General features: G+C 36.9%; 50 protein-coding genes, 1 other RNA gene, 2 pseudogenes and 2 other annotated features (1 of these 55 only partly in view). Of the genes and pseudogenes, 5 read left to right on the top strand and 48 right to left on the bottom strand.

All coding sequences use genetic code 11. The features are described 5' to 3' along the window. Nucleotides 1-207: 207 nt before the first annotated feature. Complete coding sequence (locus ACQKMD_RS07410; RefSeq protein WP_427750778.1) at nucleotides 208-834, top strand: kinase; 627 nt, start codon at nucleotides 208-210, stop codon at nucleotides 832-834. An 86-nt stretch (nucleotides 835-920) separates the two neighbouring features. Here the strand turns inward: ACQKMD_RS07410 and ACQKMD_RS07405 are convergent, their stop codons facing one another. The 20 genes from ACQKMD_RS07405 to hisS all read right to left on the bottom strand — a co-directional run bounded on the left by ACQKMD_RS07405 (nucleotide 921) and on the right by hisS (nucleotide 21,926). Further along, the gene (locus ACQKMD_RS07405) at nucleotides 921-2,159 is read right to left on the bottom strand and encodes an ABC transporter permease (protein ID WP_427750776.1); all 1,239 of its coding nucleotides are present in this window, start codon (nucleotides 2,157-2,159) and stop codon (nucleotides 921-923) included. Beyond that, nucleotides 2,152-3,051 (bottom strand): ABC transporter ATP-binding protein, encoded by a 900-nt coding sequence (locus ACQKMD_RS07400; protein WP_427750774.1) that lies wholly within the window; start codon nucleotides 3,049-3,051, stop codon nucleotides 2,152-2,154. The genes ACQKMD_RS07405 and ACQKMD_RS07400 overlap by 8 nt, the downstream gene beginning before the upstream one ends. Nucleotides 3,052-3,121: 70 nt before the next feature. Next, a complete protein-coding gene (locus tag ACQKMD_RS07395) occupies nucleotides 3,122-3,625 on the bottom strand; it encodes a DUF2812 domain-containing protein (RefSeq protein ID WP_427750772.1) in 504 nt (167 codons plus the stop codon). Continuing rightward, nucleotides 3,622-3,939: a PadR family transcriptional regulator gene (locus tag ACQKMD_RS07390; protein WP_427750771.1), complete on the bottom strand. Its 318-nt coding sequence runs from the start codon at nucleotides 3,937-3,939 to the stop codon at nucleotides 3,622-3,624. Before ACQKMD_RS07390 ends, ACQKMD_RS07395 begins: the two co-directional genes overlap by 4 nt. 198 nt (nucleotides 3,940-4,137) lie before the next feature. After that, nucleotides 4,138-4,899 carry a tRNA threonylcarbamoyladenosine dehydratase gene (locus ACQKMD_RS07385; RefSeq protein ID WP_038187302.1) on the bottom strand — a complete coding sequence of 254 codons (762 nt, stop codon included), beginning with the start codon at nucleotides 4,897-4,899 and terminating at the stop codon, nucleotides 4,138-4,140. Between the two features lie 1,808 nt (nucleotides 4,900-6,707). Next, nucleotides 6,708-7,694 carry an N-acetylglucosamine kinase gene (locus ACQKMD_RS07380; protein WP_427750769.1) on the bottom strand — a complete coding sequence of 329 codons (987 nt, stop codon included), beginning with the start codon at nucleotides 7,692-7,694 and terminating at the stop codon, nucleotides 6,708-6,710. Between the two features lie 86 nt (nucleotides 7,695-7,780). Continuing rightward, on the bottom strand, nucleotides 7,781-8,878 hold the full coding sequence (locus tag ACQKMD_RS07375; RefSeq protein WP_427750768.1) for a DUF871 domain-containing protein: 1,098 nt from the start codon (nucleotides 8,876-8,878) through the stop codon (nucleotides 7,781-7,783). Nucleotides 8,879-8,902: 24 nt separating this feature from the next. Further along, nucleotides 8,903-10,231 (bottom strand): PTS sugar transporter subunit IIC, encoded by a 1,329-nt coding sequence (locus ACQKMD_RS07370; RefSeq protein ID WP_427750766.1) that lies wholly within the window; start codon nucleotides 10,229-10,231, stop codon nucleotides 8,903-8,905. Nucleotides 10,232-10,289: 58 nt separating this feature from the next. Then, a complete protein-coding gene (locus ACQKMD_RS07365; protein WP_427750764.1) occupies nucleotides 10,290-10,610 on the bottom strand; it encodes a PTS lactose/cellobiose transporter subunit IIA in 321 nt (106 codons plus the stop codon). Nucleotides 10,611-10,628: 18 nt separating this feature from the next. Next, a complete protein-coding gene (locus ACQKMD_RS07360; RefSeq protein WP_427750763.1) occupies nucleotides 10,629-10,940 on the bottom strand; it encodes a PTS sugar transporter subunit IIB in 312 nt (103 codons plus the stop codon). Between the two features lie 220 nt (nucleotides 10,941-11,160). After that, a complete protein-coding gene (locus ACQKMD_RS07355) occupies nucleotides 11,161-12,333 on the bottom strand; it encodes a GNAT family N-acetyltransferase (protein ID WP_427750761.1) in 1,173 nt (390 codons plus the stop codon). Nucleotides 12,334-12,498: 165 nt separating this feature from the next. Beyond that, entirely contained in the window at nucleotides 12,499-14,217 is a 1,719-nt protein-coding gene (gene ptsP / locus ACQKMD_RS07350) for a phosphoenolpyruvate--protein phosphotransferase (RefSeq protein ID WP_427750759.1), read from the bottom strand. Further along, the gene (locus ACQKMD_RS07345) at nucleotides 14,211-14,480 is read right to left on the bottom strand and encodes a phosphocarrier protein HPr (protein WP_427750758.1); all 270 of its coding nucleotides are present in this window, start codon (nucleotides 14,478-14,480) and stop codon (nucleotides 14,211-14,213) included. The genes ptsP and ACQKMD_RS07345 overlap by 7 nt, the downstream gene beginning before the upstream one ends. 23 nt (nucleotides 14,481-14,503) lie before the next feature. After that, the gene (locus ACQKMD_RS07340) at nucleotides 14,504-15,223 is read right to left on the bottom strand and encodes a sugar isomerase domain-containing protein (protein WP_427750756.1); all 720 of its coding nucleotides are present in this window, start codon (nucleotides 15,221-15,223) and stop codon (nucleotides 14,504-14,506) included. A gap of 4 nt (nucleotides 15,224-15,227) precedes the next feature. Further along, nucleotides 15,228-15,950, bottom strand: coding sequence for a GntR family transcriptional regulator (locus ACQKMD_RS07335; protein WP_427750754.1), 723 nt, complete (start codon nucleotides 15,948-15,950; stop codon nucleotides 15,228-15,230). Between the two features lie 45 nt (nucleotides 15,951-15,995). After that, entirely contained in the window at nucleotides 15,996-17,156 is a 1,161-nt protein-coding gene (gene nagA, locus ACQKMD_RS07330) for an N-acetylglucosamine-6-phosphate deacetylase (RefSeq protein WP_427750752.1), read from the bottom strand. A gap of 587 nt (nucleotides 17,157-17,743) precedes the next feature. Beyond that, nucleotides 17,744-18,457, bottom strand: coding sequence for a glucosamine-6-phosphate deaminase (locus ACQKMD_RS07325; RefSeq protein ID WP_427750750.1), 714 nt, complete (start codon nucleotides 18,455-18,457; stop codon nucleotides 17,744-17,746). A gap of 174 nt (nucleotides 18,458-18,631) precedes the next feature. After that, a non-coding RNA gene (gene ssrS / locus ACQKMD_RS07320) (6S RNA) lies at nucleotides 18,632-18,813 on the bottom strand. A 44-nt stretch (nucleotides 18,814-18,857) separates the two neighbouring features. Next, nucleotides 18,858-20,636, bottom strand: coding sequence for an aspartate--tRNA ligase (gene aspS, locus ACQKMD_RS07315; protein WP_427750748.1), 1,779 nt, complete (start codon nucleotides 20,634-20,636; stop codon nucleotides 18,858-18,860). 15 nt (nucleotides 20,637-20,651) lie between these two features. Continuing rightward, entirely contained in the window at nucleotides 20,652-21,926 is a 1,275-nt protein-coding gene (gene hisS / locus ACQKMD_RS07310) for a histidine--tRNA ligase (protein WP_427750746.1), read from the bottom strand. Between the two features lie 107 nt (nucleotides 21,927-22,033). After that, nucleotides 22,034-22,276, bottom strand: a binding site (T-box leader). Between the two features lie 118 nt (nucleotides 22,277-22,394). Between hisS and ACQKMD_RS07305 the strand changes: the two genes are divergently transcribed. Next, a complete protein-coding gene (locus tag ACQKMD_RS07305) occupies nucleotides 22,395-24,095 on the top strand; it encodes an SH3 domain-containing protein (RefSeq protein WP_427750745.1) in 1,701 nt (566 codons plus the stop codon). Nucleotides 24,096-24,451: 356 nt separating this feature from the next. Here the strand turns inward: ACQKMD_RS07305 and dtd are convergent, their stop codons facing one another. Together dtd and ACQKMD_RS07295 are read right to left on the bottom strand one after the other, a co-directional pair. Beyond that, nucleotides 24,452-24,892 carry a D-aminoacyl-tRNA deacylase gene (gene dtd / locus ACQKMD_RS07300; protein ID WP_427750743.1) on the bottom strand — a complete coding sequence of 147 codons (441 nt, stop codon included), beginning with the start codon at nucleotides 24,890-24,892 and terminating at the stop codon, nucleotides 24,452-24,454. 16 nt (nucleotides 24,893-24,908) lie between these two features. Then, nucleotides 24,909-27,104: a RelA/SpoT family protein gene (locus ACQKMD_RS07295; RefSeq protein WP_427750741.1), complete on the bottom strand. Its 2,196-nt coding sequence runs from the start codon at nucleotides 27,102-27,104 to the stop codon at nucleotides 24,909-24,911. 481 nt (nucleotides 27,105-27,585) lie between these two features. On the opposite strand from ACQKMD_RS07295, the pseudogene ACQKMD_RS07290 reads away from it, so the two are divergent. After that, nucleotides 27,586-27,872 (top strand): annotated as a pseudogene (locus ACQKMD_RS07290) (transposase); the annotation flags it as partial. A gap of 112 nt (nucleotides 27,873-27,984) precedes the next feature. Here ACQKMD_RS07290 and ACQKMD_RS07285 read toward each other — a convergent pair. From ACQKMD_RS07285 to ACQKMD_RS07270, 4 genes are all read right to left on the bottom strand, one after another. Beyond that, the gene (locus tag ACQKMD_RS07285) at nucleotides 27,985-28,497 is read right to left on the bottom strand and encodes an adenine phosphoribosyltransferase (protein ID WP_427750739.1); all 513 of its coding nucleotides are present in this window, start codon (nucleotides 28,495-28,497) and stop codon (nucleotides 27,985-27,987) included. Beyond that, nucleotides 28,497-30,842, bottom strand: a complete 2,346-nt coding sequence (recJ, locus tag ACQKMD_RS07280) for a single-stranded-DNA-specific exonuclease RecJ (protein WP_427750737.1) — start codon at nucleotides 30,840-30,842, stop codon at nucleotides 28,497-28,499. Before recJ ends, ACQKMD_RS07285 begins: the two co-directional genes overlap by 1 nt. Nucleotides 30,843-31,095: 253 nt before the next feature. Continuing rightward, the gene (secDF, locus tag ACQKMD_RS07275) at nucleotides 31,096-33,369 is read right to left on the bottom strand and encodes a protein translocase subunit SecDF (protein ID WP_427750736.1); all 2,274 of its coding nucleotides are present in this window, start codon (nucleotides 33,367-33,369) and stop codon (nucleotides 31,096-31,098) included. A 289-nt stretch (nucleotides 33,370-33,658) separates the two neighbouring features. After that, the gene (locus tag ACQKMD_RS07270; RefSeq protein WP_427750734.1) at nucleotides 33,659-33,976 is read right to left on the bottom strand and encodes a post-transcriptional regulator; all 318 of its coding nucleotides are present in this window, start codon (nucleotides 33,974-33,976) and stop codon (nucleotides 33,659-33,661) included. Between the two features lie 94 nt (nucleotides 33,977-34,070). Here ACQKMD_RS07270 and ACQKMD_RS07265 point away from each other — a divergent pair, with 94 nt between their 5' ends. Next, on the top strand, nucleotides 34,071-35,588 hold the full coding sequence (locus ACQKMD_RS07265) for a putative polysaccharide biosynthesis protein (protein WP_427750732.1): 1,518 nt from the start codon (nucleotides 34,071-34,073) through the stop codon (nucleotides 35,586-35,588). On the opposite strand, the gene ACQKMD_RS07260 is transcribed toward ACQKMD_RS07265, so the two are convergent. From ACQKMD_RS07260 to ACQKMD_RS07225, 8 genes are all read right to left on the bottom strand, one after another. Beyond that, a complete protein-coding gene (locus tag ACQKMD_RS07260; protein WP_427750730.1) occupies nucleotides 35,583-36,224 on the bottom strand; it encodes a DUF421 domain-containing protein in 642 nt (213 codons plus the stop codon). The two genes, ACQKMD_RS07265 and ACQKMD_RS07260, sit on opposite strands and share 6 nt — an antisense overlap. Nucleotides 36,225-36,410: 186 nt before the next feature. After that, the gene (gene yajC, locus ACQKMD_RS07255; RefSeq protein ID WP_427750728.1) at nucleotides 36,411-36,680 is read right to left on the bottom strand and encodes a preprotein translocase subunit YajC; all 270 of its coding nucleotides are present in this window, start codon (nucleotides 36,678-36,680) and stop codon (nucleotides 36,411-36,413) included. A gap of 44 nt (nucleotides 36,681-36,724) precedes the next feature. Next, entirely contained in the window at nucleotides 36,725-37,867 is a 1,143-nt protein-coding gene (tgt, locus tag ACQKMD_RS07250) for a tRNA guanosine(34) transglycosylase Tgt (protein WP_427750727.1), read from the bottom strand. A 3-nt stretch (nucleotides 37,868-37,870) separates the two neighbouring features. Further along, entirely contained in the window at nucleotides 37,871-38,923 is a 1,053-nt protein-coding gene (gene queA / locus ACQKMD_RS07245; protein ID WP_427750725.1) for a tRNA preQ1(34) S-adenosylmethionine ribosyltransferase-isomerase QueA, read from the bottom strand. An 18-nt stretch (nucleotides 38,924-38,941) separates the two neighbouring features. Further along, nucleotides 38,942-39,946 (bottom strand): Holliday junction branch migration DNA helicase RuvB, encoded by a 1,005-nt coding sequence (gene ruvB, locus ACQKMD_RS07240; protein WP_427750723.1) that lies wholly within the window; start codon nucleotides 39,944-39,946, stop codon nucleotides 38,942-38,944. Nucleotides 39,947-39,965: 19 nt separating this feature from the next. Further along, a complete protein-coding gene (gene ruvA / locus ACQKMD_RS07235; protein WP_427750721.1) occupies nucleotides 39,966-40,586 on the bottom strand; it encodes a Holliday junction branch migration protein RuvA in 621 nt (206 codons plus the stop codon). Nucleotides 40,587-40,747: 161 nt separating this feature from the next. Beyond that, complete coding sequence (locus ACQKMD_RS07230; RefSeq protein ID WP_427750720.1) at nucleotides 40,748-41,611, bottom strand: phosphotransferase; 864 nt, start codon at nucleotides 41,609-41,611, stop codon at nucleotides 40,748-40,750. Nucleotide 41,612: 1 nt separating this feature from the next. Continuing rightward, on the bottom strand, nucleotides 41,613-43,133 hold the full coding sequence (locus ACQKMD_RS07225) for a LysM peptidoglycan-binding domain-containing protein (protein WP_427750718.1): 1,521 nt from the start codon (nucleotides 43,131-43,133) through the stop codon (nucleotides 41,613-41,615). A gap of 137 nt (nucleotides 43,134-43,270) precedes the next feature. Between ACQKMD_RS07225 and ACQKMD_RS07220 the strand changes: the two genes are divergently transcribed. Then, nucleotides 43,271-43,804 (top strand): transcription repressor NadR, encoded by a 534-nt coding sequence (locus tag ACQKMD_RS07220; protein ID WP_427750716.1) that lies wholly within the window; start codon nucleotides 43,271-43,273, stop codon nucleotides 43,802-43,804. Nucleotides 43,805-43,885: 81 nt separating this feature from the next. Here ACQKMD_RS07220 and ACQKMD_RS07215 read toward each other — a convergent pair. The 14 genes and pseudogenes from ACQKMD_RS07215 to mreC all read right to left on the bottom strand — a co-directional run. Further along, nucleotides 43,886-45,223, bottom strand: a pseudogene (locus tag ACQKMD_RS07215) (IS3 family transposase). A gap of 81 nt (nucleotides 45,224-45,304) precedes the next feature. Continuing rightward, entirely contained in the window at nucleotides 45,305-46,180 is an 876-nt protein-coding gene (gene pheA / locus ACQKMD_RS07210; RefSeq protein WP_427750714.1) for a prephenate dehydratase, read from the bottom strand. 15 nt (nucleotides 46,181-46,195) lie between these two features. Next, entirely contained in the window at nucleotides 46,196-46,651 is a 456-nt protein-coding gene (locus tag ACQKMD_RS07205; protein ID WP_427750713.1) for an ACT domain-containing protein, read from the bottom strand. A 19-nt stretch (nucleotides 46,652-46,670) separates the two neighbouring features. Next, a complete protein-coding gene (gene obgE / locus ACQKMD_RS07200; RefSeq protein ID WP_427750711.1) occupies nucleotides 46,671-47,960 on the bottom strand; it encodes a GTPase ObgE in 1,290 nt (429 codons plus the stop codon). Beyond that, nucleotides 47,961-48,497, bottom strand: a complete 537-nt coding sequence (locus tag ACQKMD_RS07195) for a Spo0B domain-containing protein (protein ID WP_427750709.1) — start codon at nucleotides 48,495-48,497, stop codon at nucleotides 47,961-47,963. Between the two features lie 193 nt (nucleotides 48,498-48,690). Beyond that, nucleotides 48,691-48,984 carry a 50S ribosomal protein L27 gene (rpmA, locus tag ACQKMD_RS07190; protein ID WP_038188306.1) on the bottom strand — a complete coding sequence of 98 codons (294 nt, stop codon included), beginning with the start codon at nucleotides 48,982-48,984 and terminating at the stop codon, nucleotides 48,691-48,693. A gap of 15 nt (nucleotides 48,985-48,999) precedes the next feature. After that, nucleotides 49,000-49,347: a ribosomal-processing cysteine protease Prp gene (locus tag ACQKMD_RS07185; protein ID WP_427750707.1), complete on the bottom strand. Its 348-nt coding sequence runs from the start codon at nucleotides 49,345-49,347 to the stop codon at nucleotides 49,000-49,002. A 15-nt stretch (nucleotides 49,348-49,362) separates the two neighbouring features. Next, nucleotides 49,363-49,671: a 50S ribosomal protein L21 gene (gene rplU, locus ACQKMD_RS07180; protein WP_427733436.1), complete on the bottom strand. Its 309-nt coding sequence runs from the start codon at nucleotides 49,669-49,671 to the stop codon at nucleotides 49,363-49,365. Nucleotides 49,672-49,684: 13 nt separating this feature from the next. Then, nucleotides 49,685-49,761 (bottom strand) — a sequence feature (ribosomal protein L21 leader region). A 45-nt stretch (nucleotides 49,762-49,806) separates the two neighbouring features. Next, nucleotides 49,807-50,433: a site-2 protease family protein gene (locus tag ACQKMD_RS07175; RefSeq protein WP_427750705.1), complete on the bottom strand. Its 627-nt coding sequence runs from the start codon at nucleotides 50,431-50,433 to the stop codon at nucleotides 49,807-49,809. A gap of 2 nt (nucleotides 50,434-50,435) precedes the next feature. After that, a complete protein-coding gene (locus tag ACQKMD_RS07170) occupies nucleotides 50,436-50,978 on the bottom strand; it encodes a peptidoglycan DD-metalloendopeptidase family protein (protein ID WP_427750704.1) in 543 nt (180 codons plus the stop codon). Between the two features lie 423 nt (nucleotides 50,979-51,401). Then, nucleotides 51,402-52,199 carry a septum site-determining protein MinD gene (gene minD, locus ACQKMD_RS07165; protein WP_038187406.1) on the bottom strand — a complete coding sequence of 266 codons (798 nt, stop codon included), beginning with the start codon at nucleotides 52,197-52,199 and terminating at the stop codon, nucleotides 51,402-51,404. A gap of 1 nt (nucleotide 52,200) precedes the next feature. Further along, nucleotides 52,201-52,872 carry a septum site-determining protein MinC gene (gene minC / locus ACQKMD_RS07160; protein ID WP_427750702.1) on the bottom strand — a complete coding sequence of 224 codons (672 nt, stop codon included), beginning with the start codon at nucleotides 52,870-52,872 and terminating at the stop codon, nucleotides 52,201-52,203. Between the two features lie 20 nt (nucleotides 52,873-52,892). Then, entirely contained in the window at nucleotides 52,893-53,420 is a 528-nt protein-coding gene (mreD, locus tag ACQKMD_RS07155) for a rod shape-determining protein MreD (protein ID WP_427750700.1), read from the bottom strand. Beyond that, nucleotides 53,420-53,894 carry the 3' portion of a rod shape-determining protein MreC gene (gene mreC, locus ACQKMD_RS07150; protein ID WP_427750698.1) on the bottom strand. Its footprint extends 440 nt past the window's final position, so 475 of the gene's 915 nt are visible here — the last part of the coding sequence; its start codon lies beyond the right edge, outside the window; its stop codon occupies nucleotides 53,420-53,422. The genes mreD and mreC overlap by 1 nt, the downstream gene beginning before the upstream one ends.

Genomic DNA, 53,894 nt, shown 5'->3' with positions numbered 1-53,894 from the left:
ATTGATTACACTGATTTACAACGCGAGCAAACTAGCAGTCGATCGTATCAACCAAGTTTTACGTGAACAACCAAACGTAGCTTAATTTTTAAAAACGGATTTTGTACTATGGGAGTTCTCTGTGCTCTAAAAAAATACGATTTATGAAATTGATTCAGGTGTAAAAAATCCAGAATTTATCATGTATTTAAAAAAGGGGGTAATAAGATGACCATTAAAGCACTAACAGAAAAATTATTACTTCAATTTTCTACACGCACATATAAAGACCGCCCTCTAATTGTTGCAATAGATGGTTTAAGTGGTGCAGGTAAAACCACATTAGTAAAAAAAATCGAGCAAGAATTAAATATCAATAATAAGTTGGTCATTTTACATATTGATGATCATATTGTAAAAAAAAATAAAAGATACCAAACCGGATACGAGGAATGGTATGAATATTACTATTTACAATGGGACATTAAGTTGTTAGCAACTAAATTATTCGAAGTGTTAAAAAATAGTATAAAAGATATCAATTTACCTTTCTATAATAAATCTACTGATACAATCACAACTAAACAAATTTCTGTAACATCTGATAGTATCATTCTTATAGAAGGTGTATTTCTACAAAGAAAAGAATGGAGAGAGTTTTACGACTTTATTATATTTTTAGACTGTCCTCGCGAAGTAAGATATGAGAGAATTTTAAATCGTGATTCGTATATTGGAGATAAACAAGCAATACTTTTAAAGTATAAAAGAAGATACTGGTTAGGAGAAGAACATTACCTGGATATAGAAAACCCCACTAGAAATGCAGATATAATATATAACGCATGTATTTAAACAAAGCCCCCTTGCTTTAGTAATTAAAGTAAGGGGGCCTCTTTTATATTATTGCTTATATACTATCTAAACACATAAACACTTTATCATGTCGTTACTTTTAAAACCGTTTTGATCTTTTGGATAATACCACCCGTGCTATAAGTTAATACGCTACGTTTATAGAACGATAGACTAAGCATGAATAATAAGACTACAGTCACAATAAGTATACCCAGTGAGATCATCGGTTCTGTTGCTGCAATATCAGTAGCCCCAATACGCAGTGGCATAATCATTCCTGATGTAAATGGAATATAAGAGAATACTTTTATAAGAATTGTATCTGGGCTATACAGACCAGACATTAAAACGTAAAATCCAATCATTCCAAGCATCATTGCTGGCATCATCGCTTGACTTGATTCCTCTACTTTAGACACAAGCGAACCAAGTAAAGCACCCATAATTAGGAACAACATAATTGATAATAATAAAAACGCAAGCGCATAACCAACATAGCCTGCAGACAATCCCCCTACCACTTTAATGACAGTATCCCATTTCGAACCGCCATCCACTACGATAAATAGCAGCGATAATGCCCCAAGTAAAATAACAATTTGCGTTAATGCTAAGAAAAATGTACCCGTTAGTTTCGCTAAAAAATGTGTAACCGGTTTGATACTTGCAAGTAGTACTTCTAAAACACGTGACCCCTTCTCAGATGCAACATCCGTCGTGATCATCGATAAGAATGAGATTACAAATGAGTAAATCATAATACCTACTAAAAATGAAGCTCCAATACCAGCTGATTTCTCTTCCTCACTTTTCCCACCAGCTGTATCTTCGTTTAAATTTTTCATTGAAATCTTTGTTTCAGATTGCAAAATTTTATCCGCTTGCTCTGCTGATAAATTAAGTTGCTGTACTTCATAAATCTTCCCTGCATATTGAATACTAGAAGATACCGTTTGTTGGTCATTAAACGTTAGCGGAGTAAATGTCGCAATTTCCGCTACTAACGATCCACCCTCGTCTTTAATAAAAATTGCAGCATCTAATTCTTCCTCTGTAACCTTTTTCTCAGCTGAAGCTCTATCTTCTTTTGGGAATGAAAATTCCATATCTGGACTTGAAGTAAATAGCGCTTTTAAATCTGCATCTGTATCATTTAACAAAGCAACCTTCAAAGGCTCCTCTGCAAACAGTGCATCTTTAATATTTGACCAGAACATAACACAACTAATGATTACAATATATAAAAGAATAGAGAAAATAAATGACTTCGCTTTAATCTTTTGTGTGTATAATTGCTTCACTAACAGCCAAAACTTAGACATTGACGCCACCTACCTTATCTTTGAAAATTTCATCTAAGGATAAATAATCAAGGCTGAATTTTTCAATATAACCACCATTCGAGACGATATCGAAAATCCCCTTTGCATACGATTCATCCTCTAAAGTAAGTGTGTATTGCTCTTTTCCTATGGCTACATCTTTAACACCTGGTAAAACACTAAGCTCCGCTACGGTCTTTTCAGTTCTCACAGTTAACTTTGTTTTACCATATTGTTTTTTCAAATCTAATAAACTACCAGAGAACAATGATACCCCTCTTTTTAACAAGCATAAATGATCACACAACTCTTCTACATTTTCCATCTGGTGACTTGAAAATAGAATTGTCGTACCATTATTCTTTAAGAATAATATCGCTTCTTTTAATAAATCTTTGTTCACTGGGTCTAACCCACTAAATGGTTCATCTAAAATCAAAAACTCCGGCTTATGTATGAAACTGGCAATAAGCTGAACTTTCTGTTGGTTCCCTTTAGAAAGCGTCTCTGCCTTGGCTTTACGCTTATCTTCTAGCTCAAAACGCTCAATCCAATAATTCACATCCACTTTTAAATCTTTTTTCTTACGACCTCTTAGTTCTCCAAAGAAATATAACTGATCTTCCACTGTCATAGTAGGAAAAATTCCTCGTTCCTCAGGCAAATAACCAAGCAAATCACGATCTATCGAGTGTATTGACTGCCCGTTCCACGAGATCGTCCCCGCAGTTGTTTCTTGCAAATCTAAAATCATACGGAAAGTCGTCGTTTTTCCAGCACCATTTTGACCAATCAGACCGAAAATCTCCCCTTGCTCAATCGTAAAAGAAAGATTATCTACCGCCACAAAATCTTGATATCTCTTTGTCACTTCTTGAATTACTAAAGCCATTGAAAGTCTCCTTTTATTCTAATTTCTTCAATATATTACTATACGTATGTACCTCAGATATGTATTCAATTTATTTATGGAAAATTTCTTTCTCTTTTTGTAAGGACCGTATTCTTGTATACACTTGTACCACTGCGATCAACATTATTAGCGATGCACTAACATTTAGTAACCCACCCCATACACTAGTCGATACAATAATATTTAAAATTGAACTAGCTATATTTAAAATCAATACAAAACTATAGAGAAATAAGATTTTACACAAATAAGCGATTTTAGATGTACTGTCCGAATACAATTCAAATGAACGCTCTTCTTCTTTTTTTCGGACATATGCCCAAAGAATGAAAATCGCTACTATCTCCACTCCAGTAGAGGCTAAAAATTCTAAATACTCCTTACGATCCTTTGGTAATAATACCAAGCGATAAGTGTATTTCTCTGGCACGCCTTCTTCAAATTGGTAGTAGAAGGGAATTGCTTTTTTTAAATGTAATCCTTTTTGACTTTGAGCATCGAGCCATTTTTCCTCCTTTTCATAATCGATAAAAAAGCGATGCGCTTTTATCATAAAGGACCCTCCTGATTTAGTATATTTTGCCCATTCATATATAATTCTTTTAAACGTCTCACCTCCTCTTCGACTACTTCTTTGCCAAGAGCTGTGATGACATATTCCTTTTTCCTCCCATCTTCTTCATAGGGCACAATCCACCTTTTAGTCACTAAAGACTTTATAGCCCCATATAATGTGCCTGGCCCAAGCTGCACCCGTCCATTACTTAATGACTCCACCAATTGCATAATGCCATATCCATGTCTTGGCTCATACAAGGCTAGCAAAATATAATAAACACCCTCTGTTAAAGGCGCATTTTGCTGCATAAACCCCACCTCTTTACATCGCTGGAAGATATATCAGCAGACGATATACAAAATATATCAGCAGACGGATATATTTGTCAATACATTTATGTCCATTTAATAGCTTTAATGGTATCTCTCACATAAAAAATAGTACAAAAGCATATTTGCTTCTGCACTATTTTTCACTGCACGAAAGAGACATTTCTAAACTTACGCTTAGTCTCTCACCGTTTTAATTTCAATATCACTCAAAATATCTCGCACTACCCAGCTAGCAGCGATTAAACCAACAGATGATGGTACAAACGCATTTGAAGATGGTGGCAATTGCGCTTTACGAATTTCCGCTTCTGGTTTACCGACTGTTTGTACAACATCTGGACGAACAACAATTGGGCTCTCATCAGAGAAAATTACAGGGATTCCTTTTTTAATACCTTCTTTACGCAATTTCACACGAATCACTTTTGCAAGAGGATCGGTATGTGTTTTTGAAATATCTGCAATTTGGAAACGTGTTGGATCCATTTTGTTTGCTGCACCCATACTTGCAATGATTTTCACGCCACGTTTTAAACATTCTTTCATAATATGAATTTTATAAATAACTGTATCTGATGCATCAATTACATAGTCAGGTTCATAGCTGAAGAATTTTTCGTACGTTTCTTCAGTATAGAACATATGCAAATCGATGACTTCGCAATCAGGATTAATATCAGCAATGCGTTCTTTCATAACAGCTGATTTTGAGCGACCAATTGTCGACATATAAGCAACTAATTGACGATTAATATTCGTAATATCTACATCGTCTTTGTCCACTAAAATAATACGCCCAACACCACTTCTTGCACAAGCTTCGGCAGCGAATGATCCAACACCGCCTATACCTAAAATTGCTACTGTTGTATTTTTTAGTTTATCTATTCCATCTGTTCCAATGGCTAATTCATTACGTGAAAATTGATGTAACATATACCTTTCACTCCGTTTTATTCAAATTTTGTAAGTAATCCTATCCTATTACTAAGAAAATAGGTATCGTGAAAAATATATACAAAAAGCAAGAGGATTGCAAGGATTGACTTGAGAAATATGTATGTCAAGATGAATTATATTAAATTAAGATTTCTTGAGGTACTACTTGATTCAAAGCAATCATTTCGATTTGATCTCTTTCAAGATTTTTACTACCATTTTTTCCATCGCCTCAGAAAATTGTTTTTATTACATGTCTAATTGATTGGAGCGAAGGTGGCGACTCCTGCGGGAATAGCGGGAAGTCCAAGACCCTGCAGGAGCATAGCGACGAAGCGACTTGGCGCCCGCCCGCGGAATGCGTCCACCGTAGCGGAAATAAACGGTCTTATTTATTTGTTTATATTACATGTCTAGTTGATTGAAGCGAAGGTGGCGACTCCTGCGGGAATAGCGGGAAGTCCAAGACCCTGCAGGAGCATAGCGACGAAGCGACTTGGGCGCTCGCCCGCGGAATGCGTCTACCGTAGCGGAAATCAACGGTCTTATCTATTTATATATATTTTAAAATAAAATGACTGTAGACAAACTCGAATTTCTTTAAGCTTGTCTACAGTCTGCAATATACAATCTATTAATAACTAATGGATTTCTCTAAAAAATAAGCAACTCGCCAAATAGAAATTGCTAATTTATACCAATTAAAATACAATGAAAGTAAGTTTTATTAAGTCGGTAAAAACGAAATGCTGAAATAAAGGAGAGAGGGTTTTTATGAGAACTATGAAATTTGTAAAAGCAATGTATATAATAATGGCTTTAATGATTATTGTTAACTCGATTAGTGAAGTAGTATTGAAGAGCAATTATTCTGCTATTGCTTTATGGATTTGTTTAATGCTTTTTTTATTTGGAACTATATTTTTTGTAAATGCTCGATATTATCATACAAGAAAAGACTGAAGTGCATATTACTTGCCCGAGACTCAATTTAGAATCCTATAATACCCAATACAAATACACAACAATCGTTTTTTACATCTAAATTCCCCAACTTCTTATCTCCATTTTCTAACACTAAAAAAAGATAATGCTTGTTTTTAGCATCATCTTCAGTATAAAGACAAAAGGTATTCAGTATGCTTACATCCTGAATATCTTTACTTTTATATTTTGGTCATTTAAAATACTTTTTATAGATAAAATATCCTTTGAGTGTTAACTTATATCCCATTTTTGAACTTAACTTTGCCAAGGACAATTGGCTAAATTCATAGCAGCAAAAGTAAGCATCTCCTGCATGGACATTTTTTTCAAAACTTTTTAAGGTTGTCCACCGTATCCTCAATTTTCCCCATAAGATTATTCTTGATGTACTGGGGGATCCAAATTTCAATTTGATCTCTTCCAGATTCTTTTACTATCATTATTTTCTATCACCTCAAAAAAAGCATTTATATTACATGTTCTAGTTGATTGAAGCGAAGGTGGCGACTCCTGCGGGACTAGCGGGAAGTCCAAGACCCTGCAAGAGCATAGCGACGAAGCGACTTGGCGCCCGCCCCGTGGAAAGCGTCCACCGTAGCGGAAATCAACGGTCTTTTTTATTTATTTGTTTATATTACATGTGTAGTTGATTGAAGGCGACTCCTGAGGGAATAGCGGGACAGTCCAAGACCCTGCAGGAGCATAGCGACGAAGCGACTTGGCGCCCGCCCGCGGAATGCGTCCACCGTAGCGGAAATCAACGGTCTTATCTAGATATTTTTTTATAATAATAGCAACATTGCAGTCTTCTGTAAATTTTACACTTCACTACCTGATGTCAACATTTGTTCATTAAAAGTCTCGACAAACCTTTGATCAACATATTGCCCACATTTTCTTAGCGCTCCTACGACTGCTCCACCAATTGGTGACATAAGGGCAGGCTGAAACTGCATTTCTACAACTTCTTTACTTGCTAATTTTTGAAGAATCGGAATGAAAAGTTCTACATTTGAGAACACACCCCCTGCTAATACAACAGGAATCGTCTCTTTTGACCAAGTCATTTGATCTATACATGCTTTGATTGATTGGAAGTATTTTTCGCAAGCTTTTTGAATAATAATTCTCGCGACGATATCGCCTTCTAGAGCTTCTTCGCTCACATACAAACTTAGTGGAGAAATAATAGCTCTTGGATGCCCCTCTCCATAGACATGATCTATTATTTGCGGAACCGCGTCTACTTGAAAGTGTTGGTATAACCTTGCTGTTAAATTGGTTTGATAACCTCGACCATCAAAAGCTTTAAATACTGCTTTTAAAGCTTGTACCCCTAAATCATAGCCACTTCCTTCATCATCAAATAGATATCCCCAACCGGAAGTACGTACTATGCGGTGTTGTTCATCTAACCCCAATGTAATTGCTCCAGTTCCTGCTATTTGTACAATCCCTTCAGAACCCAAAGTACCAGCATACAACGCATTAGTCGCATCATTTGCTATCTCAATCGTTGCCTCTTTTGGTAAGTGATTATGTAAAACATTCATTAGAATTGAATCATATTGTTTTTCTTTCACTCCAGCCATACCCGCAAAGCATCTTACAATTTGCGTAAAAGCGGTTGTGTTTTGTGAATTTAGTAGCATTAATGCTTGCTCAATTACAAGTTCAAATTCTATTTTACTCATAGTTGTCGGATTACTTTTACCGACTGTTACCATTGCATGGATATGCCCGCCTTCATCACAAATAACAGCACATGTTTTGGTGCCGCCGCCATCAATCGCTAATACAAACATCCTCATCCCCCTAGCTACTTACTTCATCCAATATAAGCAAAAAGGTTGAGAACTATAGATCATAGCACTCAACCCTTTTACTCATCCTAACTTTTTTTCTCTACCATTTTAAAACCAAATGATTCCCATGGTCGAATTTTCTCAAGCAAATAAATTTCTTCAGGTACTACTTTTGCTACAATATTCGCACTTCCTGAATTCGGTATATTCTTTAGCACTAATTGCAACTCACCTTTGTAGCGGATATCCTCGTCATTATCAATCGTAATATCACCTGTTTGAATATCAAATACATCATGCGATTTGAATTGCTCTGCTTTGTATTTAACGCGTGATTGCGTACTGCGAATCACATATTCAGAGACATCACCACGATTAAAGTGAGGTTCTTCAAAAATGATTTTATTTTCCACTTCTGAATTTTCCGCTGATGGTACAATATCAAGTTCTAATTTTTGGCGATTCAGTTTTCCTAATGCTTGTAGCTCTTCTTCCGATGCATACATATTCCCAATAATCAAATCATCTATTAAGCCCGTATGCCATAAATCCTTTGCTTGAACTGTAATTGGTAAACCGCGATGCTCCTCTAATGTAGGTAAGCCATGTAGTGTTTCCTCCCATGGTCCAAACTTTGCATGATTCGAAGAAATCATCGCCGCAGTACGGATATGATTATCTTTGAATAACTTTGAAGATTTAATAAAATGTGCTCTCGAAAGACCTGTAAACTTTCTTGGATAGAAATTATGGCAGCCGATAATATTTTCACGATTTGGTTGATAAGACAAAATATTTTCTACATACTTTGTTCCATTACTAATATTAAGTTCGACTTTTAAGTTAGAAGTGTCCAATGACATGAACGCCTCCTCCTGTCCAGAGAATCCCATATCTAAGCGTAATGCAGATAAATGATACTGTTCTTTCAAGGCTCCAATATCACGATAAGTTAAGTCTAATTCCTCAAAAACTTGCGGAGCGATGTCAGCGGAAATATGAAAGCCAAGCTGTTGCGCAAACTGATTGATTTGTTGTAACTTTTCTTTTTCCTCAGTATTTTTCACAGACATTAGACAAGTAAAAATGCGACTAAAACCATGATCATGCGCTAGTTGGATATAGTTTTGCATTTCTTCTAGCGTACTGTGTTGAGGATAAATTGAAATTCCTAATCTTCTCATTTGAATACCTCCGCTTACCATCTATTAAACGTTCACTTTTTCTGCTTCTGGTTTTTTCATTAGTTCTGCTTGATTTGTTGTAGATTGTTTTTTTCCTTCTGTTTTATCTACTTTAATTCTTGATGCTGCCACTATGAACGGTAAGTAGATACAAACTGAAATAGCGATTAATACGACACTTAAAACTCCACCTGTCCATGATTGCGTTGTTAACCACCCATTGATGACTGGTGGAACCATCCAAGGCGTCGCAACTGTTGCTGCAGGAACCCATCCCCATTTCGTTACGAAATAAGCAATTGATACATTGATCATTGGTGTTAGAACAAAAGGAATAACTAAGCTTGGATTTAAAATGATTGGTAAACCGAACATCAACGGCTCATTAATATTGAATAACGAAGGTGCGGCACCAACTTTACCTACCGTAGTGTACTGCTTATTCTTTCTAGCGAAAAGGAATATAGCAATAACTAAAGCAATTGTTGTACCAGACCCACCCATATTTACGAAAGCATCAAAGAATGGTTTGTTAATAATATATGGTGCAACTTCACCAGCATTAACTGCTTGAACGTTTTTAGCAATTGCATCAAGATTAATAGTTTGCATAAATGGATCGATAATATTCGCACCGTGAATACCAAATGACCAGAAGAATACAGGAACAAATGCTAAGATCAAGGCTGCAACCCACGTGTTTGTTAAACCCATAAATGGTTCTTGAACTGCTGCATAGAATGATGAAATAATATCAGGCATATCAAAACTTGTTGAAATGATTGTTCTTACTAAAGCAAATAATGAAATTGTTATAATAGCGGGTAATAATGCCGCAAATGATTTTGTAACTGCCGGCGGAACACCATCAGGCATTTTAATCAATAAACGCTTGTTGCCAGATAATCGTGAAAATAGTTCCGAAGATACGAGTGCAGCTATTAATGCAACGAATATACCTCCGGTTCCTGTGGTTAGACCACTTAAGCCGCCTTCACCGAATGTTCCGAATGTCAAATAACAAGATAAACCAATTGCCCCGGCAGATAAGCCATCTTTACCATAGCTTTTAGCTAAATGGTACGAAACTGTAAAGGCAAGAAGTAGAGACATGATGGCAAATGTCGCACTCCACACGTTCCCCCCCCATTGCGTCCATGTTCCATGTTCCCAAATTGAATCCATTAATTTTTGATAACCTTTAATCGGTAAGTTATTGATTATTACTGCTAACGAACCTGCAATAGTTAACGGCATAATTGTGATAAAGCCGTCACGAATCGCAACTAAGTGTCTTTGATTCCCAATCCTCGCTGCTACTGGAACGAACTTCTCCTCAAAAAAACGAAACATCCCTCTCCACTCTCCTTTGTGTTATAGATTATTTCTATGGTAAACATCAAGATTGATGTTAAGCCCCTTGTGGACGGTCATATAAATCTATAATTTCTATTGCTAAATCCTTAAAAGTTATGGCATTCATCAAGTGATCCTGTGCATGGATCAACATTATTGAAACCTCTACTTTTTCTCCTCTAGCTTCTTGTGTTAATAATGCGGTTTGAGAATGATGTGCTTCTACTAAAGATTTATTAGCTAATGTTATTTTCTCTTTAGCAGCGCTTACATTTCCTTGTTTAGCAAGTTGAATCGCTTCCATACAATCACTTTTTACGTTTCCACTATGCAAAATCAGCCCCATAATTGACTGTAACAAATCCGTTTCTTGCATGACCGTAACCCTCCTTGACTATCCGATTAAATTAAGTGCGTGCTGCAATACTTTTTCGCCGTTCATCATGCCATAATCACTCATATTGATCACTTCGATTGGGAAGTTTTTAGCTTTATATTTTGCTTCAAAAGGTCCTTTCAAATAACGTACTTGAGGCCCCAATAATAAGACATCGATATTTTTTGTTTTTAATGTTGAATCAACTTCACTTTCTGAAATTGCGAAAATATCTGCAGCTAAATTTTGTCCCTCAGCAGCCTTTTGCATTTTAGTTACTAGTAAACTAGTACTCATACCTGCAGCACAAACGAGCATAATATTTTTCATGAAGAGCACCCCTTTTTTGTAATATAACTCCTAAATTGAGAATAGCAGAAATTGGTCTATACCACAATACCCTTAAAACGCATTATTTTCCTTTTTTTTCGCATTTTTTTATTGGCACATCACTAAATAGCTTGAATTTACTGTTTTTTCTAGCAACTGGTATAGTCCAAAATTTTTCTCGAAAAATTTTTTGCATAAAATATCTTTGTCTAAGTACATATTAAAAATACTCATAAAATGACGGTTTTTCTGATTTTAAAGCTTTAATCCAAAGATTTAAGGCTTTTCCATCTAGTAGATGATTAGCATAGAGCACGGCTTCTGTAACAGTTAAATACCCTACTATTAAAGCTGAAAAAATATTAATCGACAACGATAAAACTTGATCTTTCTCAATGTTATCTGTTTTGACTACTTCAATATGCCCCCCATTAGTAATACAGTAAAGCTTCTCATTCCACTGGGCAAACGGGTCCTGAATACGTAAATACAAGTTTTCCGTTAATTCCGCCCAATTGTATTCTTTTAAAAACGCTGCAACATCTACAATTCTCACCATACAGTCTTGAACAACTTCTTTTTTAAACTGTGGCTGGTTAAAATGGAATCCAAAATGACTCGTTGCTGTAGTATTACCAGTAATATGATAAACACTTGCACTATGAGAAGAAACATAACGCCAAATTGCCTGTTCAGCAAAATAATCCTTTACGACAAATTCTTTAATAATAAAAGTGAGATTTTGAATTTGATAGCGTATAAAACCATGGATTTTATCGTCTTTATAATAAACCGCAAAATGACTATCAGACTCTCTGCGTTTAATTCTTTTCCACCAAGTAGCATCACGCTTCATAAAGCCATTAACACCATCTGCATTGTCATTATAAAAAGTATAGACGTCTTCAAAAAGTTGTTCATCAAGCCATTCAAAACTAAATCTTTTTATATCATCTAACTGGTTACCGAAATTAGGGAACGCTTCACTAGGTATTGAGTAATTGAGCTTATCAAAAAATAATTCCCACCCAAAATAACGATAAAAAGAGACAGAAAATGGAGCTAATACAGAAATACATTGGCCATTTTCTCGCATTTCTTCCAAAGCACGAATCATGAGTTTTTTCATAATTCCTCTATTTCGATACTCTGGATAAGTACATACAAATCCAATCCCCCCCATTTTGTACGAGATTTGATGAATAGTCATATTCAAAGGGAGTATGAGCAATTGACCAACTAATTTTCTTCCATCATATGCTCCAATCGTTGTACTATATTCTATCCAGTGTTGGAAATCTTCTCTTTTTTCTCCAATATATTTATTCGAAAAACTATAATCTCGCAATCGATGAACTTGTTCACTATCCTCTAGTGGTACTAATTGAATCATCGGTATCTCCCCCTTAATAGTACAACTGCGTTATATCTTCTAATTATGGGAATTATAATGGTTTTATTGATATTTTTTTGTATAAAAAATGTCGGCAATTCCAATCTTCAGGGGTTGCCGACATTCCATTGACACATGAAAAATTCCTTTGTAGTAATAATCAAATTAATTGTTCATATCTAATAGTTTTTTCATATATTGTTCTACTTCCATTGATGTAGCTAGTAGCATTATTTTTTCTAAATGTTGTGTTAATTCTTCTTTTGAGAGGTCCGAAATTTGCGCACGCGCACGTAATATAGAAGATGCACTCATTGAAAATTCATCCAATCCTAAAGCAAGAAGAATAGGTATAGCTATCTCATCTCCAGCCATTTCTCCACACATTCCTACCCATTTACCATTAGCATGAGCGGCATCAATCACCATTTTCACTAGGCGCAAAATGGCAGGATGAAATGGTTGATACAAGTAAGCAACTTTTTCATTCATACGATCAGCAGCTAAAGTATATTGGATTAAATCATTTGTACCAATAGATAAGAAATCAGCTTCTTTAGCAAATAAATCTGCAATGAGAGCCGCTGAAGGAATTTCTACCATCATTCCAATTTCAATATCTGTTGAAACTTCAATTCCTTCTATTAATAACTTCTCTTGTTCCTCATCTAATAATGCCTTCGCTTTGCGGAATTCATCGAGTGTTGCAATCATAGGGAACATGATTTTCAAATTACCGTATATACTTGCACGGAGAAGTGCACGTAGCTGCGTACGGAATATATCCTGTTGTTCCAAACAAAGTCTTACAGCTCTATGTCCTAAGAAAGGATTCATCTCATGCTCTAATTTCAAATATGGTAATTCTTTGTCACCACCTATATCCAATGTTCTAACAACAGTTGGTTTACTTCCCATCTTTTCAAGTACTGTTTTGTAAGCCGTAAATTGCTCTTCTTCTGATGGTAATTCTTGACGGTCCATATATAAAAACTCTGTGCGGAATAAGCCAATTCCATCACCTCCGTTAGCCAAAACATTATCTACATCCTCTGGCTTACCAATATTGCCTGCTAACTCTATATAGTATCCATCTGCACTTACGCTTTCAGATGTCACAAAGTGCTGGAACATTGCACTCTCTGCTACAAACGCTTCTTGAGCTAATAAATAGTCCGCAACGATTTCTTCTGTGGCATCTAATATTACAGTTCCTTTTGCGCCATCTAATATAAGCTTTGCTCCATGAGGTATAATAGTTGTTGCCAATTTCGTACCTACAACAGCAGGTATCTCCATTGTTCTTGCAAGAATAGCTGAGTGAGATGTACGCCCTCCAATATTTGTTACAAAGCCCTTTACATGCGTTTTATCAAGCTGTGCAGTCATCGATGGTGTCAAATCATCAGCAACGATAATTACATCATTTGATAAACGACTATAATCAGGTAATTCAATGCCCAATAAATTTGCCAATAAACGCTTTGCTACATCGCGAATATCAGCTGCGCGTTCTTGCATGTATTCATTATCCATAGATTCAAATAACTTAATAAACATAGTTGATGTTTCTTGTAAAGCAAATTCGGCATTTATACCTTCACTAATCTGGACTTCAATCGCGTTTAACATCTCTGGGTCTTGTAATACTAGTAAGTGTGCGGAAAAGATTTCTGCTTTATCGTGACCAAATTTCTTCTCCGCAGCTTCACGAATCGCTTCTAGTTCCATTTTCGTCTTAGAAACAACTGCATTAAAGCGTAATTTCTCCGCTTCTATATTAGTAATAGTCAATTTGTCAAAGGAAAGATCTGGTTCTACTAAGCAGTACGCATTCGCTATAGCTATACCATTTGAGACTGCAATGCCTTTAATCTCTAACATTCTTGTCCTAGGCCTTCTGAAATCATCAATTCTGAAACTTTTGCGAGTGCTGCTTCTGCATCTGGACCATCTGCTTTAATAGTTACAACTTCACCGGTTGGAACGCCTAATGACATAACGCCCAAAATAGATTTTAAATTGACTGTTTTACCTTTGTACTCGAGCTGTATATCTGATGCAAAAGGTGTTACACCTGCAACTAATACTGTTGATGGACGTGCATGTAATCCTACTGGACTAGTAATTTTAAATGTTTTCTCCATATTAATCTCCCCCGTACTTATATTTATTCGAAGTTTATTCGTCTACTATACTTTGCTATCATATAATCATTTTTCTCTTGACTACCATCTAGATTTGCACTTTCAAATACAGGTGGCTCTTCACCTTCTCTAGCAAGAATTTCAATCACTTGAGATAGCGTCGTATTCAATATGGCTGAACCGATTGTTGTAGAAGCAGGGCCATACTGTACGCTATCTTGCCATAACAATCCATCACCTATTGGAATATGTGTATCTAAAACGAAATCTACTGTTTCCTCTAGACGTTTTCGTGTGCTATGTTTTGATACTTGCTCTTTATAATGAAGAGACTGTAATGAAATTACACGCACCCCAGATTCTTTTGCTAGTAGTGCTACATCAATGGGTACAACATTTCTACCTGACGTGGAAACAATAATTAATACATCATTTGAGTTAAACTCAAATTGATGACGATGTTGTGCTATGAAATTAGGATCCTTTTCATTAGAAGAAGAAGTTAGTGCACCTTTATGTAGCATCAAAGGCTCTATGAATATGGGGCGAACAGGTACTAAACCACCTGCCCGGTAAAAAGCTTCTTGAGCTAATATATGCGAGTGACCACAACCGAATAGTTGTAAAATGCCTCCTTTTTGAATACGCTCTGCAATCAATTCGGCAGCTTTTGTCATATTAGATTGTTCTTCTTCTACAATAACGTTTAATAATTGTTGAACCTCTTGAAAATATTGATGCATGTTATCACCTCTGAATTTCACTGATAAATTTATAGCGATCTGCACGATATGTACTACGCACTAATTCAAATGGTACTCCAGTGTTTAAATAACTTTTTCGTTCGATAATTAATACAGCTGATGGTTGCTCAATATTCAGTAGTTTGCTATCTTCTTTTGTTACGAGTGCTGCTTCCATTAATTGAGAAGCATGACCAATCTTTTGATGATTTCGTTCTTCAATTAGTGAGTATAACGAACCCAAAACCATACTCTTATCTAAATCGGGAATAATTTCTACAGGTATATACGTTCTTTCAATGGCCATTGGTAGCTGATCTGCGTTACGAATTCGAACAACCGAAAATACTTCATCACCTGTTTTCATTTGCAATGCTTTGGCAATGTCGATTGGAGGTATAATCTTTTCGAAACGAATGAGCTTATTGCTAGGTTCATAGCCTCTTGAACGCATATCTTCCGTAAAACTAGTCAGTCCACTTAACGGCTGCTCTAATTTTGGATTCGCTACGTAAGTACCTCGACCTTTTTCTCGATAAAGCAAACCGCTATTAACTAAATTTGTGATAGCATGCCTTACAGTCATACGACTTACGCCTAACTGTTCGGAAAACTCTCTTTCAGAAGGAATATTTTCACCTACTTTATATTCCTCTTCAAAAATTTTGCCTTTTAAAAACTCTTCAATTTGTATATACATTGGAACTGGTGAATTTTTATCTAACAAGCATTTCTCCACCTTTCATGTAGTTAATTACTAAACTACAGCTTGTTATTCTTTCTCAAATACAACTTTACCGTGGCATATAGTCTTTTGTACATTTAAATTTGCATCTAAAATAACTAAATCTGCATCCATCCCTGGATTAATATACCCTTTCAAAGGTAATTTCAGTTGTCTAGCAGCGTTATTTGAAGACATAGACACTAATTCCTGTAATGAACATTTCGTGACAGCATACACGTTTTTTACGGCTTGCTCCATCGTTAACACGCTTCCAGCTAACGTACCATCAGATAAATGTGCACCAGTTTCTGTTACCTTTACTGCTTGACCGCCTAAATCATACACTCCGTATTCGAGTCCTTTAGCTCTCATTGCATCAGTAATCAATATAATTCGTGAGGCTTGCTTTAACCGATAAGCAAATTTCACTGATTTTGGATGACTATGAATGAAATCTGCTATTATTTCTACTTTTAAGTCATCTTCTAGTAGGACATCACCGACAACTCCTGGTTCTCGATGGTGAAAAGGACGCATTTGGTTATATAGATGAGTTGCTTGCTTTGCACCGAGCAGAACGGCACGCTCAACTTCATCTGACTTAGCATCTGAATGCCCTATTGATACTACGATTCCTACTTTACTAACAGCTTCGATAAATTCAAAACCGTTATTCACTTCAGGAGCTACTGTAATTTGTTTAATACGACCTTCACTAATCTCCTGCCATTGAAGAAACTGTTGAATTGAAGGTTCAATAATATATTGTAGTGGCTGTGCTCCAGCTCTTTCCTTAGAAATATACGGGCCTTCGACATGTATCCCTAACATTTCCGCTTCATCCAAACCACCTTTATATGCAGCAGCAGTTTGAAGAGTTTTCTCAATAACATCTATAGACTGCGTCATAGTAGTGGCAAGAAAACTTGTTGTACCCTCTTTAGGTAATGAACGAGCAATGCCTTGCAACGCTTCTTCCGTTGCATCCATTACGTCAAAACCGTCTGAACCGTGTATATGCATATCAATATATCCAGGGAAAACAATCCAACCTTTAGAAGTTCCGTCAATAGTATGTTGTGCTTTAACTCTTAATCTCTTACCAACTTTAGCAATTTTACCACCTTCAAGGTAAAGATCACCTATAAATACATCTTGGTCATAGTTAACAATCGTTACGTTTGAAATTAAAATTGTTCCACTCATATACTGTCTCTCCTAAGTAAAATCAGAATTAAATATGTATATTCTGATTTTTAGTATCCTAACTTACCTCAGCTAAATTGCTTACAAGTATAAAAAGTGACGAGTTCTCGTTCTCTATTGTATACACATTAATATTTGAAAACTCTATCCTACTCTCTTAACCTATCTTCACTGATCATTGTCATGATTGTGAATTTCAAAGATTCAATCATCTTTAATGACACTTAGTTAAAATATCTTATCTTATATATACATAAAAATCTTTTGGTATAGTTGTCTATACCAATTATAAAACGTTTCCATATAAATGAAAAGAAAAAATTCAATATTTCTTTATTTTTTTACAAAATAAATAGAATAGTAAGTCTGTTTCAACTTATAACAGTTAGTTTATAAGCTTCTTTTCTCAGTTTCGAGTTCATACTTTATTCCGCAAAAATACTCCTCCTATATCTAAACTATATTCTCTCTCATAAGTATTTACTACTCTCACCGACATTTTTTTATCTGCGAAATTCAAAAAATCTTTCAAGTTGCTTGGGATAGACAATACCCATTCACCTGAAAGATTTGTGTAAACACTCTATTTAGATAACCAAATCTGTTAACACAATTACATTCGGATGTTTTTTTAAGATCGTTACTGGTATTTCCTCTGTAACTTCACCTTTTAACAATGCTTCTAAAGCAGGACGTTTCTTTTCACCAACTGCAATTAATAAAATTTGTTTAGCACGCATGATTGAAGAAATCCCCATTGTAATTGCTTCTGTAGGTACTTCATTTAAAGAATTGAAAAATCGTGCATTTGCTATTCTTGTTGATTCTTCAAGTTCTACAACATGTGTTTCGCTATCAAATGGTGTACCTGGTTCATTAAAGCCAATATGTCCGTTTTCCCCAATACCAAGTAATTGGAAATCCAAAGTCATTTGTTGTAAAAGCATTTCATAACGAGCAGCTTCTGCGTGTGGATCTACTGCTTCGCCATTAGGTAAATTAGATTTTTTAAATGGTTTATCATGGAACAGTTGTTGTTTCATAAATGCTATGTAACTCTCAGGATGAGCTTTTGGTAGTCCAACATATTCATCTAAGTTAACACTTTTACACTGAGTAAAATCAAGATCACTATTACGAATTCGGTCATAAAGAGGTAACATTGTACCACCTGTAGCCAAGCCAAAGTTTTTAGAACCCTTATCTAAGGCGTTTTTTACAACATTAAATGCTCGGTCATATAATGCACCTAAATCATTTATTGTTTCAATCTTCAATTCTGTTTTTATGTGATTGCTCAACTTAATACACCTTCTCATTTCAATTTATTTACTTACACTTTAAACCATTGTTTCAATGGACGCCAACAAAAAAATAAAAAAGTGTTTATTTCCCCAATGATATACCCATACTAAAGAAAAAATTATATAAAAAAACCTCCCAATTTTCATTGAGAGGGTGTGATTTAATAGTTAACGAATCCCGATTGTGCCGTCTTAAAATCTAATCGTTTTGAACCCGCAATAAGCAGGTGGGTGTTCTCTTCAAAACTTTAAACGTCCCATTACAGGCATGTTCGCCATCTCAAAATGTGAACTCCCAACGATAAAATGTTCGGTCAAAACTGATAAGCTTATAACGAACACATCAGGATTCGCTTTAAATACATATTACCACATTAATTCTGACAATTCAAAAGATTCACTTCTCGTCTGCCAATGTTTTTGTGCGGATATTTAACTCATCTAATTGCGCTAATGATACTGTACTTGGCGCATTTGTTAAGACACAACTTGCACTTGCAGTTTTAGGGAATGCAATAGTATCACGTAAGTTGTCACGACCAGCTAGTAACATAATGAAACGGTCAAGACCGAATGCTAAACCACCGTGTGGAGGAGTACCATACTCAAACGCATTCATTAGGAAACCAAATTGTTCTTTTGCTTCTTCATCAGTGAAGCCAAGTGTTTTGAACATTTTTTCTTGTAAATCTTTCTCGTGAATACGTAATGATCCGCCACCAAGTTCGTAGCCATTTAATACGATGTCATACGCTTGTGCTTTAACTGCATCTGGTTCAGTATCCATTTTTTCAAGATCTTCATCGAATGGACGAGTGAATGGGTGGTGTGCCGCATAGTAACGGTCATCATCTTCGCTGTATTCAAGTAATGGCCACTCTGTAATCCATAGGAATGCAAAACGAGATTCATCAATTAATCCAAGGTCTTTTCCAAGTTTTTTACGTAAAGCACCTAGCGAATCAGCAACAACTGATTTTTTATCAGCTACGAATACTAATGTATCACCTGGTTCAGCTTGCATACGTTCAACAAGTTTTTCACCAAATTCATCATCAAAGAACTTACCGATTGGACCAGTTAATCCTTCTTCAGTTACCTTAATCCACGCAAGGCCTTTCGCACCGTAACGACCAACAAATTTCGTTAATTCGTCAAGATCTTTACGAGAATATTTATCATTTGCACCTTTAATGTTAAGACCTTTTACTTGTCCACCGTTTTCAACAGTACTGGCGAATACTTTGAAGTTACAACCTGCAACAACATCGCTTAATTCAATAAGTTCTAAATCAAAACGAACATCAGGCTTATCAGAACCATAACGAGACATTGCATCGTTATAAGTCATACGTTGGAATGGAGCTGGAATATTAATTCCTTTAACTTCTTTCATAACTTTTTGAATTAATTTTTCGTTTAATTCGATGATTTCATCTTGTGACATGAAACTCATTTCCATATCAATCTGAGTGAATTCAGGCTGACGATCAGCACGTAAATCTTCATCACGGAAGCAGCGTGCGATTTGGAAGTAGCGCTCAAATCCACCAATCATTAATAATTGTTTAAATAATTGTGGTGATTGTGGTAAAGCGTAAAATTCACCTTCATGTACACGTGAAGGAACTAAATAGTCACGTGCGCCTTCTGGAGTTGATTTTGTTAAAATTGGCGTTTCAACTTCTAAGAAACCTTCATCTTGTAAAAAGTTACGAATTACTTTTGTCACGTCAGAGCGAAGTTTGAATGTATCAAACATTACTGGACGACGTAAGTCTAAGTAACGGTATTTTAAACGCAAGTCTTCGTTTACTTCAGTGCGATCCTCAATTGCAAACGGTGGTGTTTTAGCTTTGTTAATGATTGTTATTTGATCAATTAAAACTTCAACCATACCAGTTTCCATGTTTGGATTGATCATTTCCGGATCACGTAATGCTACAGTACCTTCTACTTCTACAACGAATTCGCTACGAAGAGAATCCGCAATATCTAATGCTTCTTGAGAATTTTCAGGATTGAAAACGATTTGTACAAGTCCTGTACGGTCACGTAGGTCAACGAAAATTAGTCCGCCGAAATCGCGACGACGTTGTACCCATCCTTTTAATACAACGCGTTCGCCTTCATGAGCGCCACGTAAAATACCACATTCATGTGTTCTTTTTGCCATGATTATTTCCTCCAATTATTGTACTTTATGTTTTGTTAAATATTTCACTAAGTCATGGAATGGCACTTTTTCTTGGCTACCCAATTCCATGTTTTTCACATTAGCAGCTTGTTCATTTAATTCTGATTCACCAAGTACGATGACCCATTTAGCACCTAAACGATCTGCTGATTTCATCTGTGCTTTTACTTTGCGACTTGCATAATCAAGCTCAGTTGAAATACCTTTTGCTCTAAATGAGCTCGCTAATTCTACTGCTTTTAACTTCGCTTGGTCATCCATTGCAACGATGTACATGTCAAGTGCACTATCAGTATCAAGTGAACGTCCCTCAGCTTCTAGAGCAAGCAATAGGCGTTCAATACTCATTGCAAAACCGATACCAGGTGATTCTGGGCCACCAATTTGTTCAACTAGCCCATTATAACGACCACCACCACATAAAGTAGTGATTGCGCCCAGGTCCTCTGCCGTGCTCATAATTTCGAAAGTCGTATGGTTATAATAATCCAAGCCACGTACTAAGTTCGGATCTACTACATACGTAATACCTAACACATCTAAGTATTTTTTAACAGCTTCGAAGTAAGCAGCTGATTCCTCATTTAAGTAATCTGTTAACGCTGGTGCAGTAGCCATTAACGGATTTTCGCGATCTACTTTACAATCTAAAATACGTAACGGATTTTTTTCTAGACGATTTTGACAATCTGAACAGAAATCTCCGATATGTGGTTCAAAATGTTTGATTAAAGCATCACGGTGCGCTGCACGAACATCTGCATCACCTAAAGAATTAATCACTAATTTTAAGTTTTTCAATCCAGCAGTTTCATACACATCCATCGCAAGCGCAATGACTTCGGCATCAATTGCAGGATCTTTACTACCAATTGCTTCTACTCCGAATTGTACGAACTGGCGGTAACGCCCAGCTTGCTGACGCTCATAACGGAACATTGGACCGATATACGATAATTTTACTGGTTGATCAGGTTGACCAAACATTTTGTGCTCAACGTAAGATCGTACAACAGCTGCTGTACCTTCTGGACGAAGTGTCAATGAACGGTCTCCTCTATCTTTAAATGTGTACATTTCTTTTTGCACGATATCTGTCGTATCTCCAACACTACGTTGGAATAATTCCGTTTGCTCGAAGATTGGAGTACGAATTTCTTGATATCTATATACTTGGCAAAGCTGACGAATGATTTCCTCAACCTTTTGCCATTTCTCAGACTGTCCAGGTAAAATATCTTGAGTGCCTCTAGGTACTTTATAATTCATCACATTAACTCCTTTCAAAAATTCAGATTAATTGTGGACCTACGATGTCCTTTATCACACTATTCTCTATGATGAAACTAAAAAAGCCCCCGTCCCTTGCATTAAATGCAAGGGACGAGAGCTATATAAGCTTCCGCGGTTCCACCCTAGTTGATCTAGTATAACTAAATCCTCTCATGTCGGATAACGGCCGATTCCGTTTTCCCCTAATAAGCAAAACATATGCCTTTCGAAGAAAAACCTCTCGAGTGTTATTCACCATACTGTACTGTAGAAAAGATTTCAGCCACGTCTTTTCCTCTCTTTATCAGCCTCAAAAATATAGTTACTTGCTCGGTCATAGGTGATCTTAAATAAATTCAGATTACTAAATATCTTACCCACTATAAAGAAATATGTCAACTTTTTTGAAAAACTATAGATTTTTCATGTCACTTCCTTTTACAATAGATAAAAAGGAGGATTAACATGAAAACAAAAATAGTAAAAACGTTTAGTACTTTTTTGATATTAGCCACACTTATATACTCATATTTTTACCAACCAATACATATGAAGGCATCTTCTTCAATATCTTATAAGGTAACAGCAAGTCAGCTTACTTTACGTGAAGGTCCTAGTACAAGCACTAAAAAACTTACGTTAATTCCAAAAAGCACAAAATTAACAAAAATTTCATCTAAAGGATCTTGGATTAAAGTAAAATATAGTGGGAAAACAGGTTGGGTTTCTTCCCAGTACTTATCTAAAGTAAATACAAACGTTGTAACTGCTGCTGCATCGAAAACAGCTGTTGCAAAAATAGGTAATCTAAATATTCGCACCGGTGCTGCAGTCAGCTATAAAAGTCTTGGTAAATTAGCAAAAGGAACAAAAGGGACTGTATTAGACGAAAAAAATGGTTGGGTGAATATTAAAACATCAAAATATACAGGCTGGGTCTCTAAAAGTTATGTAACGATTAATTCAACTACTTCTTCCAATACAACTACTTTGGCTAGTAATGTTGGTAAATATTACTACATTACGATTGCTAATTTAAATGTACGAGAAAAAGCTTCTTCATCAGCTGACTCTGCTATTATTGGTAGTGTAGTAAAAGGCAATGAATTTAAAATTTTAAAGGAATCTGGTACATGGGTACAAATTCAATATACGACTACTAAAAAAGGTTGGGTTTCTTCCAAGTCAGTATACGGGAAGATAAGTTCTAAAAAACATACGAGCCAAACATCTAATCCAAACGGACCGGATGAGGAGACCGATTTAGAAACGGACCCATCAGAACCTGAAAATCCAACACCAGAGGAACCGACTGACACGCCTGAAGATAATGTCGTTTATACGAAGCCTTCAAAACCAGAATATATCGTTATACAATCTGGTTACTTAAATATCCGTTCAAAACCGAATACAACTGGAGATATACTTTCTGAAGCTAATGCTGGAAGTTACTATAAAGTACTACAATATGCAACGTATCCATCAAATGAATGGGCTGAAGTAATGTATGCTTCTGGACAAAAAGGCTGGATTTCAAATAACACATCAAATAGTTATATAACATTATCGAATCCAGCTACAAACCCACCTGCTTCAAAGAAAAAAACGATTATTTTAGATGCAGGGCATGGTGGTTTTGACCCAGGTTCAGGTGGTGGTGGTTATAACGAAGCCGCTCTTACTTATGCATTTACATTAAAAACTAAAAGCCAGCTAGAGAAAATGGGCTATACCGTATATACAACTCGTGGACAATTTACAGCTTGCTCTGCATCTACTAATAAAACGGTAGATTTACAATGTCGAGTAAACGTTGCAAAAACGAAAAAAGCAGATATTTTCGTTAGTATTCATATGAACTCTGCAAGTGCTACTGCAAAGGGAACTGAAACTTATTATGCTTCAGGTAATCCATATCCAACTAGAAGCAGACAATTAGCAAATGCAGTACACAATGCGTATCAACCTACAATGGGGAGTAGTAATAGAGGTGTCAAACCGAATATCTTTTATGTAAACCGAATGGCTACAGTTCCTTCTATCCTTTTAGAAGTTGGTTTCATTTCAAATGTTGAGGATCGCAGTAAACTTATTAATGCGACTCATCAAAATAATGTATGTAGAAGTATTGCACAAGGTATTCACAATTACTTCAAAACGCAATAACCATATTTAGTAACTAACAGCCTTACTAGTTCTTCTACAAGAAAACTATAGTAAGGCTGTTTTTTTAGATTCTTCTATGTACGCATACTTAAATCCTATAAAAAATAACTAATACTTTGTAACTATTATCTTGAGCTTATTAACTTCTCGCTTGTTTCAACTTGTAACAACTTCTAAGTCGCTAATATTACATTGGCCTTACTGATCTTGACAGAACAAAAAAGCCTCGGGAACTTCCATACAAAATTGTATGAAAGAGTCCAAGGCTTTATGATTTTCAAAATAGTAATATAGTCGATTGATATACATTCACCCTTATATTCATATATGAATAGTTGCTAAAGTAATGACTATTATCATTTTGATTCAATGATTATTGTGACAGGTCCATCGTTTATTAATTGGATATCCATCATGGCGCCAAAAATTCCTGTTTCAACACTTAAACCTAAGTTGCGAAGTGTTTCATTGAAATACTCCCATAAAGGTTCTGCTTCCTCAGGGCGAGCGGCTTCAATAAAGCTCGGACGATTTCCTTTGCGTATATCAGCATACAAAGTAAATTGTGATACAGACAAAATAGCGCCACCGTGATCTAAAATAGAGTGATTCATTTTGCCACCAGCATCTTCCCATAGACGCATCTTCGCAATTTTATTTGCGATATACTCAGCATCTGCTTTTGTATCACCATGTGCAAGTCCAACTAACAATACATACCCTTGATCAATCGCACCTGTAACTTGTCCATCTACAGTCACTGATGCCTTTCTACTACGTTGCAGTACTACTTTCAAAATGAAAACTCCTATCTTAGTTTGTTACACGTTGTACAGAATAAATGTCAGGAATTTGTTTAATACGATCAACGACTTTGTATAAATGAGCAATGTCACGAATACGAATTGTTAAGTTAATAGTAGCTAATTTATCTCTATCAGCTCTTCCACTCACAGCACTAATATTCGTTTTAGCTTCATTCACAACTTGCATTACTTCATTCAGTAAACCCGGACGATCATAGCCTGACACTTCGATATCAACAGAATACTCTTTTTTCTCATGAGCAAAAGCAGAATCCCATTCAACATCGATTAAGCGTTCCTGTTCTTCATTGGATTGCACATTTGGACAATCTGCACGGTGAACAGAAACACCTCGACCTTTAGTGATAAAACCAACAATATCATCCCCTGGTACTGGGCTACAACAGCGCGAAAGACGAATTAGTAGATTCTCTAACCCTTTTACGACAACGCCGGACTCCGTAGACTTTCTCTTTTCAGGTGAATTCATTTCCTTATTGATTTTCACTAACGCTTCTTCATGATCTCGTTGTTTACGAATTTTTTCTGCAAGACGATTAACGACTTGTTGTGCAGTCATGCCATTAAAGCCAACAGCTGCTACTAAATCGTCTTCACTGGCAAAATTCATCTTCTCACATACTCGTTTAAAGTTTTCAGGAGTTAAAACTTCTTTAGGATCGAAGTTTTGCTCTTTAATTTCTTTATCAATTAATTCGCGACCTTTTACAACATTGTCTTCACGTAATTGCTTTTTAAAGAATTGTTTAATTTTGTGCTTGGCTTGTGAGGACTGTGCAATTTTCAGCCAATCACGACTTGGTCCAAATGATTGCTTAGACGTCATAATCTCAATAATATCACCTGTTTTTAAAGGTGTATCGAGTGGCACCATTTTGCCATTTACTTTTGCTCCGATAGTTTTATTACCTATTTCAGAGTGTACGCGATATGCAAAGTCAATCGGTACAGATCCTGCAGGCAATTCCATGACATCGCCTTTTGGAGAAAAAACATAGACCATATCAGAGAATAAATCAAATTTTAAAGATTCCATAAATTCTTCTGCATCAGAAGATTCATTTTGGAACTCTAAAATTTCACGGAACCATGTTAGTTTACTATCGACATTTGAGTTACTCATATCGATATTTTTGCCTTCTTTATAAGCCCAGTGTGCAGCAACCCCGTATTCTGCGATGTTATGCATGTCCATCGTTCGTATCTGCACTTCTAATGGGTCACCATACGGACCAATTACTGTCGTATGCAACGATTGGTATAAGTTTTGTTTTGGCATTGCAATATAGTCCTTAAAACGGCCTGGCATCGGCTTCCAAAGAGTATGCACTATTCCTAACACAGCATAACAGTCTTTAATACTATCCACGATTACACGTACGGCAAGTAAATCATAAATTTCACTAAATTGTTTATTTTGCATAACCATTTTGCGGTAAATACTATATATATGTTTTGGACGACCTGATAAATCTGCCTTGATTTCAATATCATCTAGTTGTGTATTAATCTCACCCATAACAGACGATAAATAAGCTTCACGTTCTACACGCTTTTTCTTCATCAAATTAACGATACGGTAATATTGCTGTGGGTTTAAATAACGAAGTGCTGTATCCTCTAACTCCCATTTAATCGCTGATATACCTAAGCGATGAGCTAGTGGGGCAAAAATTTCAAGCGTTTCCTTCGCAATACGTCGTTGCTTTTCAACAGGTAAATGTTTTAATGTACGCATATTATGTAAGCGGTCCGCTAATTTGATTAAAATTACACGGATGTCTTGCGCCATAGCAACAAACATTTTACGATGATTCTCAGCCTGCTGTTCTGCTTTCGATTTATATTTAATCTTCCCTAGCTTTGTAACACCATCCACAAGCATAGCAACATCTTCACTGAACGCTTCTACTAGATCCTCGCGTGTTACTGTAGTATCTTCTACAACGTCATGTAGAAAGCCTGCTGATACTGTTTCTGGATCCATTTGAAGTTCAGCTAAAATACCTGCTACTTGAATGGGATGTAAAATATAAGGCTCCCCCGAGCTTCGAAACTGTTCTTTATGCGCTTCTCTCGCAACCTCATATGCTTTTTGTACAAAAGCAACATGTTCGGTATTCATATAAGAAGAAAGAGTTGCAAAAACGTCTTCTACTGTCATCACTTGATCCTTCGCCATGTTAGCCACCCTATTCCGTAAATTTTCCGATTAGATTTAACTTTTATTGTATAAAAAAAATAGCCTTGTTGTAAAGGTTATTTGCGTTAAAAGCGGTTGGCAATCATAATAACTCCATTTAAATGATAAAAATCCCCTTGTAAAAACGAGGGACTAAAAAAGTCCATAAAATGAATTTTAGCCATGGCGGGAACGATTAATCGTTTCTGCCATGGCTTTTTCTTCGATACCGTTAATTTCCGTTCCGGCGGACGCTTTCCTGGGGGCGAACCTTGAGCCTCCTCGTCCTAACGCTCCTCCAGGGTCTCAAGATGTTCTCTAGTTCCCTAAGGAGTCGCCGCCTGCACTCCAATCAACTAGTTTTATCGTTTTTCTGAGTTTTTCATTCTTTCCGATTCATACCTACCTTTTATAATGAAAGGACTATTCAAGTGGTGTTGTCCATGATTTCCAAACAAGAAACATTCACTCTAGCCCTTATATGGCGCTTTACGATTTAATTGTGTCTAAAGAGGATATGCTTCGTCAAATCAAAGAACTCGTTGATTTTTCTTTTATTTTAGAGGAGTTTAAAATAAAATATTGTTGAATAATGGACGGAATGCATTCCACCGATTCGGATGTTCAAATATTTATTACTAAAATCAATTTTTGATAGCTCAGATGTAGACCTAGTGGACGTTCAAAAAATACGATATGTCGTTTAAATATTTCTTAGATATGGTACCAGAAGAAGATGTTATCGATCCTAACTCTCTCACAAGCTATTAAATGAGGAATAAGAGAAATACAAAAAAACACCTGCACTATCTGTTCAAAATCGAACAAAAAGCCGGTGTTCACTTTCAGTACCCTCATTAAAAACAAGGAGGTCAATTTATTAGTATTGCATTAATGTAAATATATCATGCCCTTTAATCTTATCACGGCCGTTAAGCTCTTCTAATTCGATTAAGAATGCACACCCTACTACTTCTCCACCTAATTCTTCAATAAGTCGGATTGCTGCTGCTACAGTTCCACCAGTTGCAAGTAAATCATCAACGATTAATACTTTTTGACCAGGTTTAACAGCATCTTTGTGCATTGTTAATGTGTCTTTACCATATTCCAAACCGTAATCAGCACTGATTACTTCACGTGGTAATTTACCTGGTTTACGAACAGGGGCAAAACCGATTTCTAAAGCATAAGCAACTGGGCATCCTGTAATGAACCCACGAGCCTCAGGACCAACGATTAATTCGGCCCCTACTTTTTTTGCATATTCCACGATTTGATCTGTTGCGTATTTATATGCTGTTCCATTATCCATAATTGTCGTGATATCCTTGAAAGAAATACCTTCTTTTGGCCAGTCTTCAACGACCGTCACGTATTTTTTTAAATCCATTACTGTTCCTCCTCAGAAACTGTTTGAGCGAATAATCTCGCATCAAACCACTCTCTTAAATCTTTATATGGTGCATACAACAAAGTCTGTTCTAAATCCATTTGTTGAGCGCGCGTTTTATAAACGTTTGCACTTGATAATTGTTTTTTTGGAGCACCTTCTACAATTTTTGCAAGTCCGTTCTCTATTGTAACAAAACCGAGTTCAAAAAACACCTGGGTCATAAAAATTAACATATCACGACTCCACCCTTTATGTTTAGCCAAATCGTTCAAATGTTGTCTTAAATGGAATTCACGACGTTTATTTAAAAACGTATAGTACCAACCGAACTGTTCTCTCGTTGGCATACCATCAAAATAATGCGAATCTGGAATATAAAAGTGAGCATAAATTCGAGTTGGTTTTACTTTTGTTAATAGTTCTTCTAACATTTGAACATCTTGTGGCATATCTAATAAGACGATAAAAGGACTAACATTTTCTAATATTAGCTCTTCACTATAGGGCATTATCTTTTTTAGAATTAAAGATTCATAATATTGCATTGTATCAGACTTAAATGCTATAAATGTAGATTCCTCTAAAGGTACCGTTTGTAACCATCTAGCAACTTGTCTAATTCCTCGTAAGTCAAATAGCTGCCATTCATCTGTACGTACATCTGAGATCATAAACTGTGGCTTCTTTCGGCCATTCCATTCATTAATTTGCAAATCACCTGCAAAAGAAACATTTATACCATAAGTGAGCTCATCTGCAAGATATCCTTTGTGGAATCCAACTGCATCAATGGTAGCATCCGGTTGGCCAATTTCCATCTTCAAATGATCTTCATTGGCACCAATTTTCCGCATAGATTGTATATGTTCATCTTCAATACCATACATGGGTTTTGGAAAACTCATTCCAAAAGGGGCTAATTCTCTTACTTCTGCAATTGAGTCCGTATCAATCTCATCTATTTTCAGAGGAATATCTACTTGAAGAATCGGAATTAAGTCTTCTTCAGTTAAACATTCTCTTCCTTGTATATCTAAGCGCTCACGCAATTCATCTACATCTTCCATCGCTAGTGTCATACCGGCTGCCATTGGATGTCCACCGAATGCCGTTAAAATGTCTCGATTTTTTGCAAGCTCTTGATACATATTAAAGCCTTCAATGCTTCGCGCTGAGCCCTTTGCGATACCTTTTTCAATATCAATGCATAAGATAATCGTCGGTTTATAGTATTTTTCAACAAGTCTTGAGGCAACAATTCCTACGACACCTGGATTCCAACCTTCTTCTGCTATAACTAGTACTTGTGAATTGCGAATTTCATCGATATTTTCAACCATTGCAACAGCTTGCTCAGTAATATCAGAAACAATTCCTTGACGCTCTTTGTTTTTATCATTTAAGAGACTAGCCATTGTCGCAGCACTTGCCTCATCTTCTTCAAGTAAGAAGTCTACACCAGGGTTGGCATCACCAAGTCGTCCTAATGCATTTAACCTTGGACCAAATCCAAAGCCAATGGTCTCTTCTGTAATGTCATTTTGTTTTGTACCAGCTACTGTACATAATGCCTTTATCGACGGTCTTGATGATTTTTGCATTGCTAGAAAACCTTGCTTTACTAAATAACGGTTTTCATCTAATAAAGGCACTAAATCAGCTATCGTTCCAATAGCTACAAATTCTAGCAAGTGTTTTGGAAATTCACCGTATAAAGCATGTGCCACTTTAAATGCTACACCGACACCCGCAAGCTCTCCGAAAGGATAGTCCCCCTCTGGATGTCTCGGATGAATAATGACATCGGCTGGTGGCAATTCCTCTCCTATTTCATGGTGATCTGTCACAATGACATCCATCCCAAGCTCTTTTGCCACTTGTACTTCATGATTCCCTGAAATACCATTATCAACTGTGATGATTAAATTGAACCCTTGCTCATATGCTTCTCGGAATAACCGTTCACTTGGACCATAACCATCTGTAAATCTATTAGGAATTTTGTGTTCTACTTTCGCATCCAAGTCTCTTAAAACGGTCATCATAACAGCTGTACTCGTTATGCCATCAGCATCATAATCACCATAAACAAGAATTTTCTCATCATTATTAATTGCTTGATGAATACGATCTACTGCCTGTTGCATTCCGTACATTAGGAATGGATCATTTACAGATTGATGATCTATATTTAAAAAGGCACGTGCAGATTCGACTGTATCAAAACCACGTGCTGCTAATATTTTTGCAGAAATTCCAGGTATACCGAGTTCCTTTTGAAATGTCTTTACAAGCATTTCATCTGGTCTTTCTATTCGCCATCTTTTTGTTGTCATTACCATTCTGTCACTTCCTCACGCGTTTCATTATACCTAATTTTGCTTACGAAAAAAACCTTTAGACATAGTAGCTTAAAAGTCTAGTCTTTTAAAAAGAGCTTAAACCTATATGTCCTAACCTATTGAATCATTTACTTTCGATATTAATAAATCAAACTCTATCTAAAACTATTCATACTCTTATAAATCCATAAAAAAACTACCCTACACTTTATAAGTGCAGAGTAGTAGGTGAGCTGAACATTTTCGTATTTATTTATACGACTGGTTCGTCACTGCCCCATTGTTTTTTCTTTTTACCAACGTCTAAGTTACCTTGTTTTTTCATTTGGCGTTTTTTCAGTGAGAACCAAACTTGTGCTGCGATAAAGATTGATGAATACATACCTGTAATTAATCCAATTAATAATGCGATTGAGAAGTTTTGGATTGAAGGTGCACCGAATAATAACAATGCAATGACAACAATAATTACTGTTAATACTGTATTTACAGATCGCCCTAAAGTTTGACGAAGTGATTTGTTGACAATATTGGCAAGGTCTTCAGAATCTTTCACTTTACCAACACGATGTAAGTTTTCACGAATACGGTCAAACGTTACGATCGTATCGTTTATTGAATAACCAACGATTGTTAATACTGCGGCTATAAACGTAATATCCACTTCTAAGCGGAAGAAACTAAATAACGCGACCATAAAGAATACGTCATGTAGTAATGATGCAATCGCTCCGACACCCATGCGCCATTCGAAACGGAAGGCTACATAAATAATGATGCCAAGCGCAGCAATTGATAATGCTTTAATTGCATTCTTCACTAACTCTTTTCCTACTGTTGGAGATACTGTACTAATACTTGGATCATGACCAAATTCTTTTTTGAATTCTGTTTTAACTTTTTTCACTTCATCTTTTGTTAAATCGTCTTTATAACGAATAACACCGATATCACTTTTATCACCAGAAATGACAATATCTTCTGATTCAAAGCCGATTTTAGTAATAAAATTAGATACTTCTTCTTTAGTTAACTTATGTTCAGATTGAACTTCCACACGTGTACCACTTGAGAAATCAATCCCTAAGTTAAGCTTGAAGATTCCTAAAATAGTAAACCCAGCAATAATAAAGATCAGTGAAGCTGTGTAGAATTTTCTACGATTATGAACAAAGTCTAATTTATCAAAGCGAGTTGATAAATCTAGCGTGTCCAGGCCTTCTTCAATTTTGTGTACTCTCTTTTTACTTACACCAAACCAAGCAGGCTTATTATCAAAGAATCCGCTGTTTACAAGTAAGCCTAGTAAAATACGAGTTCCCCAAACAGCTGTGATAAAGCTGACTAAAATACTGATCATTAATGTTGTTGCGAAACCTTTAACAGAGCTTGTCCCAAAGTAAAATAATACAGCTGCTGCAAGAAGCGTTGTAATATTAGCATCGAAAATCGCTGTGAATGACGATTTCGAACCTGAATTAAATGCTGCCTTAATGGACTTACCTACACGTAATTCTTCACGAATACGCTCGTACATTAAGATATTGGCATCTACGGCCATCCCTACCCCCAGTACGATAGCTGCGATACCTGGTAGTGTAAGAACTGCATTAATCCAGTCAAAGATAACAAGGACTAAGAATGTGAAAACAACTAATGTTAAATTCGCTACTAAACCTGGTAAACGGTAATATACAAGCATAAAAATAAAGATTAATCCAATACCTACAAGACTTGCAAAAATAGTACTTTTCAGCGCTTGGTCACCAAATTGTGCTCCTACTGAAGTAGAATATTTCTCAACTAATTTAACAGGTAATGCACCAGCATTTAATATACCCGATAAATCTTTTGTTTGTTGGACAGTAAATGCACCTGAAATTTGAACATCCGGTGAATTGATGACTTTCGATACACGGGGATCAGAAACAAATTTCGGGTTTGCCTTTTTAACTTCTTTTGCGTAAGAGTCTTTACCTTCTTCAAAGTCTAACCAAATGACTAATAAGTTATTTGGTTCTCCCATAGCTGCAATTTTCGATGTTACTTCAGCAAATTTCGCGGGATCTTTTAATTTCAAAGTAACTATCGGACGATTTTGATCATCAAAGGAATCTTTTGCTCCACCCTGTTTTAAGTCGTTCCCGTCTAACAATACTTTGTCATTAACGTCACGGAATGTAAGGTTAGCCTCAGTAGCAAGTAGTTCACGAGCAGTTTCTTGATCTTCAACACCTGCTAATTGAACTCGGATACGTTTGCCGCTTTCAATTTGAATACTTGGTTCACTTACCCCAATTGCATTTACACGTCGTGAAAGTGCGTCAGTTGTAGCTATAACATCGTCTTCCGTAATTTTCGGACCATCTTTTTTTAATGGCTCTACTTGATAAAGAACTTCAAAACCACCTTGTAAATCAAGGCCTAGTTTAATATTGTTCAAGACTCCCTGAACAGTTGTACTCATCGTTGCACCTAAAACAACTACTAGTAGTAAAAAAGCAACGATACGGCTTCTTAATTTCATTCAAACTTCCTCCTCAAACAAATACAACGGTATGACTTTAAAAACATTTTACTCAATAATCTATATTATGACACGAATTTATTCATAAAGCTTGTAAAAACTTCGAGACTAAATACTCATAACCTATGAGAAGTGATATAAAAAGTACCGAAAAATGTTTTTTAGTATAAAACTTGTTTTATTCGTACTGCATTGAACTTTATAACATAACAGGTCTATTATGAAACACGTTGACCCTACTGTCAAATTGACCCTTTTTTCGTTTATATAAATTTATCACTATTTCTTTTTAGGGTTCTTCATTACCATTCCCGTGTAATAGCAGTTGTAATTCATCTTGGTTTAACTCAGAGAACCAATTAGATGTCCTTGATTCTTCGATTTGAGTATAAGTCATATATTGTGCTGCGCTTAGAGAAAATAAATCCTCAACCAATTCATAGGCATGCAACGTCTGAACATTTCGCTTTTTCCACTTCTTTTTCACACACACTCCCCAGATGTCCTCCACTGTAACAGTGTTATACCCTTGCATAATAAATTCATTTCTTTTACTAATTAAAGCTGGTAAAAACTTTTGAAATAAAGCTTCGTACTCAATCGCCATCATTTCACTTCCTTTATGGTAGTTTTATCCGCTTCTGTTCGTGCATAGGATAATTGTATACGAATTTTCTTGAATTGAGAAGGAAGGGATAGTATTGACTTCTTTTTTTCATGGCACTTTTTTATTAATGGGTGCTGTGTTCTTATCTAAGCTCTTGGGTTTCTTGTTTCGAATGCAATTTATGAGGGTTGCGGGCGAAGAGGCTGTCGGCACATATATGGCGGCATATCCGGCTTTTATTTTCTTCCTATCCCTAGTCCAACTTGGCATTCCAATTGCAGTAGCGAAAATTATTGCTGAACTGCATGCGAAAAAAAAGAAAGACCAATTAAGTGCTGTTATGAGAACAGCTACTTTACTGACCTTTCTTGCTGGTATTATCTTATTTCCTTTGATAATGCTTTTCATTCCGTATTTGTCCAACAATTTACTTCATGACGGACAGACCATGCTTATTTTATATGTTGGCTTGGCAACGGTTCCAGTTGCCGCTGCATCCGCCCTACTCAAATCTTTCTTTCAAGGGCTAGCACGCATTGCAGAAACAGCTTGGTCTCAAACGATGGAACAAGTTATCCGTATTATTCTTATTACATTTTTATTACCTTATGGTGTAAATGTAGAAGAACCAGCTTTAACTGCAGGGTTTGCTATGGTCATTACAGCAATTGCTGAAGCCGTCGCTTTCCTCTATCTGTATTGGCATTATCGAAAAGTAAATCGTTCAGGTATTCTACAGCCATCAAAAGAGTATTATCCACCTAATCCAATATTAAAAGTAGCTCTTCCCTCAACTGGTAGTAAAATTTTTGGTACATTCACATGGTTTTTAGAGCCCATTGTCTTTTTAAAAGCACTAACTTTAGCTGGTATGACAACCGTCGTTGCGACAAAATTATACGGGGTCATTTCTGGAGTGCTTGTTCCATTATTATTATTCCCAGCTTTTGTGCCATTTGCTCTATCAGTTGTACTTATACCCGCTGTAAGTGATGCTGTTGCTCGTGGTAATCACAAGTTATTAAAAGATCGTGTCCAAATTTCACTTCGATTATCGACGCTTGTAGGTTGTTTTACGGCTACATATTTTTTCATTCACGGTGATGAACTTGCGATGAAACTTTTTCATCTACAAGAAAATCGTGGTTATGTGAAGTTATTATCGCCTGTCTTTTTCTTTTATTATATTCAAAGTCCACTAAATTCAATTTTACAGGCAGTAGATGAGGCAAATGCAGCTATGATGAATGCTGTGTACGGCGGTATTGGTAAATTATTTATCATGTTCGTCCTTGCTTCTCAATCAGGTTTACAAGAAAAAGGTGCGGTCATTGCGATTGGTTTCGGCGTGCTCGTCACATCTTTCTTACATATCGCAACTATTCGTCAGAAAAAATACTTGCATACTGGTTTCCGATTATTTGTCGTCCCATATGGCTTATTCATTTTCGTAATCGTATTACGAACCATTCTAATGCCTACTGCAGGTCTTTCTGTTATCTGGAATAGTGCTATAACCTTAGGTATACTTTCTGTACTTTTAATACTTTTCAATCAAATTAGATGGCGTGACTTTATGTATTTAACAAGAACAATGAGGAAACGGCTATGATGCCGCTTCCTTTTTTTGTACGTACAATTCATTTTTCTCAAAACAGCAATAGAATACTTCCGTAATATCATTAATGTCTTGTTGCAATAGCTTCTCCAATAACCATTCTTCTGTTTTTTGTATTAAATGAAGATGGCGATTTTGTATCTCTCCATCAACAATTAAGGGTAATACATAAAAGTGCTCATTTTTTATGAAAACAGAAAGGTTACCCGAGGGCTCTAAAAAGGCATATGCAACTTGCTGGATAGAACCTACTTGCTGTTCTCTTAATTGTTGAAATAAGTCATCTAAATTATAACGTTGCTTCCGCATTTCCTTTTCCATAATGACACCGTTTCGAATAATTGTTATCGGATCACCATCAATTAAGTCTCGGATTTTTTTATTTTTCAAAGTAATAATTGAAATAACAATTTGAATGATTAGTAAAATAATCATCGGTAATATAGACTCGAATAGATTACGTTTCGGCTCACTAAGAGCAAATGCCGCTACTTCTGCGATGAGTATGAATATGACGAGGTCCATCAAGCTCAACTCGCCAATCTCTCGCTTTCCCATCAAGCGAAAAATAATCAATATGACAAAATATAACAAGAAGGTACGATATGCAATGATTATTAAATCGTTCATAGACGACTCCTTTTTTAAATAGAATGTGGAATATTGAACGATTTATACGAAAAAACATTGGTATTGTTGACACTTTAATTAATGTTTTACTTATAAATTTCTGGTTATATACTTTCTTAAATTATTGTTTTAAAAAAAGACTACTCCACAACTAAAGTGTGGAATAGTCTTTTGCTTCGCTTTTAATTAGTTAGTTGCATCTTCAACTATGCGACCTATTGCTGCGCGCTCGAAACGTAGTTTTGTGCCATCAGCAACTTTGATGACAACTGTTGTATCGTCAATCGCGTCAACTTCACCGTGTAATCCACCGATTGTCACGATTTGATTGCCACGTGATAAACTATTTTGCATTTGAGATGTTTTCTTACGTTGTTTTTGTGCTGGACGAATTAATAGTAAATACATCACACCAAACATAAGAATAATCGGGCCAATACCTTGTAAAATATCCATTGTATAAAATCCCCCTTTCTATATCTTTCAATAGTATACAAGAATCAGAAATTTTTTGCATTTGGTTTGTTAAAACCATATGCTTCAAAAAATTCTTCTCGGAAATCACCAAGTCGATCTTCACGAATCGCTTGTCTTACTTTTCTCATTAAATCTTGTAAGAAATATAAATTATGATAAGAAGTTAATCGGATTCCAAATGTTTCTTCCGCTTTCAACAAGTGACGAATATACGCACGTGAATAGTTGCGACAAGTATAGCAATCACAGTTCGGATCAAGCGGACCAAAGTCTCTTGCGAATTTCGCATTTTTGATCACTAAACGACCTTCGCTTGTCATGCATGTACCATTACGAGCAATACGTGTTGGTAATACGCAGTCAAACATGTCAATACCGCGAATTGCACCATCGATTAATGAGTCAGGAGAGCCTACTCCCATTAAATAACGTGGTTTTTCTGCTGGTAATAACGGTGTTGTATATTCAAGCATACGGTTCATAATATCTTTTGGTTCCCCTACAGATAGACCACCGATAGCGTAGCCTGGGAAATCCATTGATACAAGATCCTTGGCAGATTGCTTACGTAACTCTTCAAATTCTCCACCCTGCACGATACCAAATAGACCTTGGTCTTGCGGACGAGCATGAGCTTCTAGACAACGTTCTGCCCAACGAGAAGTACGTTCTACACTAGCTTTCATATATTCAAAAGTCGCTGGGAACGGAGGACATTCATCAAATGCCATCATAATATCTGCTCCAAGCGCATTTTGAATTTCCATCGCTTTTTCAGGACTTAAGAATAGTTTATCACCATTTAAGTGATTACGGAAATGAACGCCTTCTTCTTCAATCTTACGGATGTGGCTTAAGCTAAATACTTGAAAGCCACCCGAATCTGTTAAAATCGGACGATCCCAGTTCATAAATTTGTGGAGACCACCTGCTTCACGAACAATTTCGTGACCTGGGCGTAACCATAGGTGGTAAGTATTACTTAAGATTATTCCTGCTCCCATATCTTTTACTTCTTCTGGAGACATTGTTTTAACAGATGCTTGAGTACCTACTGGCATAAATGCTGGTGTCTCGAAAGAACCGTGCGGAGTATGCACAATACCAAGGCGTGCGCCTGTTTGCTTATCTGTTTTAATTAGCTCATATCTGATTGCTTGAGACATTGATTAATTTCCTTTCTGTGCTTTTGGACGGATAAACATCGCATCGCCAAAGCTAAAGAAGCGATAGCGTTCTTGTACTGCGATATTGTAAGCATTTAATATTATTTCACGAGTTGTTAATGCACTTACTAACATAACTAGTGTTGATTTTGGTAAATGGAAGTTTGTGATTAGACCATCAATTGCTTTGTATTCAAAACCTGGATAGATGAAAATTGAAGTCCAACCACTATCAGCTACAATCTTACCATCATGGCGCTCTGCTATAGTTTCAAGTGTACGAGTAGATGTTGTACCTACTGCAATTACACGACCACCTTTTTGTTTCGTATCATTAATAATAGCTGCTGTTTCTTCTGTTAGATTATAAAATTCAGAGTGCATTGCATGTGTTTCAATTGTTTCGACATTAACAGGACGGAATGTTCCTAAACCAACATGCAATGTTAAGAAAGCAATTTTAACACCTTTCGCACGAATTTCATCTAATAAGTCTGATGTGAAGTGTAGACCTGCTGTAGGAGCCGCAGCTGAACCACGTTCTTTCGCAAAAACAGTTTGATAACGATCTTGATCATCTAGTTTTTCACGAATGTATGGTGGTAGAGGCATTTCTCCAAGTTGATCTAAAATTTCATAGAAGATTCCTTCGTAGTTGAATTTGAATAGCCTTCCACCATGATCTAACTCACCTGTACATGTTGCTTTTAGTAGTCCTTCACCGAAAGTAATTTCGGTACCCACTTTCACACGTTTTGCAGGTTTCACCAGTGTTTCCCATTCATCTTCATTTGACGTTTGTTTTAATAATAATACTTCGACATGCGCGCCTGTTTCTTCCTTCACACCCATCAAGCGTGCAGGCAATACACGTGTATCATTTAATACAAGGCAATCACCATCGCGTAGTTCTTCGATAATATCACGGAAAGTATGATGTGTCACTTCACCTGAATCACGATCTACTGCCATTAAGCGGCTTGAAGTACGGTCTTTCAGTGGTGTTTGTGCAATTAACTCTTCTGGTAGTTCAAAATCAAAGTCTTCTAATTTCATTGTTAACTTCCTTTTGTTTTATGTTTGTGATGGCAATGGATAGCCAAAATGCTCATAAGCTAGCGCAGTAGCTAAGCGACCTCTTGGCGTTCGCTGAACGAAACCAATTTGCATTAAATACGGCTCATAGACATCTTCAATTGTCATCGATTCTTCGCCAATACTTGCTGCAATCGTATCTAAACCAACAGGACCACCTCTGAAACGTTCAATCATCGTTGTGATTAGTTTGTGATCGATATGATCTAAACCTAACGGATCAACTTGTAGTAACTCAAGTGCAGCTTGTGCCATTTCTAGTGTAATATCCCCGTCTCCGATAACTTGTGCATAGTCTCTAACCCTTTTTAATAACCGGTTTGCGATACGAGGTGTTCCACGGGACCTTCGAGCAATTTCTCCTGCTGCTATTTTATCAATATTGACATCAAAAAGCTCAGCACTTCTACAAACAATTTCTGTTAATGATAGCTCGTCATAATAATCAAGTCGTAACAACACACCAAAGCGATCTCGAAGCGGAGCTGATAATGCACCTGCTCTTGTAGTTGCTCCTACTAATGTAAAAGGAGGTAAGTCAAGGCGAACAGAGCGTGCCGCAGGACCTTTCCCAACGACGATATCTAAACAAAAGTCTTCCATCGCAGGATACAGTACTTCCTCAATTGCTCGAGGTAGACGATGAATTTCATCGATAAATAAGACATCTCCAGGCTCAAGAGAGCTAACGATTGCTGCCAAATCTCCTGGTCGCTCAATAGCAGGTCCGCTAGTCATACGAATTTGGACATTCATCTCATTAGCAATAACTGCTGCTAAGGTTGTTTTACCGAGCCCTGGAGGTCCATATAGAAGTACATGATCCAGACTTTCTTCGCGCATTCTCGCCGCTTCGATAAATATCTTCAAATTGTCTTTAACTTTTTGTTGACCAATATATTGTGCTAGGTTCTGAGGTCTTAGTGATTGCTCAAATTGTTCATCAAAGTTAGATGCTTCACTCGATACAACGCGCTCATCCATGAACTATTCCTCCTTTCTTTTATTTTTGTTTTAATAATAGCTGTAAGGCTTTCTTCATATATGCTTCAGTTGAAGTAAGTAGATTATCTTCATCAAGTTGCGGTCGAATTTTTGTTAACTCACGTTCAGAATATCCTAAAGCCGTTAACGCTAGTAAAGCTTCATCTAATTCATGTTTGTTTGGATTCACTCCAAATAGAGGCAACTCATCTTCTCCACTTGGTAACTCAACATGATCAAGTAATGCATCTAGTTTTCCTTTTAGATCTAAAATCATTTGGCGAGCTGTTTTTTTTCCGACACCAGGGAACTTTACAAGGAATACTTCATCTTCTTGTTCAATTGCTTGAATAACTTGAGATGGATTGCCACTTGCTAAAATAGCCATTGCCCCTTTAGGTCCAATACCTGATACTTGTATTAGTTTACGGAATAATTCGCGTTGCTCTAATGATTTAAAAGCAAATAATAGATGTGCATCTTCTCTTACGTGATGATGCGTATAGACTTGTAGTAATTCTTTTTGAACATGAAACGCAAATGGATTTGGCGTATACAATTGCCAACCAATTCCTTGCTGCTCCATGACGATATATTCTGGAGTGACTCTTGTTACTTGTCCAATTATGTAGTCATACATAGCAATTCCCCTTATATTCAACGCTATGATTATAGCATATTATTTGTTTCATTAGGATGTCAGACCTTTTTCAGATGACAGTAGAAAAAGATAGATCGCCTAAACGACCTATCTGAAGCTTATATGTCATATCCTTTTCTCAAAAAAGACAAACACCTATTCTATTTCGGACTTCCACTATCATACCATAATTTCGGCCAAGATGAGAGCGCCACATTTGTAAATGCCACAAGTTCTTCGATGAAAGCCGCTTTGCGCTGTGTAGCAATGACATCAACATAGAGCCATTCTCTTAACAGCTCATTAGGATAACGAATCGCCAGTAATTGCTCTTTCGGAAATCCTTGCAAAAGTGGCTGCTCCTCTAAAAGTTTAGGCAAATTGTAATCGACATGAGGAAGTACACGATGCATCCACATGATGATCTCATCCTCAGCATGACCAATTGCCGCTAAATCAAAATCAATCAAATACACCTTGCCTTTCTCTGTCATTAAAAAATTATGATGCACAACATCTCCATGCAAAATTGTTGTTTTTTTGTTTTTTACAGGTTGCATACTTTTTAGCGCCTGTTCTGCATAAATAATAAGCTGATCTACAGCCGAGACACCTAAAAAATGTGCTATCTGCTCTTTTTTTGCCTTGAATTTTAACAACCGATCGTGCCACTTCAACTGTAAATCATATTGTGGCAAAAACACCCCGAACTCAGACCAATTAATGTCACTATTTGTTGCATGTAGCTTATACAACAATTCTAAAGTTTTTTTACGTTCTTCAATACGGTTAAATTTCACTGATCGCACATTAGATGCCCATGGCTGCACTATAGCAGTAGGATCATCACTTGCAATAACCGGTAATATATTCGGAAATTCAACCTTTTTTAATTGGTGATGAACAATACGAACCTTGTCAGCCGTTCCTTTATTCCCGTACCGTTTAATCGAATAATTATGCCCATTAATAGTCCATTGCCAAACGTTTGGCTTAACCCTCCTGAAAATACCGCTCTGATTCACATCAATTATAATCTACAAAAGACCTAGGTTGCGGGTACGGTTGTGGCTGTGGTTGCTGACAACCGCACGGAGATGTTGGCCAATTTGGCATCGGCATACTTGGCATCGGCATACTTGGCATTGCCATACCTGGCATTGGCATTGGCATCGGCATACCTGGCATTGGCATCGGCATCATATTGTTAGGTTGCTGCCATTGTTGTCCTTGAACTGGCCACTGCGGTTGCATTGGTTGTTGCCACTGTGGCGGCATTGGTTGCTGCCATTGCGGTGGCATTGGTTGTAACGGACCATGTTGATGCCCAAAACCTAAAGACTCATCAAATCCACAATCTCTAGTTGATTCAGGCATTTGCCAACCTGATGGCGGACTTGGTGGCATGCTTGTTGGTGGCCACTGTTGTTGATTTTGCCAATCTGGTTCTTGTGGCATTGGCATTGGTGCTACACCACCCCATGGCGACATTTCACCTGGCAGACTTGGTGGCATGCCTGTTGGTTGCCATGGTTGTTGATTTTGCCAATTAGGTTCTTGTGGCATTGGCATTGGCATTGGCATTGGCATCGGCATCGGCATTGGTGCTACACCACCCCATGGCGGCATTTCATTTGGCGGACATGGTGGCATGCCTGTTGGTGGGCATGGTGGCATCATTGGTGGACATGGTGGCATCATTGGTTGTGGCATTGGTTGCGGCGTTGGTTGCGGCGTTGGTTGCGGCGTTGGTTGCGGCATTGGTTGCGGCGTTGGTTGCGGCGTTGGTTGCGGCGTTGGTTTATGTTCTCTTAGCGGTTGAATAATTATTTCCTCTTCACGTTGTTCAACAAACTCTATACGTGTTTTGACTGGACGATGATGTTCATGTGGATGCACATGTGGTACTGGTACTGGCTCGACTATTGGTACTTCTTTTACTGGATGATGGTGATGTATTGGTGCCTCTTTCACCGGATGGTGATGTATTGGTGCTTCCTTCCCGTGATGATGGTGATGTATTGGTGCTTCCTTCCCGTGATGATGGTGATGTGTTGGCGCTTCCTTCCCGTGATGATGGTGATGCATCGGCGCTTCCTTCTCATGATGATGGTGATGCATTGGCGCTTCCTTCTCATGATGATGGTGATGCATTGGTGCTGCTTTCTCATGATGATGGTGATGCATTGGTGCTGTTTTTTCGTGATGGTGGTGATGCATTGGTGATGCTTTTTCGTGATGGTGGTGATGCATTGGCGCTGCTTTCTCCGGATGATGATGGTGTATTGGTGCTTGTTTTACCGGTTGGTGCATTGGTGCTTCTCTTACTGGATGATGTATTGGTGCTTCTTTCACTGGGTGCTCCTTATGTGAATGAGTCGGCGCGTCCTTTTTAGGTACAGCAGGCAAGAAAATCTCCATACCCGGTACGATATAATCGGGATTCGCCAAATGGGCATTTAAGCGTTTCAAATCTTCAAAAGAAATGCCATACTGTCTTGCGATTTTCCATAAAGTATCGCCTTTTTGGACCGTATGAGTGCGCATTTTATTCCTCCTTCCGTCTTTACATCATATGAAAAGCTTTCACAATTGGTCACCCGATTTTATATTTCAGTGAGGGCCTTTCATGTTACACTATGAGTTGAGAAGGGCAATTTATGCTTGCATTAGAGGTGATTTAGATGAAAAAATTATTAGGAGAAGAACGTAGAGAGATACTTCTGGACATGCTAAAGCAAGAAGGACAACCAATTACCGGTACTGAACTTGCAAAACGCACCAGTGTATCGAGACAAGTTATTGTCAGCGATATAGCCTTACTAAAAGCACGTAACGCACCGATTATTGCGACTAGCCAAGGTTATGTATTATTTACTGCTAATGCAGATACAACGCTCTATGAACGCCAAATTGCATGTCGTCACACATCTGCCGATACTGAAGAAGAATTAAATATAATCGTTGATGCCGGAGTCACGGTGAAAAACGTTACTGTAGAACATGCCGTATATGGGGAAATAACAGCTTCCATCATGGTCTCAAGTCGTCACGACGTACAACAATTTATGCAAAAGCTAACCGATACAAAATCAAATCTTTTATTGGAGCTAACAGAAGGAATTCATATCCACCTTATTTCTGCTTCCTCTGAAGATAAATTAAATTTTGCTGCACAGCAATTACAACAAAAAGGCTTTTTAGTTGCGACAAATTAATTTTCTGTATGTAAAAACCTCTTAGCATTTTTGATCTGACCCAAGAAAGTTAGACATATTTAGTTAAGCAGCTTCTAAGACCTAAGTTCGGTATTCCACCGGGCTTAGGTCTTTTAATTTTTCCTTCATTCGTTTGTGATTGTAATAGTGAATATAATCTGCGAGCTCCTGTTCAAAATGTGCCATGGATTCAAATTCTTGTAGGTAAAGGAGTTCAGATTTTAATAAGCCAAAGAAGTTTTCGATGACTGCGTTGTCCAAACAATTACCCTTACGGGACATACTCTGTTTAATCCCATGTTGTTTTAATGTTCGCTGATACTTTTGCATTCGATAGTGCCAACCTTGGTCCGAATGAAGGATGACTTGATCACCTGATTGAAGGCGCTCCAATGCTTGTTCTAACATATCATGGACTAGTTTATACACTGGACGATTCATTACCGTGTAGGCTATGATTTCACCATTGCACAAATCAAGTACCGGTGATAAATAGCGTTTCTCACCAAATAGATGGAACTCTGTCACGTCTGTTACCCATTTCTCGTTCATCTTCTCCGCTGTAAAATCACGTTGTAATATGTTTGGAGCAATTTTCCCGACGTTTCCTTTATACGAACGGTATTTCTTCATACGACTTCACATTTTATGCCAAGGGTATTCATCAAACAATTAATCGTTTTAGGATCATGATGAAAGCCGTATTTTTTCAATTCTTTGGCAATCCGACGATAACCATAACGTCCCTTATGTTCATGGTAAATGGACTGGATTGCGACTTTCACATCAGCATATTTATCAATACGGTTCAAACGCTTTTCCCAGTAATAATACGTGCTACGTGGAATATCAGCGACTTTGATTAATTCCACTACTTCATAGGTTTCCTTTAGTTCATAAATTACTTGCGCTTTGATTTGATTGGTAATTTTTCTTGCATTTGAACTAAAGCATTTAACTTTTTTAGTACGCATTCTCCATTTCTAATTGTTTAATACGTGCCTCTAATGCCTCGACAGATCCTTTAGCTGATGTTGGTTTCGTTGTTCTTTTTGTTTCTTTTTTCATGGATGGACGCCCCTTTTTCTTAGAAACAAGGGCATCATAACCACCAAACTCAAACTTCCTTCGCCATTTTCGAATCATGCCAGGAGATGAAATGTTAAATAGTGCAGCTGCGTCAATTGAAGATGTACCTGTTTCGTTCATATAATTTAGTACATTCATTTTATATTCAGCGGAATATTTTGTATAGGACTTTAAGAAAGTCTCTATACCATTTTCTTGATAACGGCGAACCCATTCACTGACAACCCGATTTGTGATACCGATATCTTTCGCGATTTCACTCATGGATTCATAGCCATTTAAGTATCGTTGAACCGCTTGAATACGTTGTTCAACACTTACTTTTGTCATAAAAAAACCCCCGTAAAAGTTAGATTGGTGTCTAACTTTTACGGGGCAGTTCATTTTGCTAAGAGGTTTTACATTTGTTTTTCAACCTTGACTATTTTTATATGTATAATACGTGCCGAGTGATTTTACCGAACATCCTAATGCAGATAGCTCATCAATCGCACCTCTCATCATCGGTGCATTTTCATCTTCTAGCACATCAACAATAAAGAAATAGTCCCCTAAACCTGTTTTCAACGGTCTTGACTCGATTTTACTTAAGTTGATTTGGCGCCATGCAAATACAGAAAGTACTTGATGTAATGCTCCTGAACGGTCATTAGGTAATGTAATCATTACCGTTGTTTTAATTTGTTCCTCACGATGCTCTTTTTCAATCCGTTGATTAGTTCTTGATAGAACGAAAAACCGTGTATGATTGAAATGGAAATCATGAATATTATCTTGGACAATGTTTAAGCCATACGTTTCTGCTGCAGAAATATTACCAATTGCAGCAATACATTGATCAGGGTTTTCAGCTATATATTGAGCTGCTGCTGCCGTTGATGTCGTTTGATTTAACGGAGTCCCTCTAAATCTGTAATATAAATACTTGTGACATTGAGCAAGAGCATGAGGGTGTGAATAGATGCCCTCAATACCTTCCCAATGATCAGCGTATTTTGGATTTACCATTAAATGTTGTGCAATTGGCGATAATACTTCTCCTACTACATATAAATCCGCTTCATGATATAAATAGTCAATTGTTAACGGTACAGATCCTTCAAGCGCATTTTCTACAGGTACTACCGCTAAATCCACTTTACTGGATGCGACTGCTTCAATGCACTCCGGAATTGTTTTGTAAGGAATAAGCCATTCGTTTGGAAATAACTCTTGCGTAGCTAAATACGTAAACGTGCCTGCTGGGCCTAAATAAGCCACTCTATTTTCCCACTCTTTTGATGTCAATTCAAAAAAGCCCCCTTATAATGCGCCTGAACTAATTACCTCTGCTGACTCTACAAAATCTAATTTTTTAAGTTGCTGTATTAAATCATCTAACTCTATATCCATAGCTGTCACATCTAACGATAAAGTCACGTTTGCTCTTCCTTGAATTGGAATCGTTTGGTGAATGGTCAAAATATTACAATGCGTTTCAGTGACAGTCGATAATAGACGTGCTAATGTTCCTTTACGATCTTCAAGCTGTAAAAAAACAGTTAAAATACGCTCTTGAACGATAGAGTGAAAGGGGAAAACAGCATCTCGGTATTTATAAAATGCACTACGAGATAAATCTACTTGCTTAACAGCATCCCATATTGAAGAAACGGCACCCGTTTGTAATAGAGACTTCGCATCTAGTGTCTTTTGCATGGCATCTGTCAGAACATCTTCGCGTACTAAATAATAGCGTTGATCTGCTACATTTTTCATCTCTTTCCCCCCTAAATACTTACTCTATAAATTCAAATTCAAATTCAAGTAATCGAACAATATCGCCGTTTTCAGCGCCACGTTCTCTTAATGCTTCATCAACACCCATACCGCGTAATTGACGTGCAAAACGTCGAATTGAATCTTCACGACTGAAGTCAGTCATTTTGAATAATCTTTCGATAGAAGAGCCACTTAATACGTACGAACCATCATCGTCACGTGAAATTTCAAAGTCAGGACCTTGTGATTCATGTTTGTATAAAACAGTAGCATCTGTTTCTTCTTCTTCTACATCATTCAATGCAAATTCAGGTGTTACTTCTAATAAATCTGCTACAGCGAATAGTAATTCTTTCAACCCTTTACGAGAAACAGCAGAAATTGGGAAAATTTTTGCATCTTCTCCTACTTTTTCACGGAAAGCTTGTAAGTTTTCTTCCGCATCAGGCATGTCCATTTTATTGGCAACGATAATTTGTGGACGTTCTGTTAAACGTAGATTATATTGTTCTAATTCTTTGTTAATTGTTAAGTAATCTTCATAAGGTTCGCGGCCTTCCATACTAGACATATCAATAACATGCACGATTACGCGTGTACGCTCAATATGACGTAGGAATTGATGTCCTAGTCCAACACCTTGGTGTGCACCTTCAATCAATCCTGGTAAATCTGCCATTGCGAAACTACGACCATCTTCTGTTTCAACCATACCTAAATTTGGCACGATTGTTGTGAAATGATAAGCACCGATTTTTGGTTTTGCTGCAGTAACAACTGATAGTAATGTTGATTTACCTACACTTGGGAAACCGACTAAGCCTACATCAGCTAATACCTTTAACTCTAATATAACATTAAGCTCTTGTCCTGGCTCGCCTTTTTCAGAAAGTTCTGGCGCAGGATTAGATGGTGTTGCAAAACGAGAGTTTCCTCGTCCTCCACGTCCACCGCGAGCAATAATAGCCGTTTGACCGTGTTCTACTAAATCAGCAATAACTCGTCCATCTTCTTCAGAAGTTACAATTGTACCAGGTGGCACTTTTACATAATAATCTCCTGCATTTTTACCATGTTGGTTTTTACTCATACCATGATTACCGCGTTCTGCTTTGAAATGACGTTTATAACGGAAATCCATTAATGTACGTAGACCTTCTTCAACAATAAAGATTAAGTCCCCACCGTTACCACCATCGCCACCTGCTGGGCCACCATTTGGTATAAATTTTTCGCGACGGAAAGCTACCATACCATCTCCGCCGTCTCCACCTTTAACAAAGACCTTTACGTGATCAACAAACATTTAAATACCCTCCTTGCTTACTTCTATGCAATAACACCAATCTTCATTTGTATAATGATTATTTTTAATCATTATTGATTGATGCTCTAATTTTTCTTCGAATGGCTTCATATCCCATGAGCCCTTTAAATGAAATGAAATTTTTAATTTTTCTTGCGTTGAGTTGATGTGAAGTGATAGATTTTGCTCTATATATGGGTTTAATGAAGAATATACATAGGAGACAGTCCGCTCTAAATGATCTTTGATTGGTCTATCTAATGCTATATCTACCTCAGAGTCAACGTTACTTTGAATTGTCACTTGATAGGACGGATAACGCCATTTCAATGTGTGTAACCATTCAATCGTTTTTGGTAATCCTAATTGATTAATATTGAAAAAAATACGGCATTGTTCGGCCACTCCAGAAATAACTTCCTTTGAGCCCTCAACACGTCCCATATCCAAATTAATCTTTATTAGTTGAAGCTGATTTAAAAAATCATGGTGTGCAAAGCGTAGCACTTCATTTACGGTGAGAGGCTTTTCAGTCATTGTACACACTCCTCCAATAAGATGTTCAGTCTTCAGTATACCAATTTTTCATCGGTTTTTCTCGCATTAGAAAAACAAGGCTTCCGCTAACTTGAGCGAAAGCCGATTTAGAACAGGAACTGGTTACTAAAAACATACTTTTTACCAGTGCATGAAAAAGGACTGCAATAAATGCAGTCCTTAGCTTTTGAAATTAAGCTTCTTGAGCGACAGGGTATACACTTACTTTTTTCTTGTCGCGACCGTAGCGTTCGAATTTAACTACGCCGTCAACTTTTGCAAAAAGTGTATCGTCTCCACCGCGGCCAACGTTTTCACCTGGATAAATTTTAGTACCGCGTTGACGGTAAAGAATTGATCCACCAGAAACGAATTGACCATCAGCACGTTTAGCTCCAAGGCGTTTTGACTCAGAGTCACGACCGTTCTTAGTAGAACCTACCCCTTTTTTCGAAGCGAAAAACTGAAGATCTAAAGTTAATAACATCATCTGTTCCACCTCCTACATTTGGGAATATGATATCTGAATATATTGTCCGTAACTCCCACGACTTTCCACAATTGATTCCAACTGTGTAATCATTGTTCGAACAATAAGTTGTAATTGACTGTCTAATTCTTCATCTAAATCGGCTGGCAATGTGACGTGGAGGTATCCACCTTCACCATCTTGCTGAATAGTCGGCTCAACCTTTAGTATTTTGTACATGGCATTAACACCGCCAAAGGCAACTGTTGATGCTGATGCACATACTAAATCTTTACCATGTTCATCAAAGTCTGCGTGACCTTTCATTTCAAATGAAGATACATGTCTTTTTTCATCGTGATTAATCGTTACTTGGATCATTTAATCACCTCACTATTAAGCGTTGATAGCTTCAACTACTAATTTAGTGTAAGGTTGACGGTGACCTTGTTTACGACGGTAGTTTTTCTTAGCTTTAAGTTTGAAAACAACGATTTTCTTTTGACGACCGTGTTTTTCAACTTTAGCTGTTACAGTAGCGCCTGCCACGAATGGAGCACCAACTTTAACTGCTTCGCCACCTACGAATAAAACTTTGTCAAAAGTAACCACTTCACCATCTTCTGCGTTTAATTTCTCAACGTAGATTTCTTGGCCAGCTTCAACTTTGATTTGTTTACCACCAGTTTCGATAATTGCGTACATATCTGCACCTCCTCTTATAACTCAGACTCGCCCTCAATCAGGTGATCCCGAAAGATACTTAAAACCTTTTCAGCGCGGTTGTAGTAGCACGGGTGCTACAAACAATAACATTAAAATACTACCACATAGAATCTACTAAGTCAATATATTCAACGCATACTTTTCAAATGCTTTAGTATATTTTCGATATCGCCACTCTTTTATATTTTGAAATAAAATAAATAGAAATAAAAAGAGCAAAAAAACGGATTTTGGTAAAAATAAAATACAGCATACCAAAACCGCTAAACAAGTGATTATTGAATACTTTAAAAAAAACTCATGTATTTCATACATTGGTTGTTTTCCACTTATTAAGATTTCAACTATACGACCGCCATCCAACGGCCAAATCGGCAATAAATTGATAAATAAAATAAAGCACTGTATGTATATTAGCGGTTCTTGAAGAGGCCCTGGTATGAATAGAGCCATAATTAAGAGAAAAGAAGTAGCAATAGGTCCGGCAGCCGCAACTACCAACCTATGCTTTTTACGAATCCTCTGTGTTTTCGAAAGTCTAATTTCCCCACCATAAGGCATGATCGTACAACCTTCAATTATAAGCTTATACTTACTTGCAGCTATTAAATGACCACACTCATGCCAAAGCAATGAGCCAAGAATCATGGCATAATGAGCTACATTACCTGATAACAACAATATAATTATTATCGGTATCATTGTTGGATGTATGCGAAATTTCTGTAACTTTATTTTCATCCTCACTTCATCCACTCTTTTATCGCAGTTGAATCAAGCATAGTCCCCTTTTTCTCAACTTGTAAATAAAGTCGACCTGACGTTAAATTCGAAATTGTTTCTCCCTCTTTAATGGAGGTATATGGTAGTATTGTCAACTCATCTAGAAAACCATACGTAACATTTTCTCCATTTTCATAAATGACAGTCATCGTCTTCCCTAACGATTGCGTATGTCCAGTAAAAATGACAAGTCCATCTTGTCTTGCTCGGATACTAATATTCTCTTTATAAGAAAGTAAAGTACCGTTCGAAAAAGGCTGTAAAGTGGAAAATGTAGCGAGCTCTCCCTCATATAGAGGAGCTGTTACAGTAATTGAATCATCTTGTTTACCATCCGGATTAAGTAAACCCTTTGTCCAATTTCGTAGCATAACAAAGTCTTCACCAGAACTTGTAATTTGCTTAATATTCGTCTGCATCGTGCCATTTTTTTCAAGCACTGAAACCATGACTACACTAAGTGTAATGAGGAATGCCAAAATCCACTTCATTTTATTTTTCAAAATCTTCACCTCATAGTATTCTTTATTGCAATATATGAGAAGAGTCAATACTTCATTACAGACTATAGACAAACTCGAAAAAAACGAGTTTTTGCAGTCTTTTTATTTTTATGCAGGATAGATCTCTCCGAAGCTTAACAGCTCCCTTTCCACGGGCGAGCGAACGTTTCTCCAAACCAATAAAACGTTACCTTCTACTTTACTATTATTTATATATAAACTTTATGGCAATATATTTATGATTTTTGAGAAAAATGAATAATTAAATTCGGTATTTCGGTACTTAGTTTAATTTCCCTACTTTCATATTACTTCCAAACAAAAAGACTACTCCACACATTTTAAATGTGGAGTAGCCCAACTAATAGATAACAATATTTACCCCATCCATGCTTGTCCAGTACGGAAGAGGTTATCTAGCACTTATTTAGAAAACAGTGATTTGAGTTTAGCAAATACGCCTTTACTCTCACCTTCCAATGTCATAAGTGGCACTGATTCACCTAGGATTCGTCGTACGATATTGCGATATGCTAAAGCCGCTTGTGTAGTTGGCTCCATCACAATTGGCTCACCTTTATTGGATGAGCTAATCACATTTTCATCATCTGGAATGATTCCTACCAAATCAATTGATAAGTGTGTAGTAATTTCGTTCACATCTAATGTATCGCCGCGATTCATTAAATGTGGACGAATCCGATTAATAATTAATTTAGGTGGTTCTATTTCTTCTTGTTCTAACAAACCAATAATACGATCAGCATCACGTACCGCTGAAATTTCAGGTGTTGTTACAACTATTGCTTTATCTGCACCAGCAACAGCATTTTTATAACCTTGTTCAATCCCTGCTGGACAGTCAATTAAGACAAAATCATAATCTCTTTTTAATTCACCAATTAACTGCTTCATTTGTTGTGGTGTTACTGCGGTCTTATCTGTCGTTTGAGCAGCAGGTAATAAAAATAGTAATTCATCAAAGCGTTTATCTTTTACAAGCGCTTGATGAATTTTACATCGACCTTCAATAGCATCTACTAAATCATAAATAATGCGGTTTTCTAATCCAAGGATAACATCAAGGTTGCGTAAACCGATGTCTGTATCAACTAAGCATACTTTTTTTCCTTGAAGGGCCAATGCAGTTCCTAGATTTGCAGTAGTCGTTGTTTTACCAACGCCTCCCTTACCAGAAGTTATTACAATTGCTTCTCCCACATTAGCTTCCTCCTTTAAACGTAGACAGATTTGGTCTAAATAAACGCAAATCTTGCAAGCGGTCAATCATAATATGACCATTTGAATGTATGTACGCACATTCCATTTCAGGTGTTTCAGACAAAACGGCTAATTCATTTGTCATAAGTTCCATCAAGTCTGCAATCAGTAGATGGGTGGCTTCAAGCCAAGACGCTGCTATAACTGCTTCACGGTTACCTTTTGCTCCTGCATGAGCAATTCCCTTTAAACGCCCTAAGACGAAAATACTACCGCCAGCTTCAACTCTAGCATTAGGATTTACATCTCCAACAACTACTAAGTCACCTTCCGCACGAATCGTTTGTCCCGACCGTACGATACCCACATAAGTAGCTGATCTGCTTTCTACCACTCTACGATTACTTTCCTCTACAGAAATTACATCGCTCTTAATCTTTGAAACTTTTAAATGCTCGGATTGCTGAACAATATGCAATATTTCTTTTAATTGTTCTTCATCACAATATCGATTTCCTAATTGAATCTGTACTTCAGCTTGACCTTCCATACCTTCTTCGGACACCTTACGCTTAAGTTCATCGATTAACTCTGAGTAAGCGCATTGATCGTCTAGTCGAAGCACAAGTCCATCCTTCGTACCTTTAATATAGACTAGCTGCTTTGTCGACAAATGCGTCACCTCACGATTTTTTATAAAATGGATTGATTTGCTTTTTGCAATACGCGCGCTTGTATTAAATATCTAAACGTCCAACCAAGCATAATGAGGAAAATCGAGTTCGCAATCATTGTTGGTATTAGACGGTGATTTAAAAATTCTGAAAATGGAAGAGTCGTAAATGAAATTATTAAGAAAAATTGATGTAAGATTATCTCTAGTAAAGCGACTAATAGTAACGATAATGTTGTTGTTACAAACAAATGTTGATGGATATATTTTACTGTAGAACCTGCTATAAAACAAATAAATGGGTACAGGAATGAATATAATCCAATAATATCAATGTAAAAGATATCATACAAGAGTCCAAAAATTAATCCATATAGCATAGCTCGTTTCCGATTATAATAAATCGAAAGAAATATCAAATATAGTATCAAAAATCTCGGTACTAAATAAGCTAACTCCCCATTCCACTCAATCGGTGAAAATAGAGCGAATTCAGTTTCCAAAAAAAACAGCACAACAGCGACTAGAGGAATTAGAAAACGTGCCATTATTCTCCATCCCCAGTCGTGTTAGCAGTTTTATTTGTTTCGTCATTATTTGTACTATTACCATCAGAACCATCGATATTAATAGATTCTCTTTTCGCAATAATAACATGATCTAGCATTGAAAAATTAGCAGCTGGTTTCACATAAGCAAGTTTTGTTAAACCATAATCATCTGTAGTAACTTTCGTTACTTCCCCAATCAGAATACCTTTCGGGAAAATACCGCCTAAACCAGATGTCATAACTTTATCGCCTTTTTTCACATTCAAACTAGAGTCAATACGTTTTAGTATTAATTCGTTACGTTTTTCATCAAATCCTTCTATTAAACCAAATACTTGTTTTTTATTTGCAACAACCGCGGATACACGATAGTTCGGATTATTGGTAGTCAATAACTCTACTTCGGATGTATACGGTGTAGTTTGCACGATTTTACCGATTAAGCCTTCAGATGTTCTAACAGCCATGTTG

Origin of the sequence: Viridibacillus sp. NPDC096237 (assembly GCF_050278625.1) — a bacterium.
Taxonomy (GTDB): Bacteria; Bacillota; Bacilli; order Bacillales_A; family Planococcaceae; genus Viridibacillus.
Note: the sequence above shows the minus strand (reverse complement) of the source record. Positions and strands in the feature narration are given on the sequence as shown.

Excerpts from the sequence above, each read along its gene's own strand:
- ACQKMD_RS07185 (WP_427750707.1), bottom strand. The coding sequence starts at position 49,347 with ATGATCCAAGTAACGATTAATCACGATGAAAAAAGACATGTATCTTCA.
- recJ (WP_427750737.1), bottom strand. The coding sequence starts at position 30,842 with ATGGTAATGACAACAAAAAGATGGCGAATAGAAAGACCAGATGAAATG.
- nagA (WP_427750752.1), bottom strand. The coding sequence starts at position 17,156 with ATGAGTGGAACAATTTTAATTTCAAACGTAACGATTGTTAACTATGAC.
- ACQKMD_RS07345 (WP_427750758.1), bottom strand. The coding sequence starts at position 14,480 with ATGGAGAAAACATTTAAAATTACTAGTCCAGTAGGATTACATGCACGT.
- ACQKMD_RS07380 (WP_427750769.1), bottom strand. The coding sequence starts at position 7,694 with ATGTTTGTATTAGCGATTGATGGCGGCGGCACCAAAACATGTGCTGTT.
- ACQKMD_RS07260 (WP_427750730.1), bottom strand. The coding sequence starts at position 36,224 with ATGAACGATTTAATAATCATTGCATATCGTACCTTCTTGTTATATTTT.
- rpmA (WP_038188306.1), bottom strand. The coding sequence starts at position 48,984 with ATGTTATTAACTTTAGATCTTCAGTTTTTCGCTTCGAAAAAAGGGGTA.
- ACQKMD_RS07220 (WP_427750716.1), top strand. The coding sequence starts at position 43,271 with ATGAAAAAATTATTAGGAGAAGAACGTAGAGAGATACTTCTGGACATG.
- obgE (WP_427750711.1), bottom strand. The coding sequence starts at position 47,960 with ATGTTTGTTGATCACGTAAAGGTCTTTGTTAAAGGTGGAGACGGCGGA.
- secDF (WP_427750736.1), bottom strand. The coding sequence starts at position 33,369 with ATGAAATTAAGAAGCCGTATCGTTGCTTTTTTACTACTAGTAGTTGTT.
- ACQKMD_RS07175 (WP_427750705.1), bottom strand. The coding sequence starts at position 50,433 with ATGAAAATAAAGTTACAGAAATTTCGCATACATCCAACAATGATACCG.
- aspS (WP_427750748.1), bottom strand. The coding sequence starts at position 20,636 with ATGGCAAAAAGAACACATGAATGTGGTATTTTACGTGGCGCTCATGAA.
- mreD (WP_427750700.1), bottom strand. The coding sequence starts at position 53,420 with ATGGCACGTTTTCTAATTCCTCTAGTCGCTGTTGTGCTGTTTTTTTTG.
- ACQKMD_RS07285 (WP_427750739.1), bottom strand. The coding sequence starts at position 28,497 with ATGGATTTAAAAAAATACGTGACGGTCGTTGAAGACTGGCCAAAAGAA.
- ACQKMD_RS07195 (WP_427750709.1), bottom strand. The coding sequence starts at position 48,497 with ATGACTGAAAAGCCTCTCACCGTAAATGAAGTGCTACGCTTTGCACAC.
- ACQKMD_RS07270 (WP_427750734.1), bottom strand. The coding sequence starts at position 33,976 with ATGGCGATTGAGTACGAAGCTTTATTTCAAAAGTTTTTACCAGCTTTA.
- ACQKMD_RS07225 (WP_427750718.1), bottom strand. The coding sequence starts at position 43,133 with ATGCGCACTCATACGGTCCAAAAAGGCGATACTTTATGGAAAATCGCA.
- yajC (WP_427750728.1), bottom strand. The coding sequence starts at position 36,680 with ATGGATATTTTACAAGGTATTGGCCCGATTATTCTTATGTTTGGTGTG.
- ACQKMD_RS07395 (WP_427750772.1), bottom strand. The coding sequence starts at position 3,625 with ATGATAAAAGCGCATCGCTTTTTTATCGATTATGAAAAGGAGGAAAAA.
- ACQKMD_RS07370 (WP_427750766.1), bottom strand. The coding sequence starts at position 10,231 with ATGTTTCGTTTTTTTGAGGAGAAGTTCGTTCCAGTAGCAGCGAGGATT.
- ACQKMD_RS07205 (WP_427750713.1), bottom strand. The coding sequence starts at position 46,651 with ATGAAAAATGTAGCAGATCAACGCTATTATTTAGTACGCGAAGATGTT.
- ACQKMD_RS07340 (WP_427750756.1), bottom strand. The coding sequence starts at position 15,223 with ATGCATCAATATTTTCAAGAGGTTCAACAATTATTAAACGTTATTGTA.
- ACQKMD_RS07405 (WP_427750776.1), bottom strand. The coding sequence starts at position 2,159 with ATGTCTAAGTTTTGGCTGTTAGTGAAGCAATTATACACACAAAAGATT.
- ruvB (WP_427750723.1), bottom strand. The coding sequence starts at position 39,946 with ATGGATGAGCGCGTTGTATCGAGTGAAGCATCTAACTTTGATGAACAA.
- tgt (WP_427750727.1), bottom strand. The coding sequence starts at position 37,867 with ATGTCTCAAGCAATCAGATATGAGCTAATTAAAACAGATAAGCAAACA.
- ruvA (WP_427750721.1), bottom strand. The coding sequence starts at position 40,586 with ATGTATGACTACATAATTGGACAAGTAACAAGAGTCACTCCAGAATAT.
- ACQKMD_RS07295 (WP_427750741.1), bottom strand. The coding sequence starts at position 27,104 with ATGGCGAAGGATCAAGTGATGACAGTAGAAGACGTTTTTGCAACTCTT.
- ACQKMD_RS07390 (WP_427750771.1), bottom strand. The coding sequence starts at position 3,939 with ATGCAGCAAAATGCGCCTTTAACAGAGGGTGTTTATTATATTTTGCTA.
- ACQKMD_RS07385 (WP_038187302.1), bottom strand. The coding sequence starts at position 4,899 with ATGTTACATCAATTTTCACGTAATGAATTAGCCATTGGAACAGATGGA.
- ACQKMD_RS07410 (WP_427750778.1), top strand. The coding sequence starts at position 208 with ATGACCATTAAAGCACTAACAGAAAAATTATTACTTCAATTTTCTACA.
- ACQKMD_RS07375 (WP_427750768.1), bottom strand. The coding sequence starts at position 8,878 with ATGAGAAGATTAGGAATTTCAATTTATCCTCAACACAGTACGCTAGAA.
- hisS (WP_427750746.1), bottom strand. The coding sequence starts at position 21,926 with ATGAATTATAAAGTACCTAGAGGCACTCAAGATATTTTACCTGGACAG.
- ptsP (WP_427750759.1), bottom strand. The coding sequence starts at position 14,217 with ATGTTAGAGATTAAAGGCATTGCAGTCTCAAATGGTATAGCTATAGCG.
- ACQKMD_RS07365 (WP_427750764.1), bottom strand. The coding sequence starts at position 10,610 with ATGCAAGAAACGGATTTGTTACAGTCAATTATGGGGCTGATTTTGCAT.
- ACQKMD_RS07305 (WP_427750745.1), top strand. The coding sequence starts at position 22,395 with ATGAAAACAAAAATAGTAAAAACGTTTAGTACTTTTTTGATATTAGCC.
- rplU (WP_427733436.1), bottom strand. The coding sequence starts at position 49,671 with ATGTACGCAATTATCGAAACTGGTGGTAAACAAATCAAAGTTGAAGCT.
- queA (WP_427750725.1), bottom strand. The coding sequence starts at position 38,923 with ATGAAATTAGAAGACTTTGATTTTGAACTACCAGAAGAGTTAATTGCA.
- ACQKMD_RS07355 (WP_427750761.1), bottom strand. The coding sequence starts at position 12,333 with ATGATTCAATTAGTACCACTAGAGGATAGTGAACAAGTTCATCGATTG.
- ACQKMD_RS07400 (WP_427750774.1), bottom strand. The coding sequence starts at position 3,051 with ATGGCTTTAGTAATTCAAGAAGTGACAAAGAGATATCAAGATTTTGTG.
- ACQKMD_RS07360 (WP_427750763.1), bottom strand. The coding sequence starts at position 10,940 with ATGAAAAATATTATGCTCGTTTGTGCTGCAGGTATGAGTACTAGTTTA.